Consider the following 50019-nt stretch of genomic DNA (forward strand, 5'->3'; position numbering starts at 1 on the left):
GGACGTTGGCCTGCCGGATGTTGGTGAGGCGTTCGGTGGGCGCCGCCGCGTCCGCGCGCCTGGGTGGCGTGGCTCGAAACGATGGTCCGCTGGGTTCCATGCGACTGGGCGACCTTCTGTCGGCGTGAGTTTTCAGTAGATCAGGACTTAAGTATGTCCGACAAAGCGGAGTCACGCAGCGCTGCCCGAGCGTACGGCGTGTCCGCGGCGCATATGCCGTGGTCAGGATGGCGGCCCGGCTCGTCCGGGGCGGCTCGGGCTGTAGGGACGACCGCAGCAATTTATATCCGTACGATTACCGATCATTGCTGCTTGCAGACAGACTTAAATCATAGAGCGCTATAAATCGCCATTCAAATTGTTCGCTATCGCGCGGGCAATCCAAAGATAGAAATAAACCATTGTGCGCATTTTACTGACATTTGTCCGCAAGTAAGGAAGCACGGAGATACGGAGATCAGTAAACCAGTATATGCCGGTTTAACTGGCTTATTGGCACATCCGTAGTTACTGAAACCAGTATCGCCGGATATCAGGAGGTCATGACTGCAGTAACGTATGAATTAGCGAAAATCAGCGATATAGCCCCTAGGCAAGTAATAGCTGGTCAACGACATTCGAAACATTCTCAGCATTATTAGTGCGCCAATTTAGCATTTGCTAAGGATTGAGATTTAACGTTGTCGGTGTCAATCCCCCCAAGATGACACAAGGAGCAACCAAGATGTCGATCTCACTGTCTTCGGCCCGTCGCGCCGCAGCCGGCGCAGTGGGCGCAACCGCGGTGGCCGGCGCAATGCTGTTCGGTGCCACCCCCATGGCGCAGGCCGCTCCGCCCGGTCCCGGCACCAGCTTCGAGATGTCCGGCCCCCATGGTGCCCCTGGCTTCCCGCTTAGGCCCGGCGGCGGCGGCGGTCATGGCGGCGGTGGCGGCTGGGGGGGTCACGGTGGCGGTTGGGGCGGTCATGGCGGCGGCTGGGGCGGCCGCGGCGGCGGCTGGGGAGGCCGCGGCGGCTGGGGCGGCCACCCTGGTTGGGGCAATGGTGGTTGGGGCCCCCCTGGCCTGGGCTATCGGCCCTGGTGGCCCGGATGGTGGTGGTGACGCAGCCCATTCCGAGGGGGAGCACCGGCTAGCCTCGCCGGTCGACAGACGAGGCTAGTCGGCTCCCCAAGCCAACCAAGCAAATCCACGCCGACCTAACAGTGGCCAGGTCGGCGTGGATTTCTGTATGCAGGACTGTCTGGCGCTACGGGTCGCGCGGCAACCCCAGCAGACGCTCGGCGATGATGTTGAGCTGTACCTCCGAGGTGCCGCCGTAGATGGTGGTGGCGCGGCTGGCCAGCAGGTATTCGTCCCACTTACCCGGCAGCGTGTCGGGGTCGCCGATCGCGGCGTCGGTACCGAACGAGGACACCCCGAACTCCGCATAGCCCTGCCCGGTGCGCATCGACAACAGCTTGGAGATCGCCGCCGATGGCATCGCGTCGCCGCCGGCCAACGTCAAAAGCGTCGAGCGCATGTTGAGCACCTTGGCCGCGTGGCCCTCGGCGATCAGCTCGCCGGCGCGGTTTTGGGCGATCTGGTCGAACTGCCCGTCGCGAATGAACTCAACGAATTGGTCGAGGTTGGCCAGAAACGGCGCTTCGCTGCTGCCGATCGACACCCGTTCGGCGGTCAGCGTGTTGCGGCTGACCTCCCAGCCGCGGTTGACCTCGCCCAGCACCAACTCGTCGGGTACGAACACGTCGTCGATGAACACGGTGTTGAACATCGCGCCGCCGGTGAGCTCGCGCAGCGGCTTCACGTCGACGCCCTCGCTGCTCATGTCCAGCAGGAAGTAGCTGATGCCGTTATGTTTTGGCGCGCTCGGGTCGGTCCTGGCGAGCAGCGCACCCCACTGCGAGAACTGGGCCGCGGTGGTCCAGATCTTCTGTCCACTGATCCGCCAGCCGCCGTCGACCTTGGTCGCCTTGGTGCTCAGCCCGGCCAGGTCGGATCCGGCACCCGGCTCGGAGAACAGCTGGCACCAGATCATCTCGCCGCGGAACGTCGGCGGCAGGAAACGCTGCTTCTGCTCGTCGGTGCCGAAGGCGACGATCGACGGGATGATCCACGCCGCGATGCCGACCGGTGGCCGCCTGACCCGCCCGGTGGTGAACTCCTGGGCGATGATGATCTGCTCCACGGGGTTGGCCGCCCGCCCCCAGGGCTTGGGCAGATACGGCAGTACCCAGCCGCCCTCGGCGATGGCGGTCGTGCGCTCGTCGCGAGGCATCGCCTTGAGCGCGGCGACCTCGCCACGAATGTCCGACCGCAGTTTCTCGGTGTCGGGGTCCAGGTCGATGTTGAGCTCGCGCATCCCCGTGCTGGTCGCGGTATCGACCACCCGCTGCGGGTACTCGGTCTTGCGGCCGAAGCCGGCGGCCAGGATCAACGCGCGACGGTAGTAGACGTTCGTGTCGTGCTCCCAGGTGTACCCGATACCGCCGTGCACCTGGATGCAATCTTGAGTGCAGCGCTGCGCGGCCGCCGGCGCCAACGTCGCCGCCACCGCCGCGGCGAACTCGACCGCTGAACCTTCAGTCTCCCAATTGTTTTGGCGGGCCTCGTCGACGGCGCGGGCCGCATCCCACACCGCTGCGGTGGCCCGCTCGGTGTCGGCGATAATCTCGGCGCACTTGTGCTTGACGGCCTGGAACTGACCGATCGGCCTGCCGAACTGCTCACGGATCTTCGCGTATTGCGCCGCGGTGTCGGTGGCCCACCGCGCGACGCCGACGGCCTCGGCCGACAGCAGTGTGGAGATCAGCGCATGCGCGGCGACAACGCTGAGATTGCTCAACAGCGCGTCGTCACCGACCTCGACGGCGTTGGCGCGCACATGCGCGATGGGCCGCAGCGGGTCGACGCTGCGGACGGGCTCGATTTCGAGTTGATCCGCGCGCAGCACCACCCACTCTTCGCCGCTGTCGATCGCCACCGGCAACACCAGCACCGACGCCTCGCCGGCGCCGGGTACGGCCCGGACCTCACCACGGATCACCAATCCTGTGTCATCGGAGCCGTGCGGCGTGGCGGTCAGCCCGGAATCCAGCGCGTAGGCCGCGATCGCCGCTCCCGAGGCCAGGTCCGCGAGCACCTTGGCGTCCGGATCGTGCGCCGCGATCAGCGCACTGGCGATCGCTGACGGCACGAACGGACCGGGTACCGCGCCATAGCCGAACTCGGCGAGCACCACGGCAAGTTCGAGGATGCCGAAACCCTGCCCGCCAACCGATTCGGCCAAATGCACACCCTGCAGGCCTTGTTCGGCCGCGGCCTGCCAGTACGGCGGTGGGTTGTCGATCGGTGCTTCCAGTGCGGCGTGCAAGACCTCCGACGGCGCCACCCGCGCCACCAGTGACCGCACCGAATCGGCCAGGTCTTGATGCTCAGGAGTTATCGCGATCGGCATTGGTCGCCTTCCGTAGGGTGTTCGCCCCCAATCTAATAACCGGTCGGTTGGTTGACGACATGGGCTAGCTGCTTGCCGTCCCGCAGCCGGCGGCAGTTGGCGACGGCCTCGACCAGATAGCGCCGCATGGTGTCGACGGTGTACCAGGTCACGTGCGGCGTGAGCACGACGTTGTCCAAGCCGAGCAACGGGTTGTCCGGCGGCACCGGCTCGACGTCGAACACGTCCAGGCCGGCGGCCGCCAACCGACCGCCGCGCAGCGCGTCGACCAGGGCGGCTTCGTCGACAACCGCCCCGCGTGACGTGTTGATCAGCACCGCACCGGGTTTCATGTGGGCCAGCGCCGCGGCGTCCAGCAGACCATGGGTGTCATCCGTCAGCGGCAGGTGCAGCGAGACGATGTCGCTGGCGGCCAGCAGCTCGGGCAGTGGCCGCCAGCCCGGCAACCCGTCGTCGCGGGTGCTGGTATGCAGCACCGTGGCGCCCATCGCGGCGACGATGCCTGCGACCTGTTTGGCGATATTGCCGTGGCCCACCAGCCCGACGGTGCAGGCGCCGACGTCTCGCACGGTTTCCCCGAGCTGCGGGTCGGATGGCCAGCCGCGGCCCTCGCGGGTAGCGCGGTCCAGCGCGGGCAGTCGCCGCAGCGTGGCCAACATCAGCAGCACAGTGCCTTCGGCCACCGACGGCGCGTTCGCGCCGGGCATATTCGCGACGGCGATGCCGCGCTTCGTGGCGGTGCCGACGTCGATGGTGTTGACCCCGGCGCCGAACTTGTGGATCAGCCGCAGCCGGGTTGCTTGCCAAAGGTCGGCGCCGGAAAGCGGCCGGAGCACATGCCAAATCACGTCGGCGTCTGGCAACTCCCGGTAGAACACGGTTTGCGAATCCGGCGAGTCATCATCGGCGCACCACCGAATATCAAGCCAATCGGCTTCCGGCGCAAGAAATTCCAGCACCTTGGGACCGGGAACGAAATGGGCGAGGACCCTTAGCGCCACCGCTTGGCAATCCATTTGGCGATGGTGTCAGCCTGTTCGCTGCGCGCCCCCGGCGTGGTGAAGTAGTGGTCGGTGTTGATGGCGCACAGCGCTTTGTCGTCGCTGGCCAGCGCGTCGTGGATGCGTTGGGCATCGGAAGGGAACACACCGGTGTCGGCCTCGGCGTTGATCACCAGGGCGGGGCAGGTGATACGCGCCAGATGCGGCTCGGCCCTGGTCGGTGCGGTCCGCAGACTCCACATCGCCAACCAGTTCCGCAGCGTGCAGGCGGCGGCGATCCCGTGCGCGGAACGGTTGGCTTTGGCCGGGCCACCCGCGTAGCAGAAATTCGGCTGGCGTTTAGTCGGCTCGATGCTCGGATCGACCATCCGAGGATCGGCCCACGTGCGCATCACCGTGAACGGACGATCCGAAAATCCAGCTGCCCGAACACGTTTCAGCTCTTTCTCGGCCCAGTCGGTGATCGCGTTGTTGCGCGCCACCTGCGCTGACCGGTATCGGGTCAGGAACTCCGACGAGTATGGTGGCCCGTTGCGATCGCTGAACAGGTCGAGGTCGGGGTCACTGGCAACCGGGTCGTTCTCGTCGACGACGGCGCCGTCCATCCAATTGGTCAGCACGTCGGGACGGCCGGGATGGGCCGCGCTGGCAACATAGCCGTCGGCAGGCAGCAGGTCGGTCAGCCCAGCCGCGGGTCGCATTCCCGGAAGCGAAATCACGTTGGGTTCGACCGCCTGCGCCTGGTAGGCGGCCATCAACGAACCGCCGCCCGAATTACCCAGCAAAACAATGGTTTCGACCGCCTGCGTTTCGCGCAGCCAGCGAATACCGACCCCGATATCGACCAGCGCATGGTCGAGCAGAAAGGCAGTCTCAAAACCACGGAACCGGGTGTTCCAGCCCAGGAAACCGATGCCGCGGGTAGCCATGTAATCGGCGAGATAGTGCTCGGAGAAGTCGATTTGGTAGTGAGTGGCGATCATCGCGACCTTCGGCTTGCGTCCGACGCCGCGGTGATACAGCCCCTGGCACGGGTGTCCGCCCGCACCGGCGCGCCGACCGGTCGGCGACGGCAGCCCGACGAATTCGCGGATGACCCCGGGCGTGCCGGCGGTGCGAGTCACCTCAGCGGACCTCCTTGTGGGCACGCCGGGTCGACTGCTCGGACACGGTGGACACGAATGCGTTCCCTCTTCTTGAGAATTGAATCTGATGTTAGGTTCAGAGCCGGATCTCCGCCACGTAACGAGCGATGCGCAATGCCGACGGAGGGGGCCGGGAGATGATCAAACCGCACAACGCCAACTCCGAGTTCGAGCTCGGCGGGATCAACCACGTCGCGCTGGTGTGCTCGGACATGGCCCGTACGGTGGACTTCTACAGCAACATCCTGGGCATGCCGTTGATCAAGTCGCTCGACCTGCCAGGGGGCGCCGGACAGCATTTTTTCTTCGACGCGGGCAACGGCGATTGCGTCGCGTTCTTCTGGTTCGCTGATGCGCCCGACCGGGTACCGAGGCTCTCGTCGCCGGCGGCCATCCCCGGCATCGGCGAGATCACCAGCGCGGTCAGCACGATGAACCACTTGGCTTTCCATGTCCCGGCCGACAAGTTCGACGACTATCGCCAGCGCCTCAAGGCCAAGGGAGTGCGGGTCGGCCCGGTGCTCAACCACGACGAGAGCGAGAGACAGGTCTCGGCTACGCTGCATCCCGGTGTCTATGTGCGGTCCTTCTATTTCCAGGACCCCGACGGAGTCACGCTTGAGTTTGCTTGCTGGACAAAAGAATTCACGACGACTGATACGCCAGCCGTGCCGCGGACGGCGGCCGACCGCCGCATCCCGGCCGCCCAGTAGCGAACCGCGCCGGATCAATCGCGGTACAGGCTGGGGTCGGCGAGCTCGTCGAGGAGTGACGCGAGCTGGTCGATCAGCTGATCGGGATCGAGCCGCACGTCACCGGCCAGCCAGGCGCTGATCGTCTGCGCCACTCCGCCGACCACGAAATGCGACGCGGCCTTGATCCGGTCGTTCTCCGGCACCCGCAGCGCGGTCTCGACGTGCCGGCCGGAGAGCATCGCGAACAGCGCGCTGGATTCGACACGCTTGCGCACCAGCACCGCGTTGGCCAGCGGCGCGCTGAACAGCAGACGGCCCACCCGGGGATCGCCGCCGATCGTGCGGACGACGTTGGCCATGCCGGCGCGGGTCTGCTCCTGCGGCGGCGCAGCCGTCACCGCGGCCTGCGTGGTGGCGGCCAGGTCGGCAATCACCCAGTCGAAGACCGCCGCGACGAATTCGTCCTTGTCGGCGAAGCTTTCGTAGAAGTAGCGGGCGGCCACACCGGCCCGACGACAAATGCCGCGAACGGTCAACTCCGCGGCGTCTTCGCGGTCGGCTCCCAGCAGATCGAGGCCGGCCCCCAGCAGCTTGGCCCGCCGGGTTGCCAGGCGGTCGGCCGCATCGACGCCGCGGTATGGCCGTGCGCTCGTCGTCGCGGCTGAAGCCATGGATCCCATCTTGACATCGGTCCGCGCCGGCCGCAAAATCAGGAAACACGCGTTCTCACATTTAGCGGGGTAGATGTCCGATGACGGTCAGCGAGCCAATCAGCAATGTCGAGCGCATGATGAGCGACCCGCCGCGATCCCGGTTGACGCGTCGGCAGACGTGGCGAGCCGTCCGTCTCGAGGACGGGCTGATGGGGATGGCGCTACTGCTCGGCCCGGCCAACGTGATCATGCAGCTGGCGCGGCCGGGCGTGGGATACGGCGTCATGGAGAGTCGCGTCGAGAGCGGGCGGATCGACTTGCATCCGATAAAGCGGGCCCGCACCACCTTCACTTATCTCGCTGTGGCCATGGCCGGCACCGACGAACAGAAGGCGGCATTCCGCCGCGCGGTGAACCGCGCGCATGCGCAGGTTTACTCGCTGCCTGACAGCCCGGTCGAATACAACGCGTTCGACCCGGACCTGCAGCTGTGGGTGGCAGCGTGTCTCTACAAAGGCGGGGTCGACTTCTATCGGATGTTCGTCGGCGAGCTGGACGAGCAGGACGCCGACCGTCACTACCGCGACGGCATGGTGCTCGGCACCACGTTGCAGGTGCCGCCGGAGATGTGGCCGCCGGACCGCGCCGCGTTCGACCGCTACTGGCACGAACAGCTGGACAAGGTTCACATCGACGACAGCGTTCGCGACTACCTGTATCCGATCGCGGTCGGCCGGGTGCGCGCCGTGACGCTGCCGGAGCCGCTGCGTCGGCTACCGGAACGGCTCGCACTGCTGATCACCACCGGCTTTCTGCCGCAACGCTTCCGCGACGAGATGCAATTCTCCTGGGATGCCGTCAAACAGCGGCGCTTCGACCGGCTGATCGCCGCGCTTCGGACGGTGAACAACGCGCTGCCGCGGTTCGTCCGGCGCTTCCCGTTCAACGTGCTGCTGTGGGATCTGGACCGACGGATCAAGGCCGGCCGCCCGTTGGTGTAGCCGACCCGCATCCGTGCGAATACCCCCTACCCGGACAGGGTCTTGTTCTACGACACTGCGTCGTATTGAATGCCGTCGTGGCTGGACGGACCGAAGCCCTCGGGCGACAAGGCGTGCTCTTGCGCGCGCGTAGGGTCGGTTGCTGTGCGTACTGATAACGACAACTGGGACATCACAACAAGTGTCGGTTCGACCGCGTTATTCGTGGCGACCGCCCGAGCATTGGAGGCGCAAAAGCCAGACCCGTTGGTCATCGACCCGTTTGCCGAGGTGTTTTGCCGTGCGGTAGGCGGCGAGGTGGTCGACGTGCTGGACGGCAAGATCCCCGACCATCAACTGAAAACACCAGATTGGGGCGTCCATTTCGTCAACTTCCAGGGCGCCCGCACCAAGTACTTCGACAGCTACTTCCGGCAGGCCGCGGATGCGGGCGTCAGACAGGTCGTCATCCTGGCGGCGGGTTTGGACTCCCGCGCCTACCGGCTGCCATGGCCCGACCAGACCACGATCTTCGAGTTGGATCAACCGCAAGTTCTCGACTTCAAACGTCAGGTGCTCGCCGAACACGGAGCCAAACCCAACGCCGAGCGCCGTGAGGTTGCCATCGACCTACGTGAAGACTGGCCGCAAGCCTTGCGGGACAGCGGGTTTGATCCTGCCAAGCCGTCGGCCTGGATTGCCGAGGGGCTGTTGATCTATCTCCCGGCCGCCGCCGAGGAGCAGCTGTTCACCGGAATCGAAGCGCTGGCCGCCGCGGCCAGTCACGTCGCCGTGGAAGACGGCGAGCCGATGTCGTCCGAGGACTATGCGGCCGCGGTGGAGGGAGAGCGGGCGGCGGTCGCCGAGGGCGCCCGGCGCGTGTTCTTCCAGCTGGTCTACAACGAGCGGCACGCCCCGGCCGACCAGTGGTTCGGTGAGCACGGCTGGACCGCGGAGCCGACGCCGTTGGCCGACTACCTCCGCGAGGTGGGCCGGCCGGTTCCCGGACCCGATGTCGAGGCCGGAACGATGGTCGCCCGCAACACATTGATGAGGGCCGTCAAACGGTGAGTACTGCATGCCGTACAGTGACCTGCTAATGACACTCATTTTCATTAAGCGACTGTGCGATCGCGGCGACGCCGGCGGAGACCTCAGGGTCCCGCCGGCGCCTCACACGCCCCCGCAAGGGGACTGTATGTGGACTGACGTGCAGCGGTTGGCTTCCCGCGCCGCTACGACCGAGGCCGCGAATCGACCCAATCCGTGGGTCTCGACACTTAGCTTATGCAATGCTAACTTCGGCCCGAGGTTAGCTTAGGCAACACTATGTCTGAAGGGGTAAGAGGCGTGGAAACCGCTGACACCGGCATGGTTGTTACACGGCCGACGACCGTCCGAGTGGATGACGACGTCATGAGCCGATTCGCGACCTGCTGCCGGGCGCTTGGGCTGACAATCTATGAACGCAGGCGTCCGGCAGACTTGGCCGCCGCCCAGTCCGGCTTCACCGCGCTCAGCCGTATCGCCCACGACCAGTGCGACGCCTGGGTCGGGCTGGCCGCCTCGGGCGACGTGTCTACCCGTGTGCTGCAAGCGATTTCGCGCACGGCCGCGACCGCGGGGGTATTGCAACGCCAGGTGGAGCTCGCGCCGGGCGCGTTGGGGTTCCACTACGACACCGGGCTGTATCTACGGTTCCGCGCGACCGAACCCGACGATTTCCACCTTGCGTACGCCGCGGCGCTGGCAGGCGAGGGCGAATTCGCCGACGCGCACAAACTGGCTATCGACGTCACGCAGCGTCGGCCCAGCTCGCGGGAGGCCCGCTGGGTCGCGGCCACCATCCACTACCGGGCTGAGCGCTGGGCGGACGTCGTCAAGCTGCTGTCGCCGATCGTCAACGACCCCGGTCTCGACGAGCGCTTCGGGCACGCCGTGAAGATCGCCTTAGGGGTCTCGCTGGCGCGGCTGGGCATGTTTGCTGCGGCGTTGTCTTATCTCGAGGAACCCGACGGCCCGGTCGCCGTGGCCGCGGTGGACGGCGCGCTGGCCAAGGCGCTGGCGCTGCGCGCCGACGGCGACGAGGACACCGCTCGAGAGGTGCTGCAAGACCTTTATGCCGCCAACCCGGAGAACGCCCAGGTCGAAGAGGCGCTGACGGATTCCAGCTTCGGGATCGAGCACACCACCGCGGACCGCATCGACGCGCGCACCGACCCGTGGGACCGCGACACCGAGCCCAAGCCCGGCGATTTCGTCGACCCCGGAGCCCAGGAGCGCAAGGCCGTGTTGCTGCACGAGGCAGAGCGCGAGCTCGGCGAGTTCATCGGCCTTGAGAAGGTCAAAGACCAGGTAGCGCGGCTCAAGAGCGCGGTCGCCATGGAATTGGTGCGCAAGGAGCGCGGCCTCGAGGTGGCGCAGCGCACCCACCACCTCGTCTTTACCGGGCCGCCCGGAACCGGCAAGACCACCATCGCCCGCGTCGTCGCGAAAATCTATTGCGGCCTCGGCCTGTTGAAGAAGGAGAACATCAAGGAGGTGCACCGCGCCGATTTGATCGGCCAGCACATCGGGGAGACCGAAGCGAAGACCAACGCGATCATCGACAGTGCATTGGATGGCGTGCTGTTCCTCGACGAGGCCTACGCCCTCGTTGCCACCGGCGCCAAAAACGACTTCGGTCTGGTGGCCATCGACACCCTGCTGGCCCGGATGGAGAACGACCGGGACCGGCTGGTTGTCATCATCGCCGGCTACCGCGCCGACCTGGATCGCTTCCTGGACACCAACCAAGGTCTGCGGTCGCGGTTCACTCGCACCATCGACTTCCCGTCGTACCAACCGGCCGAGCTGATCGAGATCGCGAACTTCATGGCGACAAGGCGCGACAGCGCCTTCGAACAGGCTGCGCTCGACGACCTGGAAGGATTGTTCGCTCACTTGGCCAATACCACGAAACCCGATACGGCGGGGGTGGAACGCCGTGGTCTGGATATCGCGGGCAACGGCCGGTTCGTCCGCAACGTCGTCGAAAAGTCGGAAGAGGAACGGGAATTCCGGTTGGACCACAGCGAACATGCGCAAACCGGCGAATTCACCGATGAGGAACTCGTGACGATCACCGCCGCCGACGTCGCCAATACCGTGCCGCAACTGCTGGAAGGCCTTCGCCTGGAGGTGCCGGCATGACCAGTCGCGAATCCGACGACGAGCGGCGCTCTTTCGCTTCGCGCACCCCGGTCAACGACAATCCCGACAAGGTGGTCTACCGCCGTGGCTTTGTCACCCGCCACCAGGTGAGCGGCTGGCGATTTGTGATGCGCCGGATCGCCTCTGGCGTCGCCTTGCACGACACCCGGATGCTGGTCGACCCGTTGCGCACCCAGACACGTGCGGTGCTGATGGGCGTGCTGATGCTGATCACCGCGCTGGTTGGCTGCTTCGTGTTCTCGCTGATCCGTCCGAATGGGTCGGCGGCCAACAACCCGGTGCTGGCCGACCGGTCCACCGCCGCGTTGTACGTGAAGGTCGGCGATCAGCTGCACCCGGTGCTGAACCTGGCGTCGGCCCGACTGATCGTCGGTCGGCCGGTGAACCCCGCCTTGGTGAAAAGCAGTGTGCTGGACAAGTTTCCGCGCGGCAACCTGATCGGCATCCCGGGTGCGCCCGAGCAGATGGTGCAAAACACCAGCAAGGACGCCGACTGGACAGTGTGCGATTCCTTAGCAGGTCCGGCGGCCGGGGTCACGGTGATCGCTGGAACCCCGGACAGCAGCGGCACCCGGGCCGCTGCACTGACCCCTGGGCACGCTGTATTGGCCAGCGACGTCACCAACACCTGGCTGCTGTGGGACGGTCGGCGTAGCCGGATCGACCTGGCCGACCACGCCGTTACCGGCGCGCTGGGCCTGGGCAGCGACATACCTGCGCCGCGGCCCATCGCCGTCGGCCTGTTTAACGCGGTCCCCGAGGCGCCGCCGTTGTCGGCGCCGGCCATCCCGGACGCCGGCAGCCCACCGCGGTTCGCCCTGCCGGTGCCCGCACCGATCGGCGCCGTGGTCGAAGCCCATGGGTTGGACGCCACGACAGCCAACAGCATGCTCTACTACGCGGTGCTGCCCGACGGCCTGCAGGCGATCTCGCCGGTGCTGGCCGCGGTACTGCGCAACTCCAACTCCTACGGTTTGGATCAGCCGCCGCGGTTGGGCGCCGATCAAGTCGCCAGGCTGCCGGTGTCCCGGATGCTGGATACCAACCGCTTTCCCGATCAGCGCATCAGCCTCGTCGACGTTGCCCGCGATCCGGTCACCTGCGCGCACTGGAGCAAGCCGGCCGGCGCGATCACGAATTCGCTGACCCTGCTGACCGGTTCGGCGCTTCCGGTGTCGGATGCGGTGCACACCGAAGATCTGGTCGGCGCGGGAACCGGCGGTACCGCGAGCCGGGTCGCGATGGCGCCCGGGGCCGGGTATTTCACCGCGACCGTCGGCCAAAACACGGCTTCGCCTGCCGCGGGGTCGCTGTTCTGGATCTCCGATACCGGCGTCCGATACGGCATCGATACCGAGGGTGGCGCCAACGGCCCCGCGAAAACCGTTGAGGTCCTTGGCATGAACCCGCCGCCGACTCCGATCCCGTGGTCGGTGCTGTCGTTGTTCGCGCCCGGCCCGACGTTGTCACGTGCCGACGCGCTGCTCGCCCACGACGGCCTGGCGCCAGATTCCCGGCCCGGTCGTACGGCAGCGCAGGGGGAGAACCGATGAGCCGACTGATCTTCGAGGCCCGCCGGCGGCTGCCAGCACCGGTCACCCGCAAGGGCACCATCAACATCGAGGCGCCTCCGGAACTGCCCCGGGTGATTCCGCCGTCGATGTTGCGACGGGCCCTGCCGGTGGTGATCGTGCTGCTGATCGTCGGCATGATCGTCGCGTTGGTAGCCACCGGGATTCGGCTGATCTCCCCGCAGACGCTGTTCTTCCCGTTCGTGTTGTTGCTGGCAGCCACCGCGTTCTACCGCGGCAACGACAACAAAAACCGCACCGAGGAAGTCGACGCCGAACGGGCAGATTACTTGCGCTACCTGTCGGTGGTTCGGGACAACGTCCGGGCACAGGCCGCCGACCAACGTGCGGCGGCCGAATGGTCGCACCCCGAGCCGGCGGATCTGGCCGCGATACCCGGCTCGCGGCGCCAATGGGAACGTGACCCTCAGGATGCCGACTTCCTGGTGGTGCGGGCCGGCCTGCACACGGCAGCGCTGGACACGGCATTGCGGGTCAACGACACCGCCAACGAAATCGACCTGGAGCCGGTGTCGCACAGCGCATTACGCAGTCTGCTGGACACTCAGCGGACCGTCCGCGACGTCCCGACTGGTATCGATCTGACCAAGGTTTCGCGGATCACCGTGCTCGGAGATGACGACGAGGTACGGGCTGCGATGCGGGCCTGGATCGCACAGGCGGTGACTTGGCACGACCCGACGGTGCTCGGCGTCGCCGTCGCAGCTTCGAATCTCGAAACGCCGGAATGGGCGTGGCTCAAGTGGTTGCCACACGTCGACGTTCCCGGCGAACTCGACGGCGTCGGCCCGGCCCGCTACCTGTCCAGCAAGCCCGACGAGCTGGCCGCGCAGCTTAGGCCGGCGCTGGCCGACCGCCCGGCATTCACCGGCGGGTCGGCTGATGCGTTGCGGCACTTGCTGATCGTCGTCGACGACCCGGACTACGACCTGAACGCCTCGCCCCTGGCGGTGGGTCGGGCCGGGGTCACCGTCGTGCACCGATCGGCCAAAGCGCCGCATCGCGAGCAATATTCGGACCCCGAACGGCCGATCCTGCGCATCGCAGACGGCGCCATCGACCGGTGGCAGACCGGCGGCTGGCAGCGCTATATCGACAGCGTCGACCAGCTGGGCGCCGACGACGCCGGTCACCTCGCGCGCCGGCTGTCCCGATGGGACTCCAACCCGACGCACAGCGGCCTGCGGTCGACGGCGACTCGTGGCGCCACTTTCACCACGCTGCTGGGAATCCCGGACGCGTCCCGCTTAGATGTCCCGACGATGTGGGCACCACGACACCGCGACGACGAGCTGCGGGTCCCGATCGGTGTCACGGCGACTGGCGAGCCGCTGATCTTCGACCTCAAAGACGAAGCCGAGGGCGGGATGGGCCCGCACGGCTTGATGATCGGCATGACCGGTGCGGGCAAGTCGCAGACGCTGATGTCGATTCTGTTGTCGCTGTTGACGACTCACTCCGCTGACCGGCTGATCGTGATCTATGCCGACTTCAAGGGCGAAGCCGGCGCCGATATCTTCCGCAACTTCCCGCAGGTTGTCGCGGTGATCTCGAACATGGCCGAGAAGAAGTCGTTGGCCGACAGGTTCGCCGACACGCTGCGCGGTGAGGTGGCGCGTCGGGAGATTATGCTGCGTGATGCCGGTCGGCACGTGCAGGGCAGCGCGTTCAACTCAGTGACCGAATACGAAAACGCGATCGCCGCTGGACATGATCTGGCGCCGATCCCGACCCTGTTCGTGGTTGCCGATGAGTTCACCTTGATGCTCGCCGACCATCCGGAGTACGCGGAGCTGTTCGACTACGTTGCACGTAAAGGCCGCTCGTTCCGCATCCACATCCTGTTCGCGTCGCAGACGCTGGATGTCGGAAAGATCAAGGACATCGACAAGAACACCTCCTACCGGATCGGCTTGAAGGTGGCCAGCCCCGCCGTGTCACGGTCGATCATCGGCGTGGAGGACGCCTACCACATCGAGTCCGGCAAGGAGCACAAGGGTGTGGGCTTCCTGGTGCCTGCTCCGGGTGCCGCGCCGATCAAATTCCGCAGCACGTATGTCGACGGCATCTACGATCCACCTCAGGTGGCGAAAACGCTTGTGGTGCATTCGGTTCCCGAGCCGAAGCTGTTCACCGCCGGCCGGGTCGAGCCCGACCAGACCACGGTGATCACCACCAACGGTCACCAGGAACCGGTCGGCCCGCCACGCAAGTTGGTTGCCACCATCGGCGACCAGTTGGCGCGCTATGGTCCGCGTGCACCGGAGCTGTGGCTGCCACCGCTCGACGACCCGATCCCGCTGAGCACGGTGCTGGCCCGCGCGGCGCTGCCGCGGGGTGAGTGGCGTTGGCCGCTGGGCGAAATCGACAAGCCGTTCGAGATGCGCCGCGACCCGCTGGTGTTCGACGCACGGTCGTCGTCCGGCAACCTGCTGATCCATGGTGGGGCAAAGTCAGGGAAGTCGACTGCCCTGCAGACGTTTATCTTGTCGGCGGCAAGCCTGCACTCGCCCAGCGAGGTGAGTTTCTACTGCCTGGACTACGGCGGCGGTCAGCTGCGGGCGTTGGAGGACTTGGCGCATGTCGGTAGCGTGGCCTCGGCGCTGGAGCCCGAGCGCATCCGTCGCACCTTCGGGGAGCTCGAGCAGCTGCTGCGGGCGCGTCAGCAGCGGGAGGTGTTCCGGGACAAGCAAGGGCCGGATGACGGGCGGGGCCAGGTCTTCCTGCTTATCGACAATCTCTACGCGTTCAGCCGGGACAACACCGACCTGTACAACACCCGAAACCCGTTGCTGGCGAAGGTGACCGAACTCGTCAACGTCGGACTGGCTTACGGTATCCACGTGGTTGCCACCACCCCCAGCTGGCTGGAGGTGCCGCTGGCGATGCGGGACGGCCTCGGCCTGCGGCTGGAGCTGAAGTTGCACGACGTGCGGGACAGCAACGTTCGGGTGGTCGGGGCGCTGCACCGTCCGGCCGAGGCGGTGCCCGCCGACCAACCGGGTCGCGGGCTGACCATGGCCGCGGAGCACTTCCTGTTCGCGGAACCCGAACTGGACCAGATCCCCGCGATCAACGCCCGCCATCCGGGCGTCACGGCCCCACCGGTTCGGTTGCTGCCGACCAACCTGGAGCCCGCCGCGCTGGGTCCGCTGTATCGGGGCACCGACCGGATCGTCATTGGACAGCGTGAAGAAGACTTGGCCGCAGTCGAACTCGACTTCGCCGAGAACCCGCTGCTGATGGTGCTGGGTGACACCAAGTCCGGTAAGACCACGTTGTTGCGCCACATCATCCGTACCGTCCGGGACAACTCCACCGCCGACCGCGTCGCGTTCACGGTGCTGGATCGCCGGTTGCATCTCGTCGACGAGTCGCTGTTCCCCGACAATGAATACACCGCCAACATCGATCGGGTGATCCCGGCGATCCTCGGCTTGTCGGCGCTCATCGAAAAGCGGCAACCACCGGCAGGGCTGTCGGCAAGCGAGCTGACCGGCTGGTCGTACCAGGGCCACACACACTACCTGCTCATCGACGACGTCGATCAGATTCCGGACACACCGGCGATGACCGGTCCGTTCGTCGGGCAGCGGCCCTGGACCCCGCTGATCGGATTGCTATCACAGGCCAGCGATCTGGGCCTGCGGGTGATCGTCACCGCACGGGCAACCGGTGCCGCGCACGCGCTGATGACCAGCCCGCTGCTGCGCCGGTTGAACGACCTGCAGGCAACGACGTTGATGTTGTCCGGCAACCCGGCAGACGGTGGAAAGGTCCGCGGCCAGCGCTTCGATCGGTTGCCCGCCGGTCGGGCAATTCTGTTGGGCGACAGCGACACCCCGACGTATGTGCAGTTGGTCAATCCGCTCGTCGACGCGACTGTCGCCGCCGACGGTCGGTGAAGGTAATCGAAAGGAGTATCTGCAATGACGCTACGAGTTGTCCCGGAGGGTTTGGCCTCCGCCAGCGCTGCCGTGGAGGCGATCACCGCCCGCCTGGCCGCTGCGCACGCGGACGCCGCTCCGTTAATCACGGGCGTGGTTCCGTCGGCGGCCGATCCGGTGTCGCTGCAGACCGCCGCCGGGTTCAGTGCCCAGGGCACCGAGCACACCGCGGTTGCGACCGAAGGTGTTGAAGAGCTCGGCCGTGCCGGGGTCGGTGTCGGTGAGTCCGGCGTGAGTTACGCCGCCGGTGATGCGGCCGCTGCGGCGACGTACCTGGCGCGCGGCTGACGATGACCGCGCCGGTGTGGATGGCTTCGCCGCCGGAGGTGCATTCGGCACTTCTCAGCGGTGGTCCTGGACCAGGGTCGCTTTTGGCGGCCGCTGGGGCGTGGACCTCGCTGAGTGCTGAATATGCCTCGGCTGCCGGCGAACTCACCACACTGTTGGGCGCGGTACAGGCCGGGGCGTGGGAGGGCCCCAGCGCGGAGGAGTACGTCAGTGCGCACGCCCCATATCTCGCCTGGCTGACGGAGGCCAGCGCCAACAGCGCCGGGGTGGCGGCTCAGCACGAGATCGCTGCGGCTGCCTACACCGCCGCTTTGGCGGCGATGCCGACGCTTCCGGAGTTAGCGACCAATCACGTCATCCACGGGGTGTTGATCGCGACGAATTTCTTTGGCATCAACACGATCCCGATCGCGCTCAACGAAGCCGACTATGCGCGGATGTGGATCCAGGCGGCCACGACGATGACGACTTACCAGGCGGTTTCGGGGTCGGCGTTGGCATCGGCGCCCCGCACCACGTCGGCGCCGCCGGTGCTGAAAACCAATAGCGTGACGGCGGCCGTAGCCGACCCGCCGTCATCGGGAAACTTCCTGACCGACATGTTCAACCAGCTGGTCCAACTCATCCAGAACCCCGTTCAGACGATCAACGCCGTTTTCGCCAACCCGAGCGCGTGGTTCCCACTGTCGTTCTTCATCGGCTACCAGGCGTTCTTCGAGCCCGTCGGTTGGACGACTTGGTCGCTGCTTCTGAGTTCCCCGGCCTGGATCCCGCTCATCCTCGGTCTGGCTCTCAACGCGGCGGCGTCTGTGGCCGGGCCGGCGGCCGTACCCGCGGCAGTCGGAGCGCCTGGAATTCCCTCCGGACAGGCCGCCGGGTTGGCCGCCGCCGGCTTCTCTTCACCCGGTCTCACGCCAGCGACGACCGCCGCGTCGACACCGGCTCTGGGCGCCGGCGCCGGCGCCGCCGGAGCGGCCACACCGGCCCCCGGCTTTGCCTACATGGTGGGCGGTATCGGTCCCGACGGCGGGCCCGGGCCGACGTTGATTGATCGCAAGGGCGCCAAGGCGCCCGGACGTTATATCCCTGCGGCGGCCGCGGTCGGTGCCGTGAGCCGCGAGAAGTCGCGACTCCGGCGGCGTCGGCGCGCCGAGATGCGGGACTACGCCGACGAGTACGCCGATATGGACAGCGATCTCGGCCCTAGCGCTGAGCCCGAGGAGGCCGCCGTGCTTGCGTCGGATCAAGGGGCAGGGTCGTTGGGGTCCGTCGGGACGGTACACAAAGACACCGCCGCGCAGGCCGCCGGATTGGCGACGCTGAGCAGCAACGGGTTTGGTGGGGGACCGCGTATGCCGATGCTCCCGGGAACCTGGTACCCCGATGCGCCCGAGGGGGAGGGGGAGCACAACTGAATTGCTTGTGTAACAACGATAATCGACTAGAGAAAGGATTTCAGTCATGAGTATGTTGGATGCGCATATTCCGCAGTTGGTGGCCTCGCAGTCGGCGTTTGGCGCCAAGGCGGGGTTGATGCGCTCGACGATCGGTCAGGCCGAGCAGGAAGCGATGTCGGCGCAGGCGTTTCACGCCGGGGAGTCCGCGGCGGCGTTTCAGGCCGCCCATGCCCGGTTTGTGGCGGCGGCGGCGAAGATCAACAGCTTGCTGGATGTGGCTCAGGCCAACATTGGGGATGCCGCGGGCACGTATGTGGCTGCCGATTCCGCCGCGGCCGGTAGTTACCCCGGCTTCTGACACCCGTTATCGGCTTCGACGAAGGGATTTGTGATGTCGCAGATCATGTACAACTATCCGGCGATGCTCGCTCATGCTGCCGATATGGCCGGCTATGCGGGCACGCTGCAAAGCCTCGGTGCTGATATCGCCAGCGAGCAGGCGGCGCTGCAGGCGGGCTGGCAGGGTGACACCGGGATGAGTTATCAGGCGTGGCAGGCGCAGTGGAATCAGGCGATGGAGCAGTTGGTGTTGGCCTATCGCGCGATGGCCGGCACGCACGAGAACAACACCACCTCGATGCTGGCCCGCGACCAAGCCGAAGGCGCCAAATGGGGCGGCTAATAGATGGCTGCTCAGCCTAACGCGGTCGAGCTCACCGTCGAGCAGGCGTGGTATATCGCCGACACCGTTGGCGCGGGGACGTTCCCGTGGGTGTTGGCGATCACCATGCCTTACACCGACGCCGCTGAGCGAGCCGCGTTCAACGATCGGCAGGCCGCCGAGCTGACCCGGATGGGCCTGAGGTCCGCCGGCGGTGATGTCAACCCGGCGGTCGCCGAATGGGTTCGGCAGGTGTGCTTCCCGGACCGCTGGTTGGATCTGCGTTACGTGGGATCCGGCGAAGTCTCCGGTGCCGACGAGCTGCTGCGCGGGATCATCGCGCGCCGCGGCGACGAAAGGCGGGAAACCCGAAAGACAATTGTGGCGTTGCGCGACGCGCAGTTGGTGACGTTCACGGCGATGGACATTCACGATGCCCGGGCTCTGGTCCCGGTGCTGGGCGTCGGTTTGGCGCAGCGTCCGCCGGCGCGGTTCGAGGAATTCAGCTTGCCCGCCCGGGTTGGCGCGCGGGCCGATGAGCGGCTGCGAAGCGGCGGCTCGCTGGCCGAAGTGCTTGACTACCTGGGCATCCCGCAATCAGCGCGCCCCGTCGTTGAGTCGGTGTTCACCGGGCCGCGCAGCTACGTCGAGATCGTCGCCGGCTGCCGGCACGACGGACGGCACGCCAGCACCGAAGTCGGGATGAGCATCGTCGACACCACCGCGGGCCGAGTCCTGGTCAGCCCGTCGCGTGCCTACGACGGCGAATGGATTTCGACGTTTAAGCCCGGAACCGCGTTCGCGATCGCCGTCGCCGTCGAGCAGCTCACCGCGGAGTTGCCGGAGAGCGACTGGTTCCCCGGTAACCGGCTGTCCCGAGATTTCAGCACCCAATCCAGCTAAGCCCGCCAAGAACAACCACGGTCAACGAAGAGAAAGAGAAGCTATGTCCTACCAAGCGGACCCCCAAAGCCTGAGGAACCGGTGATGTCGAGCGCTGTGATGCCCGTCGTGCGGGTCGCCATCCTGTCTGACAGCCGGCTGACCGAGATGGCGCTGCCCGCGGAGCTGCCGCTCCGCGAAATCCTGCCCGCGGTAGAACGTTTGGTGATCCCCACTGTGCTAAACGGTGAGCCGGACGAGGCCGACACCGGCTCAGTCACCCCCGCTCGGCTCAGCCTTGCTCCGATCGGCGGGGCACCGTTCAGCCTGGACGCCAGCCTGGACACCGTCGGCGTTGTCGACGGGGATCTGCTGGCGTTGCAGCCGGTCCCGGCCGGGCCGGCCGCGCCGGGAATCGTCGAGGACATCGCCGACGCGGCGGTGATCTTCTCCGCATCGCGGTTGAAGCCCTGGGGGATTGCCCACATCCAGCGCGGTGCGCTGGCCGCGGTCGTTGGATTGATCTGGGCGGCAACCGGTCTGGCCGCTGCCCACCGCGTTGCCACCGGCGCACCTGCCGGGCTGTTGGCAGTCGGCGCGGTTGCGGTGCTCGCCGCGCTGGCCGGCTTGGCATTCCCTTCACCTCGCGCGGGCGCGGTGTGCTCAGCGGCAGCGCTGGTGCCGATCGCCGCGGCATTGGCCTTGCTGGTACCGGGCGGCTTCGGCGCGGCGTCGGTGACGCTGGCCGCCGCCGGGGTGACCGCGTGGTCGCTGATCAACCTCATCCTCCCGCACCGCGAAAAGGGCGGCGCCATCGCGGTTTTCACCGCGACGACGGTACTCGGCGCGGGTGTGCTGTTGGCCGCCGCCGCGGCATCGTTCTGGCAGCTGTCGCTGGTCAGCCTCGGCTGCTTACTGATCGTGGTGGCGCTGCTGGTCACCGTCGAGGCCGCCCAACTATCCGCGCTGTGGGCGCGATTCCCGCTGCCGGTCATCCCGGCCCCCGGGGACCCCACCCCGTCAGCGCCGTCGCTGCGGGTGCTGGAGGACCTGCCGCGACGGGTACGGATCAGCGACGCGCACCAAATCGGTTTCATCGCGGGCGCGGTGCTGCTCAGCACGCTCGGGTCGGTGGCGATCGCCTTGCACCCGGAGACGCTGGCCGGCTGGGGCTGGTATGTGGTCGCCGCAACGTCGGTGGCGGCCGCGCTGCGGGCCCGGGTGTGGGACTCGGCGGCATGCAAAGCCTGGCTGCTGGCTCAGCCCTACCTGGTGACCGTGGCATTAGCGGTGTACTACACCGCGACCGGACGCTACCTGGCCGCGCTGATCGCCGTAATCGTTCTCGCGGCACTGGTGTTGGCGTGGGTGGTGGTCGCGCTGAACCCGCCGATCGCTTCTCCGGATAGCTATTCGCTGCCGGTGCGCCGACTGCTGGGCTTCGTGGCGTCTGGAATCGACGCGTCGCTGATCCCCGTCATCGCCTATTTGGTCGGGATCTTCAGCTGGGTACTCAATCGATGATCTCCGCCCGCGCCCGGCGCCGATACGGTTGCCTCGCGGCGGCTCTGGCCGCCGCGTTGTGGGTCTGTCCGCCGGCCCTGGCGATCACCCAGCCAAAGGTCGACCAGGGTGCTAAGCCGCCGAACGGCGCCCCGGGTCCGGTGCAGCCGATGGAGAAAAACGGCGATTGCACTAGCTCCGGTGTCATTCCCGGCACCGATCCGGGTGTGGCGACGCCAAACCAGCGGATGATGGATCCGCCTGCGGCGTGGCGGTTTTCGCGTGGCGACGGGCAACTGGTGGCGGTTCTGGACACCGGAGTACGGCCGGGACCGAGGCTGCCCGGCGTGCAACCCGGCGGCGACTACGTGGAAGCAACCGACGGCCTCACCGACTGTGACGGGCACGGCACCCTGGTTGCGGGGCTGATCGCCGGCCAGCCCGGCGACGACGGCTTCGCCGGAATCGCACCGGCCGCCCGGCTGGTGTCTTTGCGCGTGACGTCCGCGAGGTTCTCGCCTCGGACTCCCGGTGGGGATCCAGCGCTGGCACGGGCGGCCGTCGACGTCGCCGCGCTGGGCCGGGCGATCGTGCATGCGGCCGATCTGGGCGCCCGGGTGATCGATATCTCGGCGATCACGTGCGTGCCCGCTGATCGCAATGTCGACCAGGCCGAACTGGGTGCGGCGATCCGGTACGCGGCGGTCGACAAGGACGCCGTCATCGTCGCCGCCGCGGGCGACAATGGTTCCAGTGGTTGGGGTTCCGGCTCAGCGTCATGTGACTCCAACCCCCTGACCGACTTAGGCCAGCCGAACGACCCCCGTAACTGGGCCGGTGTCACGTCGGTGTCGGTGCCATCTTGGTGGCAGCCGTACGTGCTGTCGGTGGCCTCGCTGACGCCGGACGACCAGCCGTCGAAATTCAGCATGGCCGGTCCGTGGGTGGGAATCGCCGCCCCCGGCGAGAACATCGCGTCGGTGAGCAACCGCGACGACGGCGGACTCGCTAACGGGCTGCCCAACGAAAAACAGCAGCTGGTCCGGCTCAACGGCACCGACTACGCGACCGGCTACGTCGCCGGTGTTGCGGCGCTGGTTCGCAGCAAGTATCCAGAACTGAACGCCGGCCAGGTGATCAACCGAATCACGGCGACCGCGCACAACGGGGCCCGCGCGCCGTCCAACGTCGTCGGCGCCGGCACCCTGGACCCGGTGGCGGCCCTGACCTGGGAGCTGCCCGCCGGCACTCGGCAGGACGCGGCGCCGACGAAACACGTTGCGGCGCCGCCGGAACCGGCGCCGAAGAGCCCCGCGCCGCGGATCGTCGCGTTCGCCGGTACCGCGGCCCTCATCTTGGCCGTCGTAGCCGCCGCGATCGCCGCGCGCCGACGAAAGGAGCCCACCCTATGAGGCCACATCAATCCATCACGCCGCCCACCGGACGGACCACCTTGGTGCTATTGGCCGTTGTGGCCGCGGCCCTGGGCTTCCCGTGGCATTCGGCGCGCGAGCGCTGGGTGCTCGGCATCGCCATCGTCGTCGCGATCATCCTGCTGGCCAGGTGGCGCGGCCTGCCCGTGACGACGATCCTGCATCGCCGGTTGGCGATGCGCCGTCCCAGCCGCGGCCCCCGGCCGGCCCACGAATCCGGCACCGACGTGCGGACCACCGCGCTGCTGCGGGTTACGCCGCCAGAGTCGGGTCCCGACGCGCTGCCGCTGCCATTGATCGCCGGCTACGCCGACCGCTATGGTCTGCATGCGGACTCGATCCGCGTCACCAGCCACGACACCGAATCTGAAACCGGTGCGCGCGAACGGGAGACGTGGATCGGGCTGACGTTGTCGGCCGCGGACAACCTCGCGGCGTTGCAGGCCCGTTCGCCGCAAATTCCGCTGCACGAGACGGCCGAGGTTGCCGCGCGTCGGCTCGCCGACCACCTGCGCGAAAGCGGGTGGAAGGCCGCCATCGCCGAGCCCGACGACGTCCCGGGACTCTACACTCGATCCGCGCACGAAAACTGGGGTGGCATCGTTGAGGGGAATACGGATTATGTTGCGGCGTACCAGGTTAAGGCCGACACCGCGTTGCCGAATACTCTGGCGGCGATCTGGTCATACCCGGTCCGCGAAACATGGACCGCGATCGAGATTGCCGGTGTGGGCGACGAGCAGACGCTGGCCGTCGCGTGCGCATTCCATACCGACGCCCCTCCCGCCGCGGGTGGGCCGTTACCCGGGCTGATTTCGCAATCCGGTAGTCATCGACCGGCGCTGACGGCGTTGGATCCGCTGGCGACTCAGCGGCTCGACGGACACGTCGCGCTACCGGAAGCGCTGCTGTTGAGCCGGCTGCGGTGGCCCAGCGCCAGCTCTCACGCCAGCGTCGGTGCGGCATTCGCAAAGAACAGGGCGGCGGCGTTTTCGTAGAACACCTTGCGCAGCCACGCGTCGTCGATGCCGGGCAGACGGGTGATAGAGAGCACCGCGTCGACAAAGCCATACGGGATGTTGGGAAAATCGCTGCCGAACAGAATGCGATCGCCCAGTTGCCGCAGCCGAGGCAGTTGTGACGGCGGGAACGGCATGGTCTCGTCGACGAACGGGGTGAAAGCCATTGTGGTGTCCAGCCGGACATCGGGTGAGCTTTCGCAGATGTCGAGAAACTCGGTGTACTCCGGCATCCCCAGGTGCGCGACGATCAACCGGAGCCGCGGATAGCGGCGCAGCAGGCAACGGATCGGCTCAGGCCCGGTGTGTTTGCCCGGTACCGGCCCGGAGCCGCAGTGAATCACCACGGGTACCCCGGCATCCTCGATCACACCCCAAACATGGTCGAGCAGTGGATCGTTGGGCTGGTAGCGGCCTACCTGGACGTGTGCTTTGAAGACCTGGGCCCCGTCGCGGATGGCCGCCTCGACGTACTCTCCGGCCTCTGGCTCGGGGTAAAACGTCGCGGTGGCAAGGCAATCCGGCGTCGAGCGAGAGAATTGGGCGGCCCACTGGTTCAGCCACGCCGCCATCTGCGGCTTGTGTGGGTAGACCAGCGCGGTGAAACCACATACGCCGAACTGCCGCAGCGTCTCTACCCGTCGGGATTCCGCTGCGCGATAGGTAATCGGCCACTGCCGACCGACCAGCGGGCCGGCGGAATCGAAGTAGTGCCACACCTTGTCCATCACCGATTTCGGCATGAAATGGGTATGCACATCGATCGCCCCGGGCAAGCCCAGCTGCGACCAGACCTGCCGGACCTGCGCGGCCTCGTCCCCGTCGGCCATTGCCCCTCCTCGACCCGTCCGGCAAGCTGCGCGTAATACGGTTTGTCTATCAGGCGTTACCCGGGCAGCTGATCAGGAGGACCAATATGTGGGATCCGGACGTCTACCTGGCCTTCGCCGATCACCGGGCCCGACCGTTCTACGACCTGATGTCCCGAGTGGGTGCCCAGCAGCCACGCCGGGTGGTCGACCTGGGCTGTGGCCCGGGCAACCTGACCTTGCAGCTGGCCCGGCGCTGGCCGGACGCCAGGGTCGAGGCGATGGACAGCTCACCCGAGATGGTCGATGCCGCGCGCGAGCGCGGCGTGGACGCCACCGTCGGAGACCTGAGAACCTGGACGCCGCAACCCGATACCGATGTGGTGTTGAGCAACGCCGCTCTGCATTGGGTGGCCGAACGCGACGAGCTGATGGTCCGCTGGGCTGGTCAACTGCCCGCCGGTGCATGGATCGCGGTCCAGATGCCCGGCAACTTCGAGACCCCGTCGCATGCTGCGGTGCGCGCGGTCGCCCGTCGGGAGCCATACGCAAAGACACTGCGCGACACACCGTTTCGCCTGGGGACCGTGGTCGACACGTCGGCGCACTACGCCGAACTGCTGCTCGACGCCGGGTGCACCGTCGACGCCTGGGAAACCACCTACATTCACCAGCTAACCGGCGAGCATCCGGTCTTGGATTGGATCAGCGGCACCGCGCTGCTGCCGGTGAGCGATCGACTCAATAAGCAGGAATACCACCAGTTTCGCGAAGAACTCATCCCGCTGCTCGCCGAGGCTTATCCACCCCGGCCCGACGGGACCACGTTCTTTCCGTTCCGGCGAGTGTTCGTCGTCGCTCAAGTACAAGGGTGACGCACGGCTATTGCGGCAGTCCTAATCGCTCGGCGTCGGCGCGGTAGCGATCGACCCACTCATCGGAGCGCTGATTGGCCTGGCGTTCCAGCGCCGGCTCGGGGGCTAGTCGAGGATCTTGGCCGACCGCCTCCAATACCGAGGCGACGATCGAAGTCAGGTTGCGCCACAGCACCGGATAGGCCACATCGATCGGATCAATATTCTCTTCGGCGAACCAGTTACGCCAGCCCTCTTCCTGATTCCGCAGACTCCGCACGATATGAGCGATGGCGCCGGCGTGATACACGGCCTGTGAGTCACGCTTCGGGTCCGGGCGGCCGCGCCACACCCGGGTCTGGACCGCCCGCCAGAACGACACCGCCTGCGACACCACGTCCGGCCGGTGGACGTGTACGTAAACCGGTTCGCTTCCGACCACATCTCGAATGGCTGCCCGCAGAGTGTCACCGGAGCGATCGGGTAATCCGGCCGCCCGCTGCCGCAGCAGCGGCGTCTGGTTCCACATCAATTTGCCGCCCCAGATGCCGTTTGGGGTCCGGCCGGAACTGAGGATGTGCTCGCGCCAGGCGGTCGACGACGCGGTGTCCGGCGTGCCCGGCTCAAGCGGATCGAGCAGCCGCAGAATCGTCTCGTCCTCGACTCCGGCGAACCACTGCCGCGGCTGCGGCGCCATACCGGTCGTCGGCAGGTACTGGAAGAACTCCTGCGGCTCGCCGGCACAGCCCGTCGCGCGCAACGACTCGACCAGCAGCGTGCTGCCGCAGCGCTGCGAAGCGAGCACGAGGTACGACGTCGGATGCGCGGGCACCACGTGAGCCTAGCCGGATGCCATGGTGGTCGTTTCCATACGGAATATGTTCAGGCTGAACACAACTATTGCTCGACGTGCTTGACTCCGTCTTCGATACCACGGTCCACGGCGATCGCCGACCGACTGGTTGGCGTCTTCTCGTGGATCTGCAGATACGTCTCGGTGTAGCGAGCCGCAATGCGGCTACCGGCGAAATCGGATGGTATGACGTCGCCGGTCTGCTGGCGCCAATCATGCAGCCGGACAGCGAGATCGGCGGCGATCGCGTCGGCCCCATCGAGGTGGTCCCCGATCAGCAAGTTGTGCGTTTCGGTGGGGTCTGCGCGGAGATCGTAGAGTTCGCGTTCCGGTCGTGGCGCAGTCACCAGCGGCGCGACAGCGTGGCCGGACGGGCTCTCTTCGATATCCCAGGGCAGATCCAATAGTGGCCGGTGCGCGTAATTCTCGATGTAGCTGAAGTCTTTCGTCCGGATCGCACGGATCGGATCGAACGAGTCGTGATAGGTCTTGGCGGTGTACACATGATCGCGCACCGGCAACGTGCTGTCCTGAGCAAGCAGTGCCCGCGCGTGCGAGATGCCCTCGATGTCGTCCGGCTCGGCGATACCAAGCAGGCCCAGCAGCGTCGGGAGCAAATCCACGCCGCTGAACAGCTCGTCGTAAACCCTTGGAGCCATTGCCATCCCGGTGGGCGGGCGGATGATCATCGCGATACCCGTGCCGGCCTCGTACAGCGTGGACTTCTCCCGCGGGAAGGCCGCGCCGTGGTCGGTGAAGAAGACCACCCACGTGTTGGCGTCGAGTCCGGTGGCGGCAAGCGTGTCCAATATCCGGCCGACCGCCGCGTCGGCGGTCGCGATCGCGCCGTAGAAGTCAGCCAGATCTTGGCGCACCTCAACGACATCGGGCAGATAGCCCGGCGTATCAACCGTAGCGGCATCGGCCGGTTGGTAGCGATCCCGGGGATAGGGCCGGTGTGTCTCGAAGAAGCCGGCGGTCAAGAGGAACGGTCGGCTGTTGTCGCGGCCTCGCAGCCATCGCTCGGTTTGTTCCACCACGTATTCGCAGTAGGAGTTCGAGACGTCGAACTCGTCGAAACCCAGCCTTGCTGGGTACGAGGTCTCGTGCTGCATACCGAAAAGAGTTGAGTACCAACCATATTCGGATAGAATTTGGGGTAGCGTACGAACGTCCGAGCGGTACTCCCAACCGTGGTGGGCCAGGCCGACCAGTCCGTTGCTCTGCGGGTAGCGGCCGGTGAACAGTGATCCGCGCGACGGTGAGCACAGCGGCGCCGTGGCATGTGCTCTGGTCAACAAGATGCCCTCATCGGCGAATTGGTCGAGCCGCGGACTCGAAACGTCGGGGTGACCGTAGATACCGAGATACCGGCCCAGATCATGCCAATGCACGAGCAGCACATTGTCGCGGCGCTGTTCAGTTGGCTGCTGATCGCCGATTACCGTCACCTCCTCAGCTTGCCGAGCTCCATCGACGTTATCGGCCGCGGTGTTGTGGCAGTTCCGGCGCCCTCGACGGGCGACGCGCTTGCCGCCAGCGACTCACCAATGCGGCGGCGGATACCCGCCCGGGCCGGGCGGGCCTTGCGGCGGCGGTTGCGGTTGGCGGTACGGCGGCCATTGGCCGCCGCCCTGAAATCCGCCGGGTGCAGGCCCACCGGTCGGGCTTGGCGGCAGGCCCAGGGTCATCCGGAATGCCGGGATCAACATCAGGCCGGCGGCAGCGGCGATGACAAATCCCGCGACCAGGTCGTAGGTGAGTCGGCCGGTGGCGCCGTAGCGGGCTTCGGAGGCGATCGCCAGCACCAGCATCACGAAGCCGCCGCCGAGGATAAGGAATTGCCCGATCTGCTTCCTGAGGAAGAGCAGGACCGCGCCGACGGCGGCGGCGAGACCTGCCGCGATGATCAGGAAAAGGCTGATCTCCAGGACCGACGGCATGCTGGGGACCATATTGTGGATCTGCTGCCGGCACAGGGTCGAGTACTCGCCGCCGAACCGTTTACACATGTCGCTAGCACGGTTGGCCGCGCTGCTCGCGTTGATCCATAGCGTCAGCGTGAGAATGGCGCCGAGCAGCCCGAGCAACCCGATGGCGGCATAGGTGATCCAGCTGATGGTCTGCTGGGAGGTTGGGGCGGTTGGCTGCGCACCCTGGCCGCCCCACGCCGGCGGGCCATAACCGGGTTGCTGACCGTAACCGGCCGGCGGATAGCCGGGCGCAGGTCGCGGGCCGTAGCCGGCGTAGGGCGGTTGCTGGCCCTGGTCGGCGGCGGTCGGTTGGTCATAGCCGCCTGGGCCGGGCTCGCTGTGCTCTGGAGAATCGTTTGGCGAACGGCCCCACTGCGGGGGAAAGCCTGGTGGAGGAGTTTGCACCCCGGCATCGTAACCGCCGCGACCACCCGCAATCACACGGCGACGGTCCCGTTCCTCCCGACGCCGCGGCGGCAATCGAGACGCTCATCGCGCAACTGGCGATGAGCTGACCCCCGGCTCGTTGCCCCAGCCGTTCTCCGAGACGAATTCGGCGAGCGGCCGGCCCAGCGCCCAGCCGTCCAATTCCAGCGAGGGCCGATCCGGAAATTCGGGTACCGGGCCAAGACACAGGATCGCCACCGGCTCGGCATCCTCGGGCATCGACAATAAGGCGCCCAGTCTCGGCGGATCGAACAGCGATACCCATCCCATCCCCAGGCCTTCGGATCGTGCTGCCAGCCAAAGGTTTTGGATCGCGCACGACACCGACGCGAGATCCATCTGCGGCAGGGTGCGACGGCCGAAGACGTAACTGTCTCTGCCCTCGCACAGCGCCACCACCAGCAGTTCGGCGCAGTCGAGGATGCCCTCGACCTTCAGCGCAAGGAACTCCTGCGCGCGCTGGCCCAACGCGTGGGCGGTCAGCAGCCGCTCCTCGTCGACCAGAGCGTGAATGCGCCGTCGTAGCGAGTCGTCGGTGATCCGGATGAACCGCCACGGCTGCATCAGGCCCACATTGGGTGCGGCATGCGCGGCCTGCAGCAGGCGCGCCATGACGTCTTCGGACACGGTGCTGTCCGGCACGAACCGGCGCATGTCTCGTCGTTCCGAGATCACCCGATACACCGCTTGCCGCTCCTGCGGACTGAACGCGTGATCGCCCACATAGCCATCGTAGGAAACGTCATGTGCGAAGCCGCGAACCGATGCCCCACGTGTCTGCCAGACTGGCTTCAAGCGCTTCGGTTTGCCTGAACCGGCGAAAAGGATCGGTCCCATGAAGATTCCGGATTCACTCGACGAATTGCCCACCAACGGCACCCGGGGACGCGTCTACGGCGAGCCCTATCGAATGGCGGACGGTGGCACGGTGATCACCGTTGCCAAGGTCCGCGCCAGCACCTCGACGCCGGTCGGTGTGTTCGTCGTGCACGACGGCACGGCGCGCTGGGTGCCGGCGGTCGACGCCAACCGGATCGCGCTGATCGGCGTGGTCACCGGCCTGATCTCGGCGGTCCTCGCCTGTGTGGCGATGGTGCGTCGCCCGCCCTGGCCGGACTTGTCGGCGAATTCGCAGGCCTGGCAGCACCACCGCTGACCGCTACGGCCGATAGGTAACGCCGACCGCACGGAAAACGTACTCCGGCGGCACCTCGAAGCTCAGCGACCGACGCGGCAACCCGGCAAGCACGTCGCCGGGAAAGGCGATCTTGTAGTGCAGCGACAGCTGGCCGGTGAACGACTCGTCCACCTTACTGACGTCGAGATCGACCTGTAGGCCCGTCGAGGAGATTTGTGCGGTCGCCGCGCCGGACTGTGGCGCGTCCCAACGCACGTCGACGGTGGGGCCGGCCAGTTTTGGCAGCGACGACAGGGTCGCCAGGATTCGTTGCGAGGTGAGCGCCACCGATCCGACATAGCTGGCGACGCTGTGCGCCGAACGCAGACCCGGGATGGCCCCGCTGAACCGCCGGGTGACCGCGACGTAATCGGCGGAGTAGATCAGCCCTTCCGCCTCAACCTCGGCACGCACCTCGGCCGGCAGCTTGCCGATGCCGAAAAGCCTGCGGACGATGACGCTCATCAGCCCAGTATGATCACGACCCCGAAGCGGCTGCTAGAAGCGGCGGCCGCCCTCGGTGCCGTCGTCTTCGTCGTCGTCGGGCTTCTGATCGGGCGAGAGGATGCGGCGCGACGCGACGGGCTTGCCCGCCACTCGCTTCACCACTTCCGGTGCCGTCGGCGGAGCGACGATACGTCCCTGCACCGGGGCGCCGTTCTTCACCGACGGCGGCGCAATGCGTTTGGTGTCGGTCTTGCCGTCGCCGCCGGCTCCGCCAGCGCCGGCCATCGCGCCCGGAGGCATCATCGGCATGCCGCCCACTCCACCCCTGGGCGCCCCTGCCGAATCCGATGGAGCCGCTGAGACCGGCGACGCGGTCTGCGCCGACGCCGGGACAGTGCCGGCCGAAGGAGTCGGTGGCGGCCCGAGTTGTGAGGCGGGAGTGGTGCTGGCCAGGCCGGCACCCGCGCCGCCTCCAGCGCCGGCCAAACCAGCGGCCCCACCAGCGGCTCCGCCGGCCAACCCGGCAGCCTCGCCGGGTATCGCCCCGGCGGCCGACGCGGCGCCTCCCGCGCCCTTGCCGGCTGCGCCCATTACCCCCTGCATGACCTGCATCCCTTGTTGCGGGATCTGTGTGGCGAGCTGGGTAAACGGTTGCATGGCACCGGTCAAGGAGCTGGTGAGACCCTGGCCGATGCTCGTTGCTCCCTGCAAAAGCTGGGTGAACTGGGACATCGGGTCTTTGCCGCTGCCGCCGACGCCGGCGAGGTTGCTGGCCGAGCTCTGTTCAGTGGCAGGGAATTGCGATGTGGCGTAGTTGAGTCCAGCTTCGCGAGCGGCATGGCCCTTCTGGGCTTGGAGATTGTCCGCGGGATCACCGGAATTGACCTGCACGCCCAGCAACGACAGCAGTTGCTCGACGCCCGAAGGGCCGGCGGCGACCATATCTGAAATGATCTGCTGCGGTGGCAGATTCAAACCGTGCGTCTGCGCGTAATGTTCGATTATCGCTACCAGCTTTGGGTCCATGGTGTTCCTTGCGACGTCGTTTAGTACTGCGGGACCGTGGTGTCGAGTGTACGGGCGGATAGAAACTCGTAGACCGAATCGCCCCGGCGGTACTCGTCGATAAGACGCTGGGTCAGCGCATTGATTTCGTCAACTGTTGCGGCCATTTGCTCGAGAATTTTGGTTCGGCTAACGCCGTCTTTGCGTCGGCCCTTAAGCTCGAAGATGCGCGCGTAGCCGGCTTGCGCGATGACGTGCAGTTCTGCGCGGTAGCGGGCGTTGAGTGTGGCCCGTACCCATTCAGCGTTCAGTTCGTCGATAACTGCGGGATCGGCAGTGCCGCCTTCGATTTGGAGTCGCGCGATCTCGGCGGCGTAGATGCGTTGACGGCGACGCCAGTCGGCATCGCAGTCGAGCTCGGCGGCTTGGGTGACGAGGTTGACGGCCATTGCGTAGCCGGCGACGGCTTGATCGGCCGGCGAAGTCCCCGTTGGGATTTCGTCGGAGACGGAGGGTTTTGGCCGCGGATCGGCGGCCGCCGCGGCTTGCAAGCTGGCAAGGTCGAAATCGTTCATTGCACAACGCTTTCCGCGGGTGCGGTGTTGCAGGCGAGAAACCAGGCGAGGTGGTAATTCGCGGCGATCCGATCCCCGTTAACCAGGGCCTCGATGGCGGCGAGCAGCTGCCAGTTGCCCACGTCCGCGGCATCGACATGATCGGGGTAGCGATCCAGCACGCGGTCGGCCAACGCGGTCAGCTGGTTGTGCAGCTCCTCGGCTTCGGATTCGAGTACCCCGGTGCCTCTTGAGGCGGCTCTGGCCAGGGTATGCGCAAGCCTCGGCAGCCCGTCGCGAAAGTGGGTGGCGTCGCTCAGCTCCCAGCTCAGCTCTTCGACTTCGGGCGCGAACCGCCGCCGCGGCGACATCGGCACCGGCTCGTCGGTGTCGGACTCAGGCCGGTAGTGTCCGGCTTCAGTGGCGGCGGCGAGCTTGACCTCGCCGAGCAGCGCTTCGATGTCACCGCGTCGGCGCGCCGGTTCGAGAAGTGTTACGGCGGATGGGATTTCGATCCCAGGAGGTATCCAGCCGCTGGCTAAATCGGTCACCAGCACGGTTGTGTCGTCGGGCCGGTCCCCGATCGCCCAAGCCAGTCGGGGCTGTTGGCTGGCCACCGCCGCAACCAGGCGTTGCAATCGCCTGCGCGCCGTCGCATCGGCAGACATCGCCCCGGCCAGCGCCCCGCCGGCGGAGGCTATGGCGCTTTCGGTTCCGACACCGGGTGGCGACTGCGCCGGAATGGGCAGCCCGGGTCGGCGCACCACCGTGCCGGGCTGACCTATACCGGTTGTCCCTCCCGCCGAAGGATGTACCGGCGCCGAACCCGGCACGGACGCCGGTCCCTGGCCCACTGGCGCTGACGGAACCGACGGCGCCGAAGGAATAATCGGCGGACTGGGCGGCGCCGCCACGGTCGGTCGCACCAGGTCGGCGCCGTAGGCGGGCAACGGACCCGCGGGCGTCGGTGGCACGGCTGCAACCGCGGCGGGTCCGGCCATCATCGTGGAAGCCGGCTCCGAGGTGTAAGTGGCCGACGATGGCGTTGGCGCGGACGGGGCCTGCGGTGTTGGGGCAGGCGCGTCTCCCACCGTGACCGGCGTGCCCGCCGCGGCCGTCGGGATGGTCGGCGCGCTCGGCGGCACCTGCGGCTGCATCGCTTGCACGGGCCCGCCGAGACCGGCGGGCCCTCCTGCCGCAGGGGCACTCATCGGTGCCCCGGGATTCAAGCCCGGCGGCGTGCCGCCTGGCAATCCCCCTGGTGCTCCGATCCCCCCCAAACCGGCTGGCGCCGCCATACCTCCCATCGGCGCCGACGGCATGCCGCCCATCGAGGGCGCCCCGGCACCGGCGGTCGGCAGGCCCCCTCCGCCTGAAAACCCGGCGGGCACTGCGGCGGGTCCCGGGGGAGTCGGCGCTGCACCTTGGGGCATGCTTACGCCACTGGCGGGAGGCTGGGCAGGCGCGGGGGCAGGTAGCGGTGAGGCTGGCGGCGCCGCGCCCTCGGGCATGCTTGCGCCGCCGGCGGGAGGCTGGGCAGGCGCGGGGGCCGGTGGCGCTGAGGCTGGCGGCGCCGCGCCCTCGGGCATGTTTGCGCCGCTGGGGGGATGCGCGCCCTGCGGCGCCGCTTGATTCAGCTGACCTCGAACCTGCTCCTCGATGGCCTGCAGGTTGGGCTGCTGGTTCGCGTCTATGCCTGCGTCGCGGGACATCCCGAAGAACGACTGACCGGTATCCTGCGCATCCACAACTTTTTGGCCCGCGCCGATGACGCTGAACGCGCACTCCGCGGCGGCTTGGTTGGCTTGCCGTTGATGGTCGGCGATAATCTCAGAAATTTTAGCGACTTTGATCTCGAAGTCGTCTTTCGATTGGAGTTCATCGTTTATTTGCTTGTTGCCAGCGTCGGCAATGCTGGTCAGTTTGTCGCGAAGTTGTTGCACGCTGTGCAGGGCGTCTTGTAACGCATTTTTATAGGCACCGTTTTTTTCCGCGATCTTGGCAGCCTGGTCGGCGCCTTGACGAAATGCATCGCGGACAGCGTCGGCGGTCTCTCCCTCCTGCCCAGCCAATGTTGTCGAGATGGCTTGCTGCAGCGTGTCGTGAAGTTGAGAATAGTTCGTTTGGATCGTTCCGCGATTGGCAATCGCATTATTGAGTGCGGACACCGATGCAATGCTCACCCACTGCGCGCCGACTAGCGCCAGTGACCATGGGCCTTGTGGATAATCCGGGACAGTCATTTGCACAGCTGTTGGATCGTGTCGGCCGCCGCGCTGCTGGCGTCCAAAACCGGCTTCAGCTCCGGATCAGAATTACTAAGTCCGTCCTGATAAGCTATAACAACTTCTTCAAGCGTGCTCGCTTCCTCTCGGACAGCGGTTGCGAGGTCAGCCGGGGTCGCCGGCTCCTCGGCGAGCGTCGCCAAAAGGTGTCGGCTGAACACATCGAATATTTGTCGAGAATTAATGGCCGCGACGAGCGTATCGCTTCCTCTGGGTAAGGCGTTACCCACGTTCACCGCACGATCAAACTTCCCGACGGCAGCGCAAACTTTTGCTTTGGCGTCGGCGATCTGCTGTTGGCTGTAGGCGGGCTTGGGCGGCGGTTGATTGTTGTGTGGCACTGGGCGGAACCAAGCGGCGAGACCAACACCTAAGGCGATGAGCGCAATCGCCAGTGCAGCGAACGTCGGCCAACGTGAGGGCCGACCGGACGGCATCGACGGTCCGGGCGGCATTTGAAACGACGGGGTCGAAGGGGCGGACGGCGGAGAACCCCAGTGCTGGCCTGGTTCTGGGTTGGACGCTCCGGGCGGCATATCCGACGACATGGAGCGATGGTATCGCTGATCGGCGATCCTGGTATTCACCAATGCTTCGCAGGCCGAAGGTGCTCAAGCCGAGTAATAGACCGACTGAGCACGCGCTAGGACGAGTCATTTGCAGGATCGCCGGATCGTCACGGCCGCCTCAGTATTGGCCTTCACCACCGACTGCATCTCGGAGTCAGATTTAGTAAATCCGTCCAGGTATTCAATCAGTGCATCTTGAAGAGAATTCGCCTGGTTGCGCACAGCTGTTGCCAGATCAGGCGGGGTCGCCGGTTCTTCGGCCAGCTTCGCCAGGAGGTACCGGCTGAATACATCGAAGACTTGCCTAGTACCTGTGGCCGACGCCAGTTGCTCATTTGCGTTGCTGCCATTAGGTACTGCGTTAACCACAGTCACCGCACGCTCCAACTTGGCAAAGGCGGCGCACACATCGGCTTTGGCTGAGGCCACCTGCTGATCGGTGTAGGTCGGCTTGGGCGGGGGTTGATTGTTGTGCGGCGCTGGGCGGAACCATCCGACGAAGCCGACGGCTACACCGAGAAGCGCAATCGCCAGAGTGACGAACGTCGGCCAACGTGATGGCCGGCCGAACGCGGCAGGCGGGAGAGGACTCCAGTGCTGGCTTGGATCGGGCGCAGGCAAGTTTGACATGCGGCGAATGGTATCGCCGATCGAAAGCCTCGGTATTCAGCGTCGCTACGCACCCCGAAGTACGCCCCAGCGATTATCGAAAGCCCTTGACCTGCAACGGCTTAACGTGCCTTCAACCGCAGCCGGAAGCGAACGACGCCGATAAACGCAACGGCCAGCGCGATAAGCATGCCCATGTCGACCAGCCACGCGCCGCGCACGTGTCGCCACAACCGGTCGACGGGCAGCCCGGCCTCGATGTTGTTCAGATCGACGGTCGACGCCGCGGCGGCGAAACCCCAGCGGGCCGGCACCAGCCACGACGCCTGGTCCAGCAGTAGTCGCCCGGTCACCGGTATCAGACCACCGGCCATCACCATCGAGATCATGATGACCACCACCAGCATCGGCAGCACCTGCTCGGTGGAGCGGGCCAGAGACGACAGTGCGAGCCCTAGCATCGCCGACGCGATGGCCGTCAAAGCCAGGGTCAGCCAGAGCTCGACGACGCCGGCCGCAACACTGTGGCCCAACAGCACCCCGCCGTGCGACGGTGCACCTTTCCCGATCGTCATGATGACCACCATCACGGCGGTCTCGATCAGCGCCGCGGCGCTGAAGACGAGGACTTTGGCCATCAGGTAGGCCGACGCCGATAAACCAACAGCCCGCTCGCGCTGGAAAATCATCCGCTCGCCGACCAGATCGCGCACGGTCAGCGCGGTCCCCATAAACACCGCGCCGATGTTGAGCAGGATCAGGATGTCGATAGGTTCTTCGGGCGCAGTCGAATTGGCGTTCCCCAGCCCGGTGCTGCCGGGCACCGCCAGCGACAGCACACCGAGCACGAACGGCAGCAGCGCCAAAAAAGCGAAGTACCCGCGATCGGCGGTCATGAGCCGGGCTTGACGGCGGGCCAGCGTCCCGACCTGACGCCATCGGCTGGTCCGCGGCGGCTTTCCCAGCGGCGCTGCGCCGGCGGTCGGCGGTGGTCGTCGCGGCGCGGCGGGATGGCGAGCCCGAAACGCCCGGTGTACACCGTCGGGGTCGGTGCTGACCCGGGCGAAGATGTCGGCCCAGTCGGTGCTGCCCATCGCCGCCCCGATCTGCGACGGCGGGTCGGCGAAGGCGGTCTTGCCGCCGGGCGCCAGCAGCAGCAGCTGGTCGCACATGTTCACGTAGGTCAGCGAATGGGTGACGACGATGACGACGCGCCCGGCGTCGGCGAGTCGCCGCAGCATCGTCATCACCTGCCGGTCCAACGCCGGGTCGAGCCCCGACGTCGGTTCGTCGAGGATCAGCAGCGACGGGCCGGTCAGCAGTTCCATCGCCACCGACGCGCGTTTGCGCTGCCCGCCGGACAGCTTGTCGACGCGAGTCTTCTTGTGCGGCGTCAATTCCAGCTCGTCGAGCACCCGCTCGACCACCTGCCGGCGATCCTCGATTGAGGTGTCGGGTGGCAGTCGCAGTTCGGCGGCGTAACTGAGCGCCTGCTCGACGGTGAGCTGGCGGTGCACGACGTCGTCCTGCGGCACCACCCCGATCCGCGAACGCATCGAGGCGTACTCGGCGTGCACGTCGTGCCCGTCGAAGGCGACCACACCCGCGCTGCGCGGCAGCGCACCGCCAATCAGCTTGACCAGCGTGGATTTTCCGGCGCCGGACGGCCCGATCACCGCGGTCAGCGTCCCGGGTTTCGCGGTGAACGACACATCCTTCAACAGCTGGCGTCCATCAATGGTCAGCGCCAACCCGTGGGCGGTGAGCCCGCTGGTGCGCAATGCCGCGGGCTGCGGCACGAGGGTGCTGCCGGTCGCGAGCAGGTCGGTATTGCCGATGGTGACGACGTCGCCGTGCTGCAGCATCGCCGCCCGAGTGATCAGGGTGCCGTTGACGAAAGTGCCGTTGCTGCTGTTGTTGTCGCGGATTTCCAGTCCGGCCGCACTGGTTTCTAGCACCGCGTGCACGCGGGAGGCCAGCGCGTCGTCGACGACGATGGTGTTGGTCTTGGCGCGACCGACGGTCGTTGTATCCCGCGGGCCCGCCGTGCGCGGCGGGGCCGGTCGCGGCAAAGGTCGGCTCGGATGGGTCTGCGGACCGGGCGGACGAAGCCGCGGCCGCGTCTGCGTCCGTCTCGGGGGCGGCGGACCCGCGGGCCGGAACGCGGTCGTCTTGGGGCTGGTGCCGGGCGGCTCGTCGGCTGTGCGGGGCCGCGATGGCGGCGCCGACGTGGCGACCCGGAACGTCAGCTGCGGCCCACGCGGGCTGCCCAGCGTGATGGTCATGCGGTCGTGGATGGGCACCAGGGTGGCGCGCGCACCGCCGACGTAAATACCGTTTTGGCTTTTGTCGACGACGACCCACTTCGAATTGTCGAACCGCAGGATCGCGTGCACCCGCGAGATCAGCGTCAGGTCGTCAGGGTCGATGTCGTGGAAGCCGATGTCGCAGCTGTGGTCGCGGCCGACGATCACGTCCCGGTCGACCGGATACGTATACATCGCGGATCCGACCCAGACCGTCAACGGCGGCACGCCGACGCCGCTCGCCGCGGCGAGCTTGGTCGTGTGGCCGCCGCGCGATGGCGTGCGGCTGCGATCTGTCGGTGCCATCCATTGCTTTCTATACCCCGGGATGCTGTATGCAACGCATATGAACATATAGCCGCAGCCAGCAACAACAACTGGCCAACGTTGACTAGCGGCCGCGCGGTGATCTGATCGAAGCTAAACCTTTACTTGACGTCGGTAACGCTCGGCGTTGACCATGAAAGGGTGCGCCGACTGCTGGGTTCGCTGTGCGCTACGGTGTGCACTGCTTTTGTCACCCTGACGACAGCTCCAACGGGTGGTGCAGTCGGCGCACCCTGGTTTGCCCGTTCTGTCGGCAACGCGACTCAAGTGGTTTCCGTTGTCGGAGTGGGCGGTTCGAACGCCAAGTTGGATGTCTACCAACTGGGCGCCGCGGGCTGGCAGCCGGTCGCGGCCGGCATACCGGCTCACGTCGGATCAGCAGGCCTTGCGCCGCAAGCCAAAAGCGGATATCCGGCAACCCCGATGGGGGTCTACTCGTTGCCGTTCGCGTTCGGGACCGCGCCCAATCCCGGTAGCGGACTGCAGTATGTCCAAGTCGATTCCAACCACTGGTGGAACGGTGACGACAACAGCCCGACCTTCAACACGATGCAGGTCTGCCACAAGGCTCAATGCCCGTTCGACACCGGAGCGAGTGAGAACCTCGAGATTCCGCAGTACAAGCACGCGGTAGTGATGGGCGTCAACCCAAACCGTCAGCCGGGTAAAGGCGCTGCGTTTTTCTTCCACACCACCGACGGCGGGCCGACTGAGGGCTGCGTCGCGATCGACGACGCCTCGCTGGTGCAGATCATCCAATGGCTGAAACCCGGTGCCGTCATCGCGATCACTCAATAGCGCAGAGCCGCAGACGAATTCAGGCCAGAGCGCTACCGGGCCGCACTTTGAAGTCGAGGTTCGCCAACGACATCGTCGCATCGTAGGTCCGGTCATATCCCGTCGCGCTGATCCGCCAACCGTCGGCGGTGCGGCGATAGCGGTCGTGGTAGAAACCGGCGCCGATCAGCATGAAGTTGAACTCCGCCACGATCACCCGGTCCTGCAGATACCAGATGCCGGACGCCTCATCACCGGTCACGGTGATCTCCGGGTGGGTCACCCGGTGCTCGGTGATGACGCCCGGTCCCAGCGACGAGCGCATGAACTCGACCAGGTCGGCACGGTCGGTGAAATGGTGCTCCTCGCCAAGTGACGACCCGTAGTCACCCTTGACGTCCTCGGTGAGCGTGTCGGCGAAGTCGTCCCAGTGTTTGGTGTCCAGTCCACGCAGATAGCGGTACTTGACGTGTTCGATCGCAGTGACGTCGGCGAGATAGTCGGCATGATCGTAAGAGCTCATCAGGTCATCTCAGCACACGCCGGCGGGGACCCGTCGTGCAGGTAATGGGTGACCATATCGATCAGTGCGCGTCGCTCGCGTTGCCAGTCGACGGCGGTGCCCACGATCATCTGCGCCAACACCACACCCCGCAGCGTCGCCCAAATCACGTCGGCTACACCATCATTCGAGGGATCGTCGGTTATCAATCGGCCGAGCTCGGCGATCGCCGAATTCATTTCCAGCAGATGCTGTCGTGAAGACCCGCCCGGGCCGCCGCGGTTGGCCCGCAGGATTTCGAACGCTGCCATCGACGTCGGACTGCTGTAGCAACTCCACGCCGTGTCGACGACGACCTCGATGCGCTCGCGCAGCGGCAATTGACTGACCTCCGCCGAGCACAAGCTCTCCAGCAGCTTGGCCACCCCGTCATCGACGACGGCCATCAGCAAGCCGTTGCGGTCGCCGAAGTGATACTGGATCACCCCCCAGGTCACGCCCGCGCGTTCGGCGACGTGCTTGGCGGTCGCGGCGGCGAACCCCTCTTCGACGATGCAGCGGACCGTCTCATCGATGATCTTCGCTCGGGTGTCATCGCCCCGTTTGCGGGGCGCGTTGGTCCGTCGAGTGGGGCTGACGGGCCCGCGCGGCTTCGGGCTTGCGGCAATAGACATTGTTGACTTTATAACATAGTCAGGACTATTTTTGGGGCCGTGACCCAATCTCGCTACGCGCAGCTGTCCCGCCAGGAATTGGCCGTGTTGGTTCCCGAGCTGCTGCTGATCGGGCACATGATCGATCGTTCCGGCATGGCCTGGTGTATCTCAGAGTTCGGTCGCGAGGAGATGGTGCAGATCGCCATCGAGGAGTGGGCCGGCGCCAGCCCGATCTACACCAAGCGGATGCAGCGGGCGCTGAACTACGTAGGTGACGACGTGCCCACGATCTTCAAGGGCCTACAACTCGACATCGGCGCGCCGCCGCAATTCATGGACTTCCGCTACACCATCCACGACCGTTGGCACGGCGAATTTCACCTCGACCACTGCGGTGCGCTGCTCGACGTGGAGCCGATGGGCGACGAATACGTCTTCGGGATGTGCCACACCATCGAGGACCCGACGTTCGACGCGACCGCGGTGGCGACCAACCCGCACGCGCAGATGCGTCCCATCCATCGGCCACCCCGGGTTCCGTCCGACCGGCATCCGCACTGCGCGTGGACCGTCATCATCGACGAGTCCTATCCGGCCGCCCAGAGCATCCCGGCGCTGGATGTTGTTGCCCAAACAAACGCCGCGACTTGGGAACTGGGTGCAATAGATCCGTCCGATGAAGGGTTGGCCGACTATTCGGGCCCGCTGGTATCCGACCTCGACTTCGGCGCCTTCTCGCATTCCGCGCTCGTGCGCATGGCCGACGAGGTCTGCCTGCAGATGCACCTGCTGTATCTGTCCTTTGCGATCGCGGTGCGAGCCCGCGCGGGGTCCAACGCCGAACTGGCCGCCTCGGTGGGCACCCGCCAGCTGATCGGCCTGGCCGGGCTCGGCGCGGAGCGCATCCACCACGCGCTGCACCTCCCTGGCGGGATCGACGGCGTGCTGCGGGTTTTCGAGTTGCATCCGCTGTTCAACCCGATTGGCTACGTGGACGCGGAGACATCGGGTCGGCTAGATGTCCATCCATCACCGGCCCATGACGATGCCGCGTGGATCTCGTTGTGCTCGCCGGAGTCGGTGCAGCCGTTGCAGGCGATCGCCACCGCGGTAAACCCGCGTATCGAGGTCCAGATCACGGGCAGTCATACTGACTGGACGGTCGAGCTCTCCGAAACCGACACTGCGGCAAGCGAGCTGCCGGAGGTGCAGATCGCCAAGGTCAGCGGCGGGTCGACGTTCCAGTTCCAGCCGAGGCGATCGCTGCCGCTGACGGTGGTGTGAGGCCGCCCAAATCTGTCAAGACATTGGGTGTATCACTTCGGTGACACAACAGCATCGAGCCCATACCGATCAGATTGCGCCCGACCGTCATAGCGCGCTCGCGGTTATGGTTAACGCTGGCCACCGACCGCTATCGACGAAAGTATTCGCTCTATGTATGACCCGTTGGGGTTATCGATCGGGACCACCAATTTAGTCGCGGTCCGCAGCGGGAAGTCACCCGTCTCGCGCCGCGCGGTGTTGACTCTTTTTCCCGATCGCGCTCCGGAACTCGGTGTGCCCGTGGCGGACCCGGATGGGGCCGACACCGGCACGCTGATGACCGGCTTCGTCGAGCGGGTCGGTGGGTCAAGCACGTTGATGTCCGCGGACGGGTCGACCCATGATCCTGCACTGCTGCTGGTGGAGGCCCTCGACGCGTTGATCACCGCGACCGGTGGCGATGCGTCGACGTCGAACATCACGATTGCCGTTCCCGCGCACTGGGAATCGCAAGCCCTGCGGGGACTGCAGGACGCGTTGTGCACGCACGCCGGCTTCGTCCGTGGCGGCATGTCACCGCGGCTGGTTTCGGATTCCATTACCGCGTTGACCGCGTTGAACTCCGATGACCGCCTGCCCGCCAACGGGGTGGTGGCGCTCCTGGATTTCGGTGGCACCGGCACCAGCATCACGCTGGCCGACGCCGCATCGGGCTTCACCCCCATCGCCGACACGGTGCGCTACCCGGAATTCTCCGGCGACCTCATCGATCAGGCGCTGATGGTTCACGTGCTCGAAAACGTCGGCCGCGCCAAAGGAATTGATCCCGCCAGTACCGGCGTCGTCGGCCAATTTGGCAATCTGCGAGAGGAATGCCGGCTGGCCAAAGAGCGGCTTTCCGACGCGACGGAGACCGAGCTGGTCGTCGAACTGTCCGGACAGTGTGCCAGCGTCCAGGTGAGTCGAGCCGAGCTGGAGAGCGTGATCGAAGATCAGCTCAGCGGCGTGCTGTCTGCGTTCGATGACATGTTGCGGCGCAGCCGAGTTCGCCGAAAGGATCTCGTCGCGGTGGCGATGTCCGGCGGCTGTGCCAAGATTCCGGTTGTCGCCCAGCGTCTTTCGGCACATGCCAAGGCGTCGGTGGTGACCGCAGTTGAGCCCGGGCTGGCCATGGCAGTCGGCGCGGTGATGCTCTCGGCGCGACAGCCGGTCGAGCAGCAGGAGGACGAGCTCGAATCGACGACGATGGCCGCGATGGTGGGTGCATCCACCGGCAGCTTCGCGGCGACGACCGGCACTTTCACCGCGTCCACCGACACGCTCGGTGCCTCGACGGGCTCGTTCGGCGTGCCCACCGGCACGTTTGACGACCCGTCCGAGACGCTTCACCAATTGGCCTGGTCGGAGGCCGACGATTCCTCCAAGGAACCGGTGGCCTACACCGGTGAGCCTTACGACGACGATGCCCGCGTTACCCCGTCTCAGCTCATGCAATTGCCGAAGTATGAGCCGCCCGAGGAGCCGCGCCGCGGAAATCGCTTGCCGCAGTTTTTTTTGGGCGTCGCAGCGCTGGTCTCGATGGTCGCCATCGGCGGGGTGGCGTTCACGCTGACAAGCTCGACCAGCCACCCGGTGCCCCCGGCGCCCACCAGCACGTCGGCCGCGCCGCCGCCGCTGCCCAGCTCCAACCCTCCATCGCCAAGCCTGGCGTCGCCCAGCCCGCTGCCGCCCCCGCCTCCGAGCACCGCGCCAGAGGCCACCGTCGCCCCGCCGGTCACCAGCGAGGTTCCGCCGCCTCCGCCACCACCTCCGGTGACCACGACCTATCGACCGCCGCCGCGCACCACGCAGCAGGCGACGAGCACCCCGACGACGACACCGCCGCCACCGACCAGCACCACCACAACCCCGACCACGCCGACGACGACGCCGCCGCCGCCTAGCACCACGACGAGCACGACACCGTCGGAGGTCATGACGACGACGTACTTGAAGCTCCCGTTCGTGCCGGTCCCGATCCCGGTGCAGGTGCCGGAGGGGCAGGGCGGCACAAACCAGCAGCCGCAGAGCCCCTACCAGCCGCAGAACCCATACCAGCCACAGAGCCCCTACGAGCCGCAGAGCCCGTACCAACCGCAGTATCCATACGGCGGTGGGGGGTACGGCTACTAGACGTGGCGCAAGTCGCCCGTTTTGCGCACACTGGGTGTTATCGGTGTGAGCTGCCAGGAGGCCGCAATGGACGATAACGGTCGGTTCGGATTCGATCCCGAGGACTTCGATCGGGTGTTCCGCGACGCCAGCGAGGGACTGCGCGAGGCATTCGACGGGATCAGCCGGTTTTTCACCTTTCCCGGGGATCGGGCCGGGTGGCCCGGTCTTCTCGAGGATCTGGCCCGCCGCATGAGGACCAGGCCGGAAACCGCGGGCGAGGCCGGTGACGGTGTCTGGGTGATCTACACCGTGAGCGACGACGGTGGCGCCCGGGTCGAAGAGGTGTACGCCACCGAACTCGATGCGCTGCGTGCGAACCAGGGCACCACCGACGCGACCCGCAAAGTCCGATTCCTGCCATACGGCATCGCCGTCAGCGTCTTGGACGGTTCGCAGGGTTCAGAAGACGTGCCCTAACCTCGCCGGTGCGGCTGCCGTACCGCGAGTTCGGCGACCGGAATAACAGGACACATCTGGGGGTACAGGGCAACAATGTTGACCATGCGCCTTCGCCAGATCGCTCGTTTCGTTGCTGTCGTGCTGCTAACCACCTGCGGGTTGCTGAGCGCGCCCATCGCCATCGCGGCCGCCCAGGGATGCCCCGACGTCGAGGCGGTATTCGCCCGCGGCACCGGTGAGCCGCCCGGTGTCGGCGGGATCGGAGAGCCATTCGTCGACTCGCTGCGCTCGGCAGTCGGTGCCAAATCGCTCGACGTGTATCCGGTCAACTACGAGGCCAGCAGCGATTTCGGCGACCGCATCGCGTTCGCGCAAAGTGTCGTCGACGGGATCAAAGACGCCAGCGGTCACATCGAGGCCACCGCGGCGAACTGCCCTAAGACGCGAATCGTGCTCGGCGGGTACTCGCAGGGCGCGGCCGTCGCCGGTTTCGTCACGTCGGCGTCCATACCAGCGGGGATACCGGCCGAGTACGTGGCCTTCCTACCCAAGCCGATGCCGCCGGAGATAGCCAACCACGTCGCCGCGGTGACGCTCTTCGGAAAACCGTCGGCAGCTTGGCTGCAAAACTACGGCGCACCGGCGATCACCATCGGCCCGCTGTATGTGCCCAAGACCGATGACTTGTGCGCTCCCGGGGACACCATCTGCGACGGCAATGCCGGCGGGGCGCCGAGCTTCGCGCATGCCGAATACCCGGTGAATGGCATGACGGCCCAGGCTGCGGATTTCGCCGCGAGCCGTCTGTAGCGTCAGGCTCACCAGGTGACCGGCAGCTCTTTCATGCCGTAAATGTCGGAGTCTTTGAATTGCAATGCATTCGGCGATACCGCCAATCTCAGTCCGGGTAGCCGCCGCGCCAGCGTCGCGAATGCGACCTGCATTTCGACTCGAGCCAGGTTGGCTCCGATGCATTGGTGCACACCGTATCCGAAACCCAAGTGTCCGCGGGTGTTCCGTTCGATATCGAAAGTCTCAGGCTCCTGGACGAATTCGCTGTCCCAGTTTCCGGCGGGCAGGTTCATCAAAACCCTCTCGCCGGCGCGGATCAACTGACCGCCGATCGTGAGGTCTTCCATCGCGATCCGATCCACTTGGGCATGCACGATGGTGAGGTAGCGCATCAGCTCTTCGATCGCATTGCCGATCACCGCTGGGTTGTCGGTTTGGCCCAGCCGCTCGAACACTTCCGGATGCTCCAGCAGCGCAACGGTTCCCAACGCGATCATGTTGGCTGTGGTCTCGTGGCCGGCCTGCATCATGATCACCGCGTTCATCGCCGCGGTCTCACGGCTGAGTTGGCCAATCGCGACGTAGTCGGTGACCAGGCGGCTGATCAAGTCGTCGCCGGGTTCGCGCTCTTTGCGCCCTACTAGCTCCTGTATATAGGCGAACATCGTCGCGAAGGCCTGCGCCTTTTGCTCCTCGGACGACTTCGTGTCCAATGCTAGTGAGGTGTTGTGCTGGAAGAGCCCGAGATCCTCGGGCGGCACGCCCAGCAGCAGCGCGATCACCAACGACGGCACTGGCAAGCCGAAGTCGCGCACGATGTCGGCCGGCGGCCCGTTGTCGATCATGGTGCCGAGGTAATGGTCGACCAGTTCCTGAATCTGCGGCCGCATTGCTTCGCAGCGCCGGAAGGTGAATTGGCTGGTCATCATCCGTCGTAACCGATGGTGCTCGGGATCGTCGATGCGGGCGAAGATGATTGGAATGCCTTCGTCGCTCGACGGCTTGATGGCAGACGAGATGGTGTCCGCGGACAGCCGCGGGTCGACCAGCGCGGCCCTGATGTCCTGATAGCGGCTCACCGACCAGACCGGTTGGCCGCCCCACATCGCCCGTCGCAGGCCGGGTTCTTCCCGCCACTTAGCGAATTCGGGTGGGGGCGCAAGTGGGCATTGCGCAGCCCGCGCGGCAGGTATGACCGGCAGGTCCGTCTCGGAGCGGGAATCGGAAGTTGTTGCCGTCACAGATGTTTCCCCATAAGTGCCAGTTGGCTGCCAATTACCTGAGCGTAGAACCCGCCTGATTGGCAGTCAACTGTCAGTTACGCTGTGGCTATGACCGCGGTTTCCGACCGTCCGTTGCGAGCGGACGCGGCGCGCAACGCCGAGCGGATCCTGCGGGCGGCGCGGGAGGTATACGACGAGCTGGGGCCGGACGCGCCCATCGAGGCGATCGCCCGCCGCGCGGGAGTCGGTGAGCGAACGCTGTATCGCAGGTTTCCGACGAAGGCCGAGCTGATCATGGCTGCGCTGGATCAATGCATCGCCGAGGACCTGACGCCGACAATCGAGGCCGTCCGGCGCGCCGATGACCCGTTGCGCGGTCTTGCCCAACTGATCGATGCGGCGATATCGCTGGGTGCCCGCGAACACAACCTGTTGACCGCGGCCCGCAGGGCGGGGTCGCTGACCCCCGACATCTCGACCTCGCTGAATGAGGCGCTCGGCGAGCTTGCCCGCCGGGGCCAGCAAGCCGGCGTCGTCCGCCCGGACCTGGTGGCCGACGATCTGCCGCGCCTGATCGCAATGCTGCACAGCGTGCTGTGGACGATGGATTCCGACAGTGACGGCTGGCGTCGCTACGTCGCCCTGCTGCTCGATGCGATATCGACCAGAGAACGCCAGCCGTTGCCCCGAGCGGCCGCTCTTCGTTTTGCACCGCCGAGTAGCTGGCCGCTGTGAAGCTCGGCTCGTTATCCGATCGTGACTATTTCTTGACTTGCCCGTAAGCTGCTCGCCGTGGGTCGTCACCGATTAGCCAACAGCCGGCGAAAAAGGCCGGTCGCCGTGGCTGTGGTGGCGGCTCCGGTCGCCGCCTTATTTGCCCTCGGTGGCAGTGCCTATCAATCCACCCCCCGCAGTGACGCCGATTCGGTTGCTGGTGCAGCCGCACCGTGCTGCGTGCAGGCGGTCGCCGCGACCGCACCGACGTCATCGCCGTGGGCGTTGTCGAGCGTGAGCGACGGTCCCGGCGAGATGGCACCGGCATCGAGGGCATCACGATGGCGAGCGGTTCCGCAATACGTCCCGCAGCTGCTGCCCGTAGGCCGCGCTCCGGAGCGGGGCCTCCAGGTCAAGACGATTTTGGCCGCCCGCCTCATCAGCGCGGTGTTCCCCGAGATCACGAACATGGGCGGCGTTCGACCGGACGCACTGCCATGGCATCCGCGGGGCTTAGCGATCGATGTGATGATCCCCAATCCCAGTAGCGCTCAAGGCATTGCGCTCGGGAACCAGATCGTCGCGTTCGCGCTGAAGAATGCGGATCGATTGTCCTTGCAAGATTGCATCTGGCGGGGCACTTACTACACCCCGAGTGGGCCATCAGGATCGGGCTACGGCCATTACGACCACGTCCACATCACCACCCATGGCGGCGGATACCCCAGGGGCGGGGAAGCCTACATCCGCTAAGCGCGTGAAGTCTTACGGCGCTGCCGGACCGGTCAGCAGCTGGCGAATCACCGGAGCGGCCCAGCGGCACAGTTCCTCGCGGCTGAGGTTGGCCACCGGCGGATTTACCAGCACGTAGCGCGTCATCGCGAGCCCGATGACGAAGGCGCCGGTCAGTCCGGCCCGCTGTACGGGATGGTCCGGAGTGGCGGTGACCAACTTGGGCGCGATCTGCTTCGCGAACACCTGCCGCAGTGTGTCGGCCGCGAGTTGGCTTGTCATCGCCGCCCGCAACAGCGCCACGAACGTCTGGTCTTCTTCCCACACCGCGAAGAATCGCTCCAACAAAACGTTCGCGACGTCGTCGGGATCAAGGCCCGACAGATCTGGCAGTTCGATCACGAAATCGGCTGCCGCCGCGAATAAGTTCTGCTTGCTGCCGAAATACCGGATCACCAGCGCCGCATCCACGCCGACGTCTGCCGCGACGGCGCGCAGGGTCGTGCGTTCATATCCTTCAGCCCCGAAACGGCGACGCGCTGCGGCCAAGATGTCGGCGCGGGTTCGGCTGGCGTTGCGAGGTCGTGCCGTGGTCATGCCGGTGCCGGCCCGACCAGGAGCTGCCGGAATACCGGGGCGGCCCACCGGCTGAGTTCTTCACGGGTGAGGCTGGCCACCGGCGGATTGGCGAGAACGGATCTGGTTGCGGCGAGCCCGATCACGAATGCGTCCGTCACCGCGATGCGCTTCATGTGGTTGTCCGGGGTGGCGCCCATCAGCGTGGGCGCAACATGTTTAGCCAGCGTCTCGTTCAACGTGTCGGCCGCGACCCGGCTCGTCATTGCCGCTCGCAACAGCGCTAGGAAGGCCTCGTCGTCCTCCCACACCGCGAAATACCGGGGCAGCAGCATGTCGGCGATGTCGTCGGGGTCGGCATTCGATAGGTCGGGCAGGTCGATCCTGAATTCGGTGGCCGTCGCGAACAAGTCCTGCTTGCTGCCGAAGTAGCGGATGACCAAGGCCGCATCCACTCCGACGTCGGCGGCGATGGCGCGCAACGTGGTGCGCTCGAACCCCTCGGCCGCAAATCGACGGCGCGCGGCGGCGAGGATGTCGGCCCGCGTCTGAGCAGCATCGCGAGGGCGGGTCACTGCCATCCTGAAACTGTATATGTCACCGGCCGTTGACACGGCCTGAGGGCAGGCGTATCTTCCAAGTCACCGACTGTTGATAAAAGTCATCGGCCGTTGAAATTAGCTCTAAGCAGGGCAGGTGGTCCCGATGGCTGACGACATCAGACAAATCACCCGCCCGTCGGCATCCCAAGCGAACCAACTAGCGGCCTCGTTCGTGATAAATGCGAGGGCGTTTTCGGGCCGAGGTTCGGACAACCTGTGGCCACCGCTGGTGGATGCCCAAGCTGCTGGCCCGACGTGGTTCGGGGACAGCGAAAGACGAGCCGTCCACGTGCCGAGGGGTCACGTGGGCGACCCGCCAAGTCAAAGGCGGCAACGACGCCGGCAAGGAACGCGCTCGCAGAAGGGTAACTAACGTGACAAAGTCATTAAGCCGCAACGAGTTTCGTGTGCACACCGCTGGCAGCGTCATCGCCGGTGTGCAGGGCGCACTGCCGGAGCACCGGTACGCCCAGCAGGAGATCACCGAATCGCTGGCCGCACTACCGGCTTTCGACGGATTAGGAGACGTGCTGCGCAAACTGCATGCGAGCTCCAAGGTCGATAGCCGCTACTTGGTGCAGCCCCTCGAGAACTACGCGTCGCTGACCGACTTCGGCGACGCGAACAACATCTTCATCGAGAACGCGGTCGAGCTGGGTTGTGCCGCGCTGACCGCAGCGCTCGATGAAGCCGGACTGCAGCCGCACGACGTCGACGTCATCTTCTCGACAACCGTCACCGGTATCGCCGTTCCGTCCATCGACGCTCGCATCGCCACACGGTTGGGCCTGCGACCGGATGTGCGCCGGGTGCCGTTGTTCGGGCTGGGCTGCGTCGCGGGTGCCGCGGGGGTGGCCCGCCTCAACGACTACTTACGCGGTGCGCCCGACGACGTCGCGGTCTTGGTGGCCGTCGAGCTGTGCTCGCTGACCTACCCCGCGGCCGGACGTTCGATCGCCAGCCTCGTCGGGACCGCGCTGTTCGGCGACGGCGCCGCGGCGGTGGTTTCCGTCGGCGAACGCCACGCAGAGAAGATCGGCGCCACGGGCCCCGAGGTTCTGGGATCCCGTAGCCACCTCTACCCCGACTCGCAGGGCACGATGGGCTGGGATGTCGGTTCGTCCGGATTCGGACTCATCCTTTCTCCGGACGTCGCGTCGGTCGTCGAGCGGTATCTGCCCGACGACGTCACGAATTTCCTTGCCGCACACGGTCTGAACATCGCCGATGTTCCTACCTGGGTGAGCCACCCTGGCGGCCCGAAAGTCATCGAGTCGATCGTCGGCTCGCTCGGATTACCCGACGACGCACTGGAATTGACGTGGCGTTCGCTCAGCGAGGTCGGTAACCTCTCGTCAGCATCGGTGCTGCACGTGCTGCGCGACACCATCGCCAAGCGCCCGGCCGCGGGCAGTCCTGGGCTGATGCTGGCCATGGGTCCTGGCTTCTGCTCCGAACTCGTGATGCTGCGCTGGCGCTGATTCCGA

47 protein-coding genes are annotated in these 50019 nt (G+C 66.2%); 26 read left to right on the forward strand and 21 right to left on the reverse strand.

All coding sequences use genetic code 11. The features are described from left to right. Positions 1-724 precede the first annotated feature (724 nt). The gene (locus VKI00_RS33030) at positions 725-1102 is read left to right on the forward strand and encodes a hypothetical protein (RefSeq protein ID WP_324447506.1); all 378 of its coding nucleotides are present in this window, start codon (positions 725-727) and stop codon (positions 1100-1102) included. A gap of 145 nt (positions 1103-1247) precedes the next feature. Here the strand turns inward: VKI00_RS33030 and VKI00_RS33035 are convergent, their stop codons facing one another. From VKI00_RS33035 to VKI00_RS33045, 3 genes are read right to left on the reverse strand one after another with little or no spacing between them, the layout of a single operon-like run. Then, on the reverse strand, positions 1248-3455 hold the full coding sequence (locus VKI00_RS33035; RefSeq protein WP_324447507.1) for an acyl-CoA dehydrogenase: 2208 nt from the start codon (positions 3453-3455) through the stop codon (positions 1248-1250). A gap of 32 nt (positions 3456-3487) precedes the next feature. After that, the gene (locus VKI00_RS33040; RefSeq protein WP_324447508.1) at positions 3488-4471 is read right to left on the reverse strand and encodes a 2-hydroxyacid dehydrogenase; all 984 of its coding nucleotides are present in this window, start codon (positions 4469-4471) and stop codon (positions 3488-3490) included. Beyond that, a complete protein-coding gene (locus tag VKI00_RS33045) occupies positions 4447-5580 on the reverse strand; it encodes an alpha/beta hydrolase (protein ID WP_324447509.1) in 1134 nt (377 codons plus the stop codon). The genes VKI00_RS33040 and VKI00_RS33045 overlap by 25 nt, the downstream gene beginning before the upstream one ends. A 158-nt stretch (positions 5581-5738) precedes the next feature. Between VKI00_RS33045 and VKI00_RS33050 the strand changes: the two genes are divergently transcribed. Then, positions 5739-6314, forward strand: coding sequence for a VOC family protein (locus VKI00_RS33050; RefSeq protein ID WP_324447510.1), 576 nt, complete (start codon positions 5739-5741; stop codon positions 6312-6314). A gap of 14 nt (positions 6315-6328) precedes the next feature. Here VKI00_RS33050 and VKI00_RS33055 read toward each other — a convergent pair whose 3' ends face one another. Next, a complete protein-coding gene (locus tag VKI00_RS33055; RefSeq protein WP_324447511.1) occupies positions 6329-6967 on the reverse strand; it encodes a TetR/AcrR family transcriptional regulator in 639 nt (212 codons plus the stop codon). 80 nt (positions 6968-7047) lie between these two features. Between VKI00_RS33055 and VKI00_RS33060 the strand changes: the two genes are divergently transcribed. From VKI00_RS33060 to eccE, 13 genes are all read left to right on the forward strand, one after another. Further along, on the forward strand, positions 7048-7950 hold the full coding sequence (locus VKI00_RS33060; RefSeq protein WP_324447512.1) for an oxygenase MpaB family protein: 903 nt from the start codon (positions 7048-7050) through the stop codon (positions 7948-7950). Between the two features lie 144 nt (positions 7951-8094). Next, positions 8095-9000, forward strand: coding sequence for a class I SAM-dependent methyltransferase (locus VKI00_RS33065; protein WP_324447513.1), 906 nt, complete (start codon positions 8095-8097; stop codon positions 8998-9000). Between the two features lie 300 nt (positions 9001-9300). Further along, positions 9301-11121 (forward strand): type VII secretion AAA-ATPase EccA, encoded by a 1821-nt coding sequence (gene eccA, locus VKI00_RS33070; RefSeq protein ID WP_324447547.1) that lies wholly within the window; start codon positions 9301-9303, stop codon positions 11119-11121. Then, entirely contained in the window at positions 11118-12695 is a 1578-nt protein-coding gene (gene eccB, locus VKI00_RS33075) for a type VII secretion protein EccB (protein ID WP_324447514.1), read from the forward strand. Before eccA ends, eccB begins: the two co-directional genes overlap by 4 nt. Continuing rightward, positions 12692-16639 carry a type VII secretion protein EccCa gene (eccCa, locus tag VKI00_RS33080; protein ID WP_324447515.1) on the forward strand — a complete coding sequence of 1316 codons (3948 nt, stop codon included), beginning with the start codon at positions 12692-12694 and terminating at the stop codon, positions 16637-16639. Before eccB ends, eccCa begins: the two co-directional genes overlap by 4 nt. 24 nt (positions 16640-16663) lie before the next feature. Then, complete coding sequence (locus VKI00_RS33085) at positions 16664-16969, forward strand: PE family protein (protein WP_324447516.1); 306 nt, start codon at positions 16664-16666, stop codon at positions 16967-16969. Between the two features lie 2 nt (positions 16970-16971). After that, positions 16972-18384, forward strand: a complete 1413-nt coding sequence (locus VKI00_RS33090; RefSeq protein WP_324447517.1) for a PPE family protein — start codon at positions 16972-16974, stop codon at positions 18382-18384. A gap of 46 nt (positions 18385-18430) precedes the next feature. Then, positions 18431-18724, forward strand: coding sequence for a type VII secretion system protein EsxG (gene esxG, locus VKI00_RS33095; RefSeq protein WP_324447518.1), 294 nt, complete (start codon positions 18431-18433; stop codon positions 18722-18724). A 33-nt stretch (positions 18725-18757) separates the two neighbouring features. Continuing rightward, positions 18758-19048 (forward strand): WXG100 family type VII secretion target, encoded by a 291-nt coding sequence (locus VKI00_RS33100; RefSeq protein WP_324447519.1) that lies wholly within the window; start codon positions 18758-18760, stop codon positions 19046-19048. Between the two features lie 3 nt (positions 19049-19051). Next, complete coding sequence (locus tag VKI00_RS33105; RefSeq protein ID WP_324447520.1) at positions 19052-19930, forward strand: ESX secretion-associated protein EspG; 879 nt, start codon at positions 19052-19054, stop codon at positions 19928-19930. 84 nt (positions 19931-20014) lie between these two features. Continuing rightward, positions 20015-21433, forward strand: a complete 1419-nt coding sequence (gene eccD / locus VKI00_RS33110; RefSeq protein WP_324447521.1) for a type VII secretion integral membrane protein EccD — start codon at positions 20015-20017, stop codon at positions 21431-21433. Further along, positions 21430-22824: a type VII secretion-associated serine protease mycosin gene (gene mycP / locus VKI00_RS33115; protein WP_324447522.1), complete on the forward strand. Its 1395-nt coding sequence runs from the start codon at positions 21430-21432 to the stop codon at positions 22822-22824. The genes eccD and mycP overlap by 4 nt, the downstream gene beginning before the upstream one ends. Next, positions 22821-23843 (forward strand): type VII secretion protein EccE, encoded by a 1023-nt coding sequence (eccE, locus tag VKI00_RS33120; protein WP_324447523.1) that lies wholly within the window; start codon positions 22821-22823, stop codon positions 23841-23843. The genes mycP and eccE overlap by 4 nt, the downstream gene beginning before the upstream one ends. Here the strand turns inward: eccE and VKI00_RS33125 are convergent. Beyond that, positions 23789-24694, reverse strand: coding sequence for an amidohydrolase family protein (locus VKI00_RS33125; protein WP_324447524.1), 906 nt, complete (start codon positions 24692-24694; stop codon positions 23789-23791). The genes eccE and VKI00_RS33125 overlap by 55 nt on opposite strands. Before the next feature lie 86 nt (positions 24695-24780). On the opposite strand from VKI00_RS33125, the gene VKI00_RS33130 reads away from it, so the two are divergent. Next, on the forward strand, positions 24781-25548 hold the full coding sequence (locus VKI00_RS33130) for a trans-aconitate 2-methyltransferase (protein ID WP_324447525.1): 768 nt from the start codon (positions 24781-24783) through the stop codon (positions 25546-25548). A gap of 7 nt (positions 25549-25555) precedes the next feature. Here the strand turns inward: VKI00_RS33130 and stf0 are convergent, their stop codons facing one another. The 4 genes from stf0 to bluB all read right to left on the reverse strand — a co-directional run bounded on the left by stf0 (position 25556) and on the right by bluB (position 29523). Continuing rightward, complete coding sequence (stf0, locus tag VKI00_RS33135) at positions 25556-26359, reverse strand: trehalose 2-sulfotransferase (RefSeq protein WP_324447526.1); 804 nt, start codon at positions 26357-26359, stop codon at positions 25556-25558. Positions 26360-26424: 65 nt separating this feature from the next. After that, positions 26425-27822, reverse strand: a complete 1398-nt coding sequence (locus VKI00_RS33140) for a sulfatase (protein WP_324447548.1) — start codon at positions 27820-27822, stop codon at positions 26425-26427. Between the two features lie 102 nt (positions 27823-27924). Then, positions 27925-28758, reverse strand: a complete 834-nt coding sequence (locus VKI00_RS33145) for a hypothetical protein (protein WP_324447527.1) — start codon at positions 28756-28758, stop codon at positions 27925-27927. An 84-nt stretch (positions 28759-28842) separates the two neighbouring features. Continuing rightward, complete coding sequence (bluB, locus tag VKI00_RS33150; RefSeq protein ID WP_324447528.1) at positions 28843-29523, reverse strand: 5,6-dimethylbenzimidazole synthase; 681 nt, start codon at positions 29521-29523, stop codon at positions 28843-28845. Between the two features lie 103 nt (positions 29524-29626). Here bluB and VKI00_RS33155 point away from each other — a divergent pair, with 103 nt between their 5' ends. Further along, positions 29627-29956 carry a hypothetical protein gene (locus VKI00_RS33155; protein WP_324447549.1) on the forward strand — a complete coding sequence of 110 codons (330 nt, stop codon included), beginning with the start codon at positions 29627-29629 and terminating at the stop codon, positions 29954-29956. Between the two features lie 3 nt (positions 29957-29959). Here the strand turns inward: VKI00_RS33155 and VKI00_RS33160 are convergent, their stop codons facing one another. The 4 genes from VKI00_RS33160 to VKI00_RS33175 are packed head-to-tail and all read right to left on the reverse strand — an operon-like array spanning position 29960 to position 33194. Beyond that, positions 29960-30442: a hypothetical protein gene (locus VKI00_RS33160; RefSeq protein ID WP_324447529.1), complete on the reverse strand. Its 483-nt coding sequence runs from the start codon at positions 30440-30442 to the stop codon at positions 29960-29962. A gap of 33 nt (positions 30443-30475) precedes the next feature. Beyond that, positions 30476-31450: a hypothetical protein gene (locus VKI00_RS33165; protein WP_324447530.1), complete on the reverse strand. Its 975-nt coding sequence runs from the start codon at positions 31448-31450 to the stop codon at positions 30476-30478. A gap of 20 nt (positions 31451-31470) precedes the next feature. Beyond that, on the reverse strand, positions 31471-32004 hold the full coding sequence (locus VKI00_RS33170) for a hypothetical protein (protein WP_324447531.1): 534 nt from the start codon (positions 32002-32004) through the stop codon (positions 31471-31473). Beyond that, a complete protein-coding gene (locus VKI00_RS33175) occupies positions 32001-33194 on the reverse strand; it encodes a DUF5632 domain-containing protein (protein ID WP_324447532.1) in 1194 nt (397 codons plus the stop codon). The genes VKI00_RS33170 and VKI00_RS33175 overlap by 4 nt, the downstream gene beginning before the upstream one ends. 396 nt (positions 33195-33590) lie before the next feature. Between VKI00_RS33175 and VKI00_RS33180 the strand changes: the two genes are divergently transcribed. Beyond that, positions 33591-33947 carry a hypothetical protein gene (locus tag VKI00_RS33180; RefSeq protein WP_324447533.1) on the forward strand — a complete coding sequence of 119 codons (357 nt, stop codon included), beginning with the start codon at positions 33591-33593 and terminating at the stop codon, positions 33945-33947. Between the two features lie 275 nt (positions 33948-34222). Here VKI00_RS33180 and VKI00_RS33185 read toward each other — a convergent pair whose 3' ends face one another. The 3 genes from VKI00_RS33185 to VKI00_RS33195 form a co-directional block, all read right to left on the reverse strand. Beyond that, the gene (locus tag VKI00_RS33185) at positions 34223-34705 is read right to left on the reverse strand and encodes a hypothetical protein (RefSeq protein ID WP_324447534.1); all 483 of its coding nucleotides are present in this window, start codon (positions 34703-34705) and stop codon (positions 34223-34225) included. A 216-nt stretch (positions 34706-34921) separates the two neighbouring features. Next, a complete protein-coding gene (locus VKI00_RS33190; protein WP_324447535.1) occupies positions 34922-35467 on the reverse strand; it encodes a hypothetical protein in 546 nt (181 codons plus the stop codon). A gap of 101 nt (positions 35468-35568) precedes the next feature. After that, positions 35569-38058 (reverse strand): ATP-binding cassette domain-containing protein, encoded by a 2490-nt coding sequence (locus VKI00_RS33195; RefSeq protein WP_324447536.1) that lies wholly within the window; start codon positions 38056-38058, stop codon positions 35569-35571. A gap of 162 nt (positions 38059-38220) precedes the next feature. Between VKI00_RS33195 and VKI00_RS33200 the strand changes: the two genes are divergently transcribed. After that, positions 38221-38877 carry a L,D-transpeptidase gene (locus tag VKI00_RS33200; RefSeq protein ID WP_324447550.1) on the forward strand — a complete coding sequence of 219 codons (657 nt, stop codon included), beginning with the start codon at positions 38221-38223 and terminating at the stop codon, positions 38875-38877. A 19-nt stretch (positions 38878-38896) separates the two neighbouring features. Here VKI00_RS33200 and VKI00_RS33205 read toward each other — a convergent pair whose 3' ends face one another. Beyond that, on the reverse strand, positions 38897-39379 hold the full coding sequence (locus VKI00_RS33205; RefSeq protein WP_324447537.1) for a nuclear transport factor 2 family protein: 483 nt from the start codon (positions 39377-39379) through the stop codon (positions 38897-38899). Beyond that, positions 39379-40032, reverse strand: a complete 654-nt coding sequence (locus VKI00_RS33210) for a TetR/AcrR family transcriptional regulator (protein WP_324447538.1) — start codon at positions 40030-40032, stop codon at positions 39379-39381. The genes VKI00_RS33205 and VKI00_RS33210 overlap by 1 nt, the downstream gene beginning before the upstream one ends. 39 nt (positions 40033-40071) lie before the next feature. Between VKI00_RS33210 and VKI00_RS33215 the strand changes: the two genes are divergently transcribed. The 4 genes from VKI00_RS33215 (at position 40072) to VKI00_RS33230 (ending at position 44703) form a co-directional block, all read left to right on the forward strand. Further along, a complete protein-coding gene (locus VKI00_RS33215) occupies positions 40072-41298 on the forward strand; it encodes a hypothetical protein (RefSeq protein WP_324447539.1) in 1227 nt (408 codons plus the stop codon). A 153-nt stretch (positions 41299-41451) separates the two neighbouring features. After that, the gene (locus tag VKI00_RS33220) at positions 41452-43452 is read left to right on the forward strand and encodes an Hsp70 family protein (protein WP_324447540.1); all 2001 of its coding nucleotides are present in this window, start codon (positions 41452-41454) and stop codon (positions 43450-43452) included. A 66-nt stretch (positions 43453-43518) separates the two neighbouring features. Continuing rightward, positions 43519-43911, forward strand: coding sequence for a hypothetical protein (locus tag VKI00_RS33225; RefSeq protein WP_324447541.1), 393 nt, complete (start codon positions 43519-43521; stop codon positions 43909-43911). Positions 43912-43995: 84 nt separating this feature from the next. Beyond that, entirely contained in the window at positions 43996-44703 is a 708-nt protein-coding gene (locus VKI00_RS33230; RefSeq protein WP_324447542.1) for a cutinase family protein, read from the forward strand. An 8-nt stretch (positions 44704-44711) separates the two neighbouring features. Here VKI00_RS33230 and VKI00_RS33235 read toward each other — a convergent pair whose 3' ends face one another. Beyond that, positions 44712-45926 (reverse strand): cytochrome P450, encoded by a 1215-nt coding sequence (locus VKI00_RS33235; RefSeq protein ID WP_414687358.1) that lies wholly within the window; start codon positions 45924-45926, stop codon positions 44712-44714. Between the two features lie 90 nt (positions 45927-46016). Here VKI00_RS33235 and VKI00_RS33240 point away from each other — a divergent pair, with 90 nt between their 5' ends. Both VKI00_RS33240 and VKI00_RS33245 read left to right on the forward strand, forming a co-directional pair. Then, positions 46017-46643, forward strand: coding sequence for a TetR/AcrR family transcriptional regulator (locus VKI00_RS33240; RefSeq protein ID WP_324447543.1), 627 nt, complete (start codon positions 46017-46019; stop codon positions 46641-46643). A gap of 57 nt (positions 46644-46700) precedes the next feature. Continuing rightward, the gene (locus tag VKI00_RS33245; protein ID WP_324447544.1) at positions 46701-47375 is read left to right on the forward strand and encodes a hypothetical protein; all 675 of its coding nucleotides are present in this window, start codon (positions 46701-46703) and stop codon (positions 47373-47375) included. Between the two features lie 12 nt (positions 47376-47387). Here the strand turns inward: VKI00_RS33245 and VKI00_RS33250 are convergent, their stop codons facing one another. Together VKI00_RS33250 and VKI00_RS33255 are read right to left on the reverse strand one after the other, a co-directional pair. Beyond that, positions 47388-47951 carry a TetR/AcrR family transcriptional regulator gene (locus VKI00_RS33250; RefSeq protein WP_324447545.1) on the reverse strand — a complete coding sequence of 188 codons (564 nt, stop codon included), beginning with the start codon at positions 47949-47951 and terminating at the stop codon, positions 47388-47390. Beyond that, entirely contained in the window at positions 47948-48511 is a 564-nt protein-coding gene (locus VKI00_RS33255) for a TetR family transcriptional regulator (RefSeq protein ID WP_324447546.1), read from the reverse strand. The genes VKI00_RS33250 and VKI00_RS33255 overlap by 4 nt, the downstream gene beginning before the upstream one ends. Positions 48512-48939: 428 nt before the next feature. Between VKI00_RS33255 and VKI00_RS33260 the strand changes: the two genes are divergently transcribed. Further along, positions 48940-50013, forward strand: coding sequence for a type III polyketide synthase (locus VKI00_RS33260; RefSeq protein ID WP_324447552.1), 1074 nt, complete (start codon positions 48940-48942; stop codon positions 50011-50013). Positions 50014-50019 lie beyond the last annotated feature (6 nt).

The organism is Mycobacterium sp., assembly GCF_035314665.1.
GTDB lineage: Bacteria > Actinomycetota > Actinomycetes > Mycobacteriales > Mycobacteriaceae > Mycobacterium.

Excerpts from the sequence above, each read along its gene's own strand:
- VKI00_RS33030 (WP_324447506.1), top strand. The coding sequence starts at position 725 with ATGTCGATCTCACTGTCTTCGGCCCGTCGCGCCGCAGCCGGCGCAGTG.
- VKI00_RS33035 (WP_324447507.1), bottom strand. The coding sequence starts at position 3,455 with ATGCCGATCGCGATAACTCCTGAGCATCAAGACCTGGCCGATTCGGTG.
- VKI00_RS33040 (WP_324447508.1), bottom strand. The coding sequence starts at position 4,471 with ATGGATTGCCAAGCGGTGGCGCTAAGGGTCCTCGCCCATTTCGTTCCC.
- VKI00_RS33050 (WP_324447510.1), top strand. The coding sequence starts at position 5,739 with ATGATCAAACCGCACAACGCCAACTCCGAGTTCGAGCTCGGCGGGATC.
- VKI00_RS33055 (WP_324447511.1), bottom strand. The coding sequence starts at position 6,967 with ATGGCTTCAGCCGCGACGACGAGCGCACGGCCATACCGCGGCGTCGAT.
- VKI00_RS33060 (WP_324447512.1), top strand. The coding sequence starts at position 7,048 with ATGACGGTCAGCGAGCCAATCAGCAATGTCGAGCGCATGATGAGCGAC.
- eccA (WP_324447547.1), top strand. The coding sequence starts at position 9,301 with ATGGTTGTTACACGGCCGACGACCGTCCGAGTGGATGACGACGTCATG.
- eccB (WP_324447514.1), top strand. The coding sequence starts at position 11,118 with ATGACCAGTCGCGAATCCGACGACGAGCGGCGCTCTTTCGCTTCGCGC.
- eccCa (WP_324447515.1), top strand. The coding sequence starts at position 12,692 with ATGAGCCGACTGATCTTCGAGGCCCGCCGGCGGCTGCCAGCACCGGTC.
- VKI00_RS33085 (WP_324447516.1), top strand. The coding sequence starts at position 16,664 with ATGACGCTACGAGTTGTCCCGGAGGGTTTGGCCTCCGCCAGCGCTGCC.
- VKI00_RS33090 (WP_324447517.1), top strand. The coding sequence starts at position 16,972 with ATGACCGCGCCGGTGTGGATGGCTTCGCCGCCGGAGGTGCATTCGGCA.
- esxG (WP_324447518.1), top strand. The coding sequence starts at position 18,431 with ATGAGTATGTTGGATGCGCATATTCCGCAGTTGGTGGCCTCGCAGTCG.
- VKI00_RS33100 (WP_324447519.1), top strand. The coding sequence starts at position 18,758 with ATGTCGCAGATCATGTACAACTATCCGGCGATGCTCGCTCATGCTGCC.
- VKI00_RS33105 (WP_324447520.1), top strand. The coding sequence starts at position 19,052 with ATGGCTGCTCAGCCTAACGCGGTCGAGCTCACCGTCGAGCAGGCGTGG.
- eccD (WP_324447521.1), top strand. The coding sequence starts at position 20,015 with ATGTCGAGCGCTGTGATGCCCGTCGTGCGGGTCGCCATCCTGTCTGAC.
- mycP (WP_324447522.1), top strand. The coding sequence starts at position 21,430 with ATGATCTCCGCCCGCGCCCGGCGCCGATACGGTTGCCTCGCGGCGGCT.
- eccE (WP_324447523.1), top strand. The coding sequence starts at position 22,821 with ATGAGGCCACATCAATCCATCACGCCGCCCACCGGACGGACCACCTTG.
- VKI00_RS33125 (WP_324447524.1), bottom strand. The coding sequence starts at position 24,694 with ATGGCCGACGGGGACGAGGCCGCGCAGGTCCGGCAGGTCTGGTCGCAG.
- VKI00_RS33130 (WP_324447525.1), top strand. The coding sequence starts at position 24,781 with ATGTGGGATCCGGACGTCTACCTGGCCTTCGCCGATCACCGGGCCCGA.
- VKI00_RS33160 (WP_324447529.1), bottom strand. The coding sequence starts at position 30,442 with ATGAGCGTCATCGTCCGCAGGCTTTTCGGCATCGGCAAGCTGCCGGCC.
- VKI00_RS33165 (WP_324447530.1), bottom strand. The coding sequence starts at position 31,450 with ATGGACCCAAAGCTGGTAGCGATAATCGAACATTACGCGCAGACGCAC.
- VKI00_RS33170 (WP_324447531.1), bottom strand. The coding sequence starts at position 32,004 with ATGAACGATTTCGACCTTGCCAGCTTGCAAGCCGCGGCGGCCGCCGAT.
- VKI00_RS33175 (WP_324447532.1), bottom strand. The coding sequence starts at position 33,194 with ATGAGTGCCCCTGCGGCAGGAGGGCCCGCCGGTCTCGGCGGGCCCGTG.
- VKI00_RS33180 (WP_324447533.1), top strand. The coding sequence starts at position 33,591 with ATGCGCGCCCTGCGGCGCCGCTTGATTCAGCTGACCTCGAACCTGCTC.
- VKI00_RS33185 (WP_324447534.1), bottom strand. The coding sequence starts at position 34,705 with ATGCCGTCCGGTCGGCCCTCACGTTGGCCGACGTTCGCTGCACTGGCG.
- VKI00_RS33190 (WP_324447535.1), bottom strand. The coding sequence starts at position 35,467 with ATGTCAAACTTGCCTGCGCCCGATCCAAGCCAGCACTGGAGTCCTCTC.
- VKI00_RS33195 (WP_324447536.1), bottom strand. The coding sequence starts at position 38,058 with ATGGCACCGACAGATCGCAGCCGCACGCCATCGCGCGGCGGCCACACG.
- VKI00_RS33205 (WP_324447537.1), bottom strand. The coding sequence starts at position 39,379 with ATGAGCTCTTACGATCATGCCGACTATCTCGCCGACGTCACTGCGATC.
- VKI00_RS33210 (WP_324447538.1), bottom strand. The coding sequence starts at position 40,032 with ATGTCTATTGCCGCAAGCCCGAAGCCGCGCGGGCCCGTCAGCCCCACT.
- VKI00_RS33220 (WP_324447540.1), top strand. The coding sequence starts at position 41,452 with ATGTATGACCCGTTGGGGTTATCGATCGGGACCACCAATTTAGTCGCG.
- VKI00_RS33225 (WP_324447541.1), top strand. The coding sequence starts at position 43,519 with ATGGACGATAACGGTCGGTTCGGATTCGATCCCGAGGACTTCGATCGG.
- VKI00_RS33230 (WP_324447542.1), top strand. The coding sequence starts at position 43,996 with ATGCGCCTTCGCCAGATCGCTCGTTTCGTTGCTGTCGTGCTGCTAACC.
- VKI00_RS33240 (WP_324447543.1), top strand. The coding sequence starts at position 46,017 with ATGACCGCGGTTTCCGACCGTCCGTTGCGAGCGGACGCGGCGCGCAAC.
- VKI00_RS33250 (WP_324447545.1), bottom strand. The coding sequence starts at position 47,951 with ATGACCACGGCACGACCTCGCAACGCCAGCCGAACCCGCGCCGACATC.
- VKI00_RS33255 (WP_324447546.1), bottom strand. The coding sequence starts at position 48,511 with ATGGCAGTGACCCGCCCTCGCGATGCTGCTCAGACGCGGGCCGACATC.